Genomic DNA, 55103 nt, shown 5'->3' on the forward strand with positions numbered 1-55103 from the left:
TAGTCTTCGCCGCCAGCCTGGACCCAAGCATCGCCGTTCTTGCCCTTGACGATGGTGTACGGGACGAGCTCGGTGTCCTTCTTGGTCACCGGGTCGTCGAAGCGGCGGCCGATGAGGCGCTTCACCGCGAAAATCGTGTTGTCGCCGTTCGTGACGGCCTGGCGCTTGGCCGGCTGTCCGATCAGGCGTTCGCCGTCCTTGGTGAAGGCGACGATGGACGGCGTCGTGCGCGCGCCCTCGGAGTTCTCAATTACCTTCGGCTTGCCACCGTCCATGACCGCAACGCAGCTGTTGGTGGTGCCAAGGTCGATACCAATTACTTTACCCATTATCCCCATTCCTCACGTCAGTGGTTGACACCGCACGGATCGCCTCCCTGGCTTGAGGCAAGGCGGCTTGTGCAGCTCGGTGACGTTCAATCGTCGAAGCGGGATATAGGTGCGGTTTTTCTTGGAACAAGACCATTGCGATGGCATTAGCGCAATCCACGCCATCAGAGCTTCCCGCGAGGACCGGTTTCGCATGTTCACCCACAAAAACGCCGCCTTTTCCGCCCTGTCGCTGGGCCTTCTCGCACTTGCGGGATGCCAGCAATCGGCAGAGCCCGACGCGCAAGGCTCCGCCTCTGCACCCGCCGAGGCTCTTGGACCTGACGCCAAGCCCGGCACCAGCGCCAAGGCGGGTCGGATGATCCTGCCCGTCGTCGCGGATCGTCCCGCAGCGGTCTATTTCACGTTCACCAACGCAAGCGATGCGCCTGTCGAACTAGCCGCCATCCATATCGCCGGGGCCGACAGCGCCGAGATGCACAAGACCGAAGGTGGTCAGATGCGCGCGGTCGAGCGCGTGGCGGTTGATGCAGGCAAGAGCGTCGCGTTTGCACCGGGCGGCCTGCACGTCATGGCCTTCGATCTCGACGACAGCCTCAAGAGTGGCGGTACGACCGAAATGACGATTACATTCGAGGGCGGCGACAAGCTTTCCATGCCGCTGGCCATCGAGAAGATGGGCGCAGGCATGCACGCCGATGCGAGCATGGATCACGGCGCGATGGACCATGAGGCCATGGACGGGATGGAGCACTGAGCCCACCCCCGGCCCCGACGTGCCCTGCGGGCGGGGCGCGCGCGCTGACCCGCGGAGAAATCGCGCTTGCCCGGAGCATCTTCGGCGAGGCGATTTCCTATGATGAGGTGCGGATCAAGCGCACCAAATGGTTTCCGCTGCAGCCCCGCGCAACGGTCATGGCGCCGTGCGGGCATATCCACTTCCATCCGGCCTGCGATATCTACCGCGATGATTTCGCCTGCGGAGACCTCAGTCTGGAAGGCCTGTTCATCCACGAGATGACCCATGTCTGGCAGGCGCAAACGCGGGGGCGTCTGTTCCTGCCGACGCGGCGCCACCCCTTCTGCCGCTATCACTATGCCTTGAAGCCAGGCTGGACGCTCGAACGCTATGGCCTCGAGCAGCAGGCCGAGATCGTACGGCATGCGTTCCTGCTTCAACGCGGCGTGGTGCTGGCCGGGGCTCCGCCTCTCGCCTCCTACCGAGCGATCCTGCCGTTCGGCCCGGGCTGATACGATAAAGGGCGCGGTGACCACCTTGTCACCACGCCCCTTTCATCCCCCTGCCGAAATAGGGTCGATCAGCAATCGTCGTCCCAGTAGCGGTCGCCCGAACGGTCACGGCGATAGCAGCCACGGTCCTTGTCGACCTGCGAGCCTGCCGCTGCGCCCGCGGCCGCACCAATGGCTGCGCCCGTGCCGACATCGCCGCCCGCAAGAGCGCCAATGCCCGCGCCGACGGCACCACCTGCTGCGGCGCCCTCGCCGGTGTAATTGCTGGCGCAGCCCGCCATCGTGAATGCGCCCGCTGCCATTACCGGCAAAATGAGCTTGCTGTACGCCCGCATACTGAGATCTCCTTGAAATTGCCTGTTTCCATTTTCAACGAGACCTATCCGCAAGAGTTCCTGACTTTTTCTCCCCGGCCCCCGCCGCCCGCAAACAGCAAAGGCGCAAACGAGCCTGTGCCCATCTGCGCCTTTGCGTGTTTCGAGCCGCCGAAACGGCCTGCGAGGATGCTCTCGATCAGTCCGGCTTCTTGGCCACGGCCACCATGGCCGGACGCAGGAGACGGTCCTTGATCATGTACCCGGCCTGGAGTTCCTGCACGACCGTGCCCGGCTCGGCATCGGCCGAGGGAACCTCGATCATCGCCTGGTGCTGGTTGGGATCGAGCGGGAGGCCCATCGCCGCAATGCGGGTGATGCCGTGGTTGGTGAACACCTTGTCGATCTCGCGGTTGGTGGCCTCGATACCGGTGACGATGTTCTTCATCTTCTCGTCCTCGCGCTGGTCGGCGGGAATGGCCGAAAGCGCACGGGCGAGGTTGTCGGAGACCGAAAGGATCTCACGCGCGAAGCTGGTGGCGGAGTAGTTGCGGGCGTCCGCGATGTCCTTCTCCAGACGGCGACGCACGTTCTGCGTCTCGGCACGCGCATAGAGCGCTTCCTGCTTGGCCGTCTCCAGCTCTTCACGCAATCTGGCAAGTTCGTCTTCCACGCCGTCACCGTCCGCTTCGCTGTTGTCGAGCATCTCTTCGGGCACGCCGTCCAGTTCCTTGGCCACTTCCTGGTCAACCGGCGGCTGAGTCTTGTCGTCAGTCATGTCTTCTATGGTTCCAGCTATCCGATAAGCTTGCCCAGACTTCGGGCAGTGAAGTCCACCATGGGGACGACCCGCGCGTAATTCAACCGCGTCGGACCGATAACCCCCACCACGCCGACCACCTTGCCATCGCGATCACGATAGGGCGAGGCGATCACCGAGGACCCGGAAAGCGCGAAGAGGCGATTTTCCGAGCCGATGAAGATGCGGGTCGAGCGCGCTTCACGCGCACTCTCCAGCAGTTCGGCAACCGACTGCTTGTTTTCAAGGTCATCGAGCAGCGAGCGGACACGCTCCAGGTCCGAAAGCGTGCTTTCATCGAGCAGGTTCGCCTGCCCGCGCACGATCAGGACCGGGCGCTCCAGCGCGTCCTCGCTCCACACCGCAATGCCGCGTTCGACCAGTTCGCGGCTCGCCGCATCCAGTTCCGCTTTGCCCGAGGTGATCTCGGCCTGCATCAGCCGGGTCGCCTCTCCGAAGGTGCGGCCCTTGAGATGTGCGCTGATGAAGTTGGAGGCCTGCTCCAGGCTTCCCTGTGTCAGGTCGTCGGGAAGGTCCACCACGCGGTTCTCGACCGCACCATCGTCCCCCACGACGACCGCCAGCGCCCGCCCCGGCGCCAGCGGCACAAGCTGGAGATGGCTGAGGCGCGGCTCGCGGCGCGGAACCATCACCAGACCTGCACTCGAGGTCAGGTTGGAAAGGAGCGAGCTTGTCGCCTCCAGTGCCGCCTCGATGGGGCCGGGCGCGGAAAGCCCGCGCTCGATCGCCTGGCGCTCCTCGATGCTGGGCTCGGCCATCTGCATGATGCCATCGACGAAGAGACGCAAGCCCGCCTCGGTCGGCAGGCGTCCCGCACTGGTATGCGGCGCGGCCAGCAGCCCCAGCGATTCAAGGTCCGCGAGGACCGACCGGATCGAGGCGGGCGAGAGGTTGACGCCCCCTGCCCCGGCCAGGGCCTTGGAGCCGACCGGGGTTCCGGTGTCGAGATAGCCCTCCACGACAAGGCGGAAGATTTCGCGGGCGCGGGTGGTCAGTTCGGTGATGGGCGGTGTGGGCATGATGCGTGACAATTTAGGCTCTGCTCTTGCAGCCTCAAGCCCAATGCGCGTAGGGGCGGCTCGAAAATAGAGAAAGGCAAATCCATGCGTCCTTCCGGCCGTGCATCCGACGAGATGCGCACCATCGACATCCAGACCGGTTTCACCAAGCACGCCGAGGGCTCCGTGCTGATTTCGTTCGGCGACACGCGCGTGCTGGTCACCGCCTCGGTCGAGGAAAAGGTCCCACCGTTCCTGCGCGGCAAGGGTGAAGGCTGGGTCACGGGCGAATACTCGATGCTCCCGCGCGCCACGCACACCCGTGGCAGCCGCGAAGCCGCCAAGGGCAAGCAGTCGGGCCGCACGCAGGAAATCCAGCGCCTGATCGGCCGCTCCTTGCGCGCTGTCGTCGACATGAAGAAGCTGGGCGAGCGCCAGATCGTCCTCGACTGCGACGTGCTGCAGGCCGATGGCGGAACCCGCACCGCCTCGATCTCGGGTGCCTGGGTGGCGCTGCGCCTCGCCGTCGACAAGCTGATGGAAGAGGGCAAGATCAAGGAAGATCCCATCAAGGGCCGCGTCGCCGCGATTTCCTGCGGCATCTGCGAGGGCACCCCGGTGCTGGACCTCGACTACATCGAGGACAGCTCGGCTGATGCCGATGCCAACTTCGTCCTGATCGAAGGCGGCAAGATCGCCGAAGTCCAGGCCACCGCCGAGGGCGCGACATACGACGAGGAAGGCCTCCTGCGCCTGCTGCGCCTCGCCAAGATCGGTTGCGACCAGATCTTCGCCGCGCAGGCCAAGGCTGTCGGCAAGTAAGCTAAAGACACGAGGAGGGATCCCATGACCCGCAAGCTCCAGGGCGGAAAGCTCGTCATTGCCACGCACAATGCGGGCAAGCTGAAGGAAATCGGCGCCCTCCTCGCCCCCTATGGCCTTGAATGCGTCTCGGCGGGCCAGCTTGGCCTGCCCGAGCCGGAAGAGACCGGCACGACCTTTGCCCAGAACGCTCTCATCAAGGCGCACGCGGCGGCCAAGGCCGCGCAGCTGCCCGCACTTTCGGATGACAGCGGCCTCTCGGTCGCCGCGCTCGATGGCCGTCCCGGCGTCTATACCGCCGACTGGGCCGAGCGGCAGTGGTTTGAAGGCGAACCGGGCCGCGACTGGTTCATGGCGATGGGCAAGGTCGAGGGTCTGCTCGCCGAAAAGGGCCCCGATGCCGACCGCTCCTGCTGGTTCTCCTGCACGCTGGCGATTGCCTGGCCCGATGGCGAGGAAGTGGTCTACGAGGGCCGGGTCAATGGCACCTTTTCCTGGCCTCCGCGCGGCCGCGTCGGCTTCGGCTATGACCCGGTGTTCGTGCCCGAGGGCAAGACCATGACCTTCGCCGAGATGGAACCCGCCGACAAGCAGGCGATGAGCCACCGCGCCGATGCCTTCGCCAAGCTGGTCGCGGAGCAGTTCGGCAGCTAAGCTGGGCCGATCATGGCGCGCGCACTCTACATCCACTGGCCGTTCTGCCTCGCAAAGTGCCCCTATTGCGACTTCAACAGCCATGTCCGCGACCGCGTGGACAATGGCGCAATGGAGGCCGCGATGCTGGCCGACATGCGCCATGAACATGCCCTTGCCGGGAGCGAGCCGCTCCATTCGATCTTCTTTGGCGGCGGCACGCCCTCGCTGATGCCCCCTGCCCTAGTCGAGCGGCTGCTGCGCGAGGCGCAGGACCTGTGGGGCTTTGCACCGGGCATCGAGATCACGCTGGAAGGCAACCCCTCCTCGATCGAGGCAGCGAATTACGCCGCGCTCGCGAGTTGCGGGATCAACCGGGTGTCGCTCGGCCTCCAGGCCCTCGACAACGAGACCTTGCGCTTCCTGGGGCGCCTGCACGATGTTTCGGAGGGTCTGAAGGCGCTCGAAGTCGCGCAGGCCCAGTTCGCGCGGGTGAGTTTCGACCTCATCTACGCACGCCCCGGCCAGACACTGGAGCAGTGGGACGCCGAACTGGAGCGTGCGCTTGGCTTTGGCACCGGACACCTCTCGCTCTACCAGCTCACCATCGAGCCGGGCACGAAGTTCGAGACGATGGTCCGCAAGGGCGATTTCACGCCGCTGGACGAAGACGCCTGCGCCGACATGTTCGCCCTCACGCGGGAGCGTACGGCAGCGGCAGGCCTTCCCGCTTACGAGATCAGCAACCACGCCCGCCCGGGCGAGGAAAGCCGCCACAACCTCACCTATTGGCGGTATGAGGATTATTGCGGGATCGGCCCCGGCGCGCACGGCCGGCGCGCGAACGCCGCGACGGTCCGCCATCGCAAGCCGGAAAACTGGCTCAACGCCTTTGCAAGCGCGGACCATGGCATCGTCGAGGAACGCGCACTTGCGGTGCCCGAACAGACCTCCGAAGCCATGCTCATGGGCCTGCGCCTGCGCGAAGGGATCGACCTTGCCCATCTCGCCCAGCGTTTCGGCCTTCCGGCCAGCGCCTTGTGCCATGCCGACAAGGCCACGTTCTACGAACGGCAGGGGCTCGTGTGGCAGGACGGCAGCCGGATGGGCGTGACAGAGGCGGGCATGCCGCTCCTCGACGGGCTCCTCGCCGAGATCGTTCCCGAAGACCTGGTGGCGGTGTGACCCGCGCCGACGTGCTTGAGGCCTGGGGAAACCACCTCGCCCAGGCCCGTCGCCGCAGCGCCCACACGACCCGCGCCTATCTTGCGACTGCCGCGCGGCTGCTCGACTTCCTGGGCAAGGACATCGCCGCGAGCGTGACCTGGGCCGAGCTTGCCCGGTGCACCAGCGAGGACCTGCGCCGTCATCTTGCCGCGCGCCGCGCCGGGGGCATCGGCAACGCCTCGGCCGCGCGCGAGCTTTCCGCGCTCAAGGCTTTCCTGACTTTCGCGCGCCAGCAGACAGGTGACGCCATGGCTGCCCCGCCCCGGGTACGCGGCCCGCGCGTGAAGAAAGGTATCCCCCGCCCGGTCACGCCCGACGAGGCCGTGAACCTTGCCAGCATGGCGGACGAACTGGCCACAGACGACTGGATCGGCGCGCGCGACCGCGCGGTCCTGGTCCTGCTCTATGGTTCGGGCCTGCGCATCTCCGAGGCGCTTTCGCTGACGGGCAAGGTGATGCCGCTCGGCGACCGCCTTGTCGTGCTGGGCAAGGGCAGCAAGGAGCGGGTCGTGCCCATCCTTCCCATCGTGCGCGCAGCCATCGAGGACTATCTTGCCAAATGTCCCTGGCCGATTTCAGCCGACACCGCGCTGTTTCGCGGCGCCAAGGGCGGAGCGCTTTCGCAGGGCATGGTGCAAAAGGCGATGGCGCGGGCGCGCACGGTCCTGGGTCTACCGCAGACGGCCACGCCCCACGCCCTGCGCCACAGCTTTGCGACGCATCTGCTGGGCGCCGGTGCGGACCTTCGCTCGCTGCAGGAATTGCTGGGTCACGCCTCGTTGGGGTCGACGCAGATCTACACGCAGGTCGATGCCGCGACCCTGCTCGACGTATACCGCAACGCCCACCCGCGTGAGAGCGAGAGCTAGGAGCGCCCTCGCCGCCAGGTCACGATCCGCCAGACGTACCACACCAGCGCCACTGCGATCAGCGCGAGCGCGCTCCCGCTCAGCCAGTCCTCGGCGTGCTGGAGAGTGCGGCCAAGCCAGGCTCCCCCGATGATGAGGACCACGTTCCAGGCTCCGGTACCAATGGCGGTAAAAGCCAGGAAGCGCACATGGCCCATATGCGCAAGGCCCGCCGGGATCGAGACAACGGTGCGGAACATGGGCAGGAGCCGCAGTCCAAGTACGACCCAGTGCCCATGCCGCTTGAGGAAGCGGCTCGAGCGCTCGATATCGTTCCAGTCCAGCGTCAGCCAGCGGCCCCAGCGGTCGATGAAGGGGTGGAGCCGCTCATAACCCATGCGGTGCGCGCCCAGAAAGAGGACGTAGTTGCCGAGCGTTGCCCCTGCCGTCGCCCAGCAGAGCAGCGGCAGAAAGCTCATGTCTTCGCGCGCGACCGCCAGGCCGCCAAGCCCCATGATCAGCTCGGAAGGGATGGGTGGGAAGATATTCTCCAGCGCCATCAACACGAAGACGCCGAAATAGCCACCCTCGCGGATGACGTCGTAGATGAGGTCGCTCACGAAGCGGTCTCCGTCCTGCCCCTCCCCCGAGAAGCGGGTTTACATCGCCGCGTGGCGGGCCTCGATGGCATCCCAGATCCTGGCGCCGGTATCGGTGCCGTTGAACTTGTCGATAGCCACGATGCCCGTGGGCGATGTCACATTGATCTCGGTGAGCCATTTGCCCCCGATCACGTCGATACCCACAAAAACGAGGCCGCGCGCCTTGAGTTCCGGCCCCATCGCCGCGCAGATCTCTTCTTCGGTCGAACTGAGCGTACAGGCTTCAGCGGAACCGCCGACGGCCAGGTTGGAGCGGAACTCGCCCTCGCCCGGCTTGCGGTTGATCGCACCCGCCACCTCGCCATCGACGAGCACGATGCGCTTGTCACCCTCGGCAACGCCGGGAAGGAAAGGCTGGACCATGAACGGCTCAACCCAGGCGTTCTGGAACATCTCGACCAGTGCGCCAAGGTTGCTGCCGTCTTCAGGCACGCGGAAGATCGCCTTGCCGCCATTGCCGTGGAGCGGCTTGACGACGAGGTCGCCGGGAAGGCCCTTGTCGACCATCTGAGCCTGGAAGCGCTTCACGTCCTCGATACGGCGCGCGATGAAGGTCGGCGGCATGAAGCGCGCATAGTCGAGGACGAAGACCTTCTCGGGCGCGTTGCGCACCGAAGCCGGATCATTGACGACGAGGGTCTGGCCCTCGAGCCGTTCGAGAAGGTGCGTGGCCGTGATGTAGCCAAGGTCAAAGGGCGGATCCTGGCGCATGAGCACCACGTCGATGTCCTTGACGAGGTCGATCAGGCGGTACTCGCCGCGCACGTAGTGGGCCCCCTCCACGGGCTGAACGGTAATCGGCGCCCCCCAGCAGGTGAGCTTTCCGGCCGCACCTTCATTGGTGTCGTAGGCGAGCGTGCGCACGTCGTAGTGGAAGAGCTCATGCCCGCGCGCCTGCGCGCTCAACATCAGTGCGAACGAGGAATCGCCCGCGATGTTGACGCTTTCGATCGGGTCCATCTGTACGGCAATGCGCAAGGTCATATTATCGAGTCCTGAGGGTTCCTACCGGGAGGCCGCTTAAAGCGAATCATGGGGCAACGCGAGTAGTTATCGCTGCGAAGCAACACACTTCTTGGGAGTTTCGGACCACATGAACAAGACCACCCTGACCCTTCTCGCCAGCCTTTTCGCGGTTTCGGGCCTCGCGCCTCTCGCTGTGGCCGCCGAGCCGGATCACCATGAGGAAGGCCACAAGGACGAGGGCCACCACGAGGACGCCGACAAGGGCGACCACCACGAGGACGGTCATCACGAAGGTGAAAAGGGCGAGCATCACGACGAGCCCAAGCCGCACGCCTGACACGAGCCCCCCGCCGGCCCGCGTGACCGGTGCCTTCAGGATCCCGGCATCCAGGCATTCTCGATCACGCGCGGCCAGCATCCCGGCGACAGTAACAGGACATCGATCCGCACGCTGTCGCCGGTTTTTTCATATCGACTTGCCACCAGATTCGCCGCGTCGGCCACGCGCCGTAGCCGCCAGGCGTCAATCGCATGATCGAGATCGGCCCTGTTCCGGCGCCATTTGACCTCGACGAAGCACAAGGTCCGCCCGCGCCGCACCACCAGATCGATTTCACCGCGCCGGGTCTTCACCCGGCGGGCGACCACGCGCCATCCCTTCAGGCGCAGATACCATGCCGCCCAGGCTTCGCCGCGCCGTCCATCGCGTTCCGCCTGTTCGCGGCGGGCGCTCACCGCAGTTCCAGAGCCCGCGCGTAAAGCGTCTTGCGGTCGAGCCCCGTTGCCTTGGCCACTTTGGCTGCGGCCTGCGAGGCCTTCGACACCTCGAGCTCGGAGCGCAGCAGCGCATCGACATCGAGCGCCTCGTCCGGCGCGTCCGAAGGCGGTGCGATCATCAGCACGATCTCGCCCTTGGGCGGATGGGCCGCATAGTGCGCGGCGATATCTTCCGGCAGACCGGTCCGGCATTCCTCGAACTTCTTGGTCAACTCGCGCGCGACCGACACCTCGCGTCCGGGCAGATGTGTCGCAATCGCCGTCAGCGCCGCCTCGAGGCGTGGTGCCGTTTCATAGAAAATGAGTGTCGCGCGCACGGAACGCAGTTCGGCAAGGACATCTTCGCGCGCCTTGGCCTTGTTGGGAAAGAACCCTGCGAACAGAAAACGGTCGTTCGGCAGGCCCGATAGCGTCATCCCGACCACTGCGGCACTCGGTCCCGGCAGGCTGGTGACAGCGATGCCGCGCTCGCGCGCCTCGCGCACGAGGCGATAGCCGGGATCGGAAATGAGCGGAGTTCCTGCATCGCTGACAAGCGCCACGGGGTGCTCGGCCATCAGCGCGAGCAACCGTTCGCGGTCGCCCTCGCCCGCGTGGTCGTCGTAGCGGATGAGCCGGGTCTTGAAGCCCAGGTGGTGCATCAATTTGCCCGTAATGCGCGTATCCTCGCACGCGACCGCCTCCACACCCCGCAGCACGTCGACAGCACGCATCGTGATATCGCCAAGGTTGCCAATCGGGGTTGCCACTATATAGAGGCCGGGATCTAAAGAATGTTCCATCGCGGGACTCATGCCCAAGCACTACGGGAGCGGCAAGCAATGTTCGACATGCGCCTGAAAAGTTTCACCAATCGGCGCAACTTGCTCGCCGCGGCGGCAATGACCCTCGTCGCTGGCTGTACCGTCGTTCCCAAGACCACGGCGCCCGATCTTCCGCCCGAACCCGAGCCGACGCAAAGCACGCTCCCGACCGACACCGCGCACCACCGCGTGGCTCTCCTGGTCCCCACCAGCGGCAACAATGCCGAAGTCGGCCAGTCGATTGCGAACGCAGCCACGATGGCCCTTCTCGACACCAACGCCTCGAACCTGCGCATCACGACCTACGACACCGCGAGCGATCCCTCGGGTGCTACGCGCCGCGCCCTGTCCGATGGCAACCAGCTGATCCTGGGCCCCCTCCTCTCGGACAACATCGTCTCGGTCAACAACGTCGCACGGCCAGCGGGCGTGCCGCTCATCTCGTTCTCGAACGATGAAAAGATGGCCTCGGACAATGTCTTCGTCATGGGCAACCTGCCCGGCCAGTCTGTCACCCGCACTGTCGAGTACGCCCACTCCAAGGGCATCTCGGCCTTCGCCGCGCTGATCCCGCGCGGCGACTATGGCGAGCGCACCAGTTCGGCGCTCATGTCGGCGGTGCGCGCCAACGGCGGCGCCGTCATCGCCATGGAATCCTACGAACGCTCGCCCACCTCGATCCGGGCTGCAGCGGAGCGCATCCAGTCCAAGAAGGGCTATGGCGCGCTCCTCATCGCCGACAGCGGCAGTCTCTCGGCGCAGGCCGCCACAACTTTCAAGTCCGGTGAAGACACCGGTTCGGTCCGCCTTCTGGGCACTGAACTGTGGGGCGGCGAAAAGCGCCTCGCCACGACCCCTGCGCTGCAGGGCGCCTGGTTCGCGACCGTTTCCGACCAGCGCTTCTCGCAGTTTGCCTCCAGCTACAAGAGCCGCTTCGGCGCACAGCCCTATCGCATCGCGACGCTGGGCTACGACGCGGTGCTCCTGACGCTGCGTGTCGCCCGCGACTGGAAGCAGGGTTCGAAGTTCCCCACCGCCAGCCTCGTTTCGGCCGACGGCTTCCTCGGCCTCGACGGACCGTTCCGCTTCAGCAAGGGCGGTGTCGTCGAACGCGCTCTGGAAGTGCGCGAAGTCAGTTCCGGTTCGGTCCGTGTCGTGAGCCCTGCCCCGACCCGCTTCGACAAGTAAACCGGCCGGTTTCGCCGCATTGCGCCACAATGGCGGAAAAAGCGGCGATGGCCGCTTGATTGCGGAACAAAACGGGCCCTATACACCGGGCATGTCCGATAACCTGTTCGAGAACATGCCCGGCGCGGGCAGCGGTGAAACCTACGATGGCTCGGCGATCGAGGTCCTGGAGGGGCTCGAGCCGGTCCGCCGGCGCCCCGGCATGTACATCGGCGGCACCGACGAACGTGCCTTGCATCACCTCGCGGCCGAAGTCCTCGACAACGCGATGGACGAAGCCGTCGCTGGCCACGCCAACCGCATCGAGGTCACTCTCGAAGAGGAACCCGGCACCGCCGGACGGATCACCATCACCGACAACGGGCGCGGTATCCCCGTCGATGAACATCCCAAGTATCCCGGCAAGTCGGCGCTCGAGGTAATCCTTTCGACGCTGCACTCGGGCGGCAAGTTCTCGGGCAAGGCCTACGCCACCTCGGGCGGTCTGCATGGTGTGGGCATCTCGGTCGTCAACGCCCTGTCGACCAAGACCCGGGTGGAGGTCGCGCGCAACAAGGAACTCTACGCGCAAGAGTTTTCCAGGGGCCAGACGCTCGGGCCCATCCAGAAGATCGGCGCGGCGCCCAACCGGCGCGGAACCGCGGTCACCTTCACGCCTGACACCGAGATCTTCGGCGAACTGAAATTCAAGCCCGCGCGCCTCTTCAAGCTGGTGCGCTCCAAGGCGTACCTCTTCGCCGGGGTGGAGATCCGCTGGAAGTGCGCGCCCGCTCTTGCCTCGGAAGACGTGCCCGCCGAAGCCACCTTCCAGTTCCCGGGAGGCCTTGCCGATCACCTGGCCGAACAGATCAAGGGGCGCTCCTGCGTCACCGCCGAGTTCTTCTCCGGTTCACAGGACTTCCCGGAGAACGATACGGGGCAGGAACAGGGCCGCGTCGAATGGGCAATTGCCTGGCCGCTCTATTCCGACGGTGCCTATTCCTGGTACTGCAACACCATCCCCACGCCCGATGGCGGCACCCACGAACAGGGTCTGCGCGCCGCGCTGACCAAGGGAATCCGCGCCTTTGCCGAACTTATCGGCGAAAAGAAGAAGGCCAAGGACATCACGCCTGACGACGTGGTGACCGGGTCGGAGATCATGCTCTCGGTCTTCATTCGCGATCCCCAGTTCCAGAGCCAGACCAAGGACCGCCTCACCAGCACCGAGGCGAGCCGCCTCGTTGAAAACGCCGTGCGCGACCACTTCGACCTGTTCCTCTCGCACAACCTCGACCGCGGCAAGGCGCTGCTCGGCGCCATTCTGGAGCGCGTGGAAGAGCGCCTGCGCCGCAAGGCCGAGCGCGAGGTCAAGCGCAAGACCGCGACCAACGCCAAGAAGGTCCGCTTGCCCGGCAAGCTGACCGACTGTTCGGGCGAAGGCGATGGCGATACGGAACTCTTCATCGTCGAAGGCGACAGCGCCGGTGGCTCGGCCAAGCAAGCGCGCGACCGCAAGACGCAGGCCATCCTGCCCATCCGCGGCAAGATCCTCAACGTCGCTTCAGCGAGTGCTGACAAGATCCGCGCCAATCAGGAAATCGCCGACCTCATGCTGGCCATGGGCTGCGGCGTGCGCAAGGACTGCAACCCGGACAACCTGCGCTATGACCGCATCATCATCATGACCGATGCCGACGTCGATGGCGCGCACATCGCGACACTCCTGATGACGTTCTTCTTCCAGGAGATGCCCGAAATCGTGCGGCGCGGGCACCTCTACCTTGCCCAGCCGCCGCTCTACCGCCTGACCCATGGTTCAAAGTCGGCCTACGCGCGCGACGACGAGCACCGCGCCGAACTCGAATCCACCGTCTTCAAGGGCAAGAAGGTCGAGGTTGGCCGTTTCAAGGGCCTTGGCGAAATGAACCCCCAGCAACTGCGCGAGACGACCATGGCGCCGGCCAGCCGCTCGCTGGTGCGCATCACCCTGCCCGCCGAGTACGAGGACCGTGCCGTGGTCAAGGACCTTGTGGACCGCCTCATGGGCCGCAATCCCGAGCACCGCTTCCAGTTCATCCAGAACCGCGCAGGCGACGTCGATCGCGACCTGATCGACGCCTAATTTCAAGCCTGTCGACGGCAAAGAATAGTCGAACTTCAAGGGATACTCGCGCCTTGCCCGCCTAGTCTGCAAATTTGCCACTCGGGCAAAGGGAAGCGTGCGCAAGAGGAGCTCGACAGTATCGGGAGCCCGAGGGCGTTGGCCCTCGGAAGTCTCCTTCTAATTGCATTTCTCCCTTAGACTGATCTTCGTGGCTCCCTCGCGAAACATGAAAACGATTGTTAGCTCCCAGCCGAACAGGTGCGGCCCGCCTGTCGACGTGCTATGTTGACCATCCGACACCCGCTGCATCGGAGGTGTTCATGGCATTCGCACGACACATTCTGGGCCTTGCTCTGGCCATCGCGGTGTCCGCTTGCAATGAAACCGCGATGGATGGGGCTACCAGCAGTTCCATGGCGAGTGACGTCCCCGAGGAAGCCTTGATGGCTCCTGCCGATCCGGGAGAGACAACCTTTTGCGACGTGGCGGGGCGGCGCCTGACACTGGAAGACTGCGCCGACCTCACCAGCGCCATGGAGCAGGCAAGGCAAGGCACCGCCGCCTTCAATGTGCCCGAGGAACTGATGCGGGATGAGACGGTGAACATCCGGCTGTCGATCGGGTTTCCTGCAGAAACACGGCCTGATGAGCCCGAGAAGGAAATGGCCCTCCGCCCCCGAACGCCGCAGGACGAGTTGGCAGGCCAACCCGGTACTATCGAGACCTATACCCCCATCGTCGGGCGGATCATGCGCGCCGAACTCACAGGTGATGGGTTCCACATAGAGCCGATGAACCCGGCCGAACAAACAGTCAGCGATAGGACTGCAACGACGTGGGAGTGGGCGGTCACGCCCTTGCGGCATGGCGCGCAGGAGCTTGCCTTGCGCACCGTCGTGATGGGGGTGACGGCCGACGGCACGCGCTATGCGCTCCTGCCGACAATGCATATCGAGCAGGTCCGCATCGAACGGACGACATGGCAAGCGACGATGGATACCTTTCGCGACCTGCCCGAGGTGTTCAAGGTCCTCACCGCCGTGCTGACGGGAGCCACCGCGCTCCTTGCCGCCTTCTGGGCTTTCCGCAAGGCGCTGCGAAAGCCCAAGGACGATCCCGGAAAGAAACCCTGACCCTGCCTATCAGCGCATTCGCTTGACGAAGACGCCGTTCTCACGCTGGTCGATGGCGAACTGCGGCAGGCTCTGCACCAGTTCGGACAGGCGTGAGAAGCCGTAACTACGTGCGTCGAAGCTGGAGCGGTTGGCGGCCCTCTGCCCGACTTCAGAGAGGCTCGCAAAGCCTTCATCGTCGCGCTTGCTGGCCTTCCACGCATCGCCCAGCAATTCGACCAGAGCATCCTCGACCTGCGGCTTGGCGACTGCGACCTCCGGATCGGCGACCTTGGCATCCTTCTCGGCATTCAAGGCGCCGAGGTCGATGAAGCGCGTGCAGGCCTCCCGGAACGCCTCAGGTGTTCGGTCCGTCCCAAAGCCATAAACCGGCGTGCCGTTCTGCCGGATGCGAATGGCAAGCGGCATGAAATCGCTGTCACTGGTCATGAGCCCGAACCCGTCGACATGACCTCCATAGAGCAGGTCCATCGCATCGATGGTCATCTTCATGTCGGTGGCGTTCTTGCCCTTGGTCACATCGAATTGCTGCTGCGGTTCGAGCGCATAGCGATGGACCAACTCAGACCAGCCCTTGAGGCCGGGCTTGCTCCAGTTGCCGTAAATGCGCCGGATATTCACGGTTCCAAGATCCCCCAGGATCGTAAGAGCGCTTTCCAACGTGGAGGGCGATGCGTTGTCGCCATCGATCAGGAGGGCGATATTGCGACTGCGGCTGTTGGGGCGATGGGCCACGCGTATTCCTCGTTCGTTGGCGACCTCTTGCGAAGCCTGCTTTTCTTTTGTTCACAATACCTCGAAGCGCTTCGGGTTGCACGCTCTCCGCTCTAGGCTCCCCCTCTTGCCAAGACCTTGTGCAACGCACAAACTGCCTGCCAGAAATCCGAGCAGGGGAATTGAGGACAGGCGATGCAGCGTTTTGAAGGTACGAGCAATTACGTCGCGACGGATGACCTCAAGGTCGCGGTCAATGCCGCGGTGCTCCTGCGCCGGCCCCTTCTGGTGAAAGGAGAGCCGGGTACCGGCAAAACGGTCCTGGCCGAACAGATCGCGGCGGCTCTCGATGCGCCGCTCATCACGTGGAACGTCAAGTCCACCACCAAGGCACACCAGGGCCTTTACGAGTATGACGCGGTGGCACGCCTGCGCGACGGACAACTGGGCGACGAGCGGGTCCACGACATCGCCAACTACATCCGCAAGGGCAAGCTGTGGGAGGCCTTCACCAGCGAACGCCTGCCGGTCCTCCTCATCGACGAGATCGACAAGGCCGACATCGAATTCCCCAACGATCTCCTTGCCGAACTCGATCGCATGGCTTTCGATGTCTACGAGACGGGTGAGCACGTGGCCGCGCGGGAGCGCCCCATCGTCGTCATCACCTCGAACAACGAGAAGGACCTGCCCGACGCCTTCCTGCGCCGCTGCTTCTTCCACTACATCAAGTTTCCCGAGCGCGAGACGATGGAAGCCATCATCGCCGTGCACTTCCCCGACATCCAGAAGACCCTCGTGCGCCGCGCGATGGAGATCTTCTACGAACTGCGCGAAGTCCCCGGCCTCAAGAAAAAGCCCTCGACCAGCGAGTTGCTCGACTGGCTCAAGCTCCTGATGAACGAGGACATGCCGCTGGAGGTCCTGCAATCACAGGACAAGGGCAAGGCGATCCCGCCCCTGCATGGCGCGCTGCTCAAGAACGAGCAGGACGTGATGCTGTTCGAAAGGCTCGCCTTCATGGCGCGGCGGGGCGAATGAGCGCGCCCTATCATGGCGCGTGCAACTGCGGTGCGGTCACGCTGACGATTGCAAGCGAGCCGCTCTGGGTGCGCCAGTGCTGGTGCCGCCAGTGCCAGAAGGCCGCAGCGGGAAATGCGACCTGCAACGGTCTCTTCCGCACGGAAGGTATGACTGTCAGCGGTGACGTCACGTGGCGTGGCTATGAGGCCGCGAGCGGGAATACCGTCGAGCAAGGCTTCTGCGCTGCCTGCGGCACCCCTGTCTTTGCGCGCAATTCCAGTCGCGGCGGGGCTCAAGTCGTCCGCCTTGGCGTGCTGGATGATGCCGCGGATCTTTCCATCAACGCCATCATCTGGACCAGCGATGCCCCCGACTGGGCCTATTTCGATCCGCAGGTGAAGCAATGGCCGGGCCAGCCGCCTGTTGCAAAGCCGGCGACATGATCCGAGTCCGCCCTGTTCTGCTCGCAAGCCTCACCTTCGCGCTGGCGCCCGCGTCCGCCCATGCGGATCCCATCAAGGTCGACGTCGAGGCCGACTGGCACCACGCCCAGACCAAATTCGTCTTCGCGCCCCAGGTATCCCGCTTCGAACGGATCGCCATGAAGGACTATGGCAATGCCGAACTGGATGTCACGGCAGCCTATTCCGATGGCGCGACGCAAACAGAGGCCACCGTCTATCTGTTTCACGCAGGGCTTGCCGATGCCTCGGTCTGGCATGATCGCATCCTTGCATTTATAGAAAGGGGAGAACTCGGCACCCTGGACACGAGCCAGACAAGGACGAGTACGTTCACACCGCCCAGCGGCCAGCCCTCGGCCGGAATCCGCTCCGTGGGACCACTTTCGGGCACGAGCGCCAAGTCCACAGGTATCGCGATATATCCTTTTGCCGACTGGCTTCTGGCCGTCCGCATGACCTCGCACAGCCTGGATCCAGATGCTCTCGATGTCCGGCTGTCCACCTTCGTGGAAGAGCTTTCCGCGCCTCGCGCGCCCATTGGTGCACCCAAGGCTTATCCGATCCTCGCGTGCACCAAGCCACTCCCGAACAAAGCCGCAAAGTTCTACAAGCCGACCATGATGGACGCGCTGCTCGGGGCCACGATCAATCTGACGAACAAGGATGAAACCTACGACAGCGGCGCACTTCCCCCCAAGGATGCGGACTGGTGCCGCGATCCAAGTTCGACATCGGAATATGGCGTCTACCGCTCCAAGGGAACGCGCAGCAGCTACATCGTAGCCGTTGGCGATAGTGGGACTACCGCAAGTGTGGGGCGCGAGACCTTGTCCGGCGCGATCAGCGGCTCTTTGAGCCCTTCCTTTCAGATGACGGTACGCACCGTCGATCACGCCTATGCCTTTCCGCGCTTCACGCGCCTGCCTGCCGTCAGCCAGGTGGTGGCGCAGATCTACAAGGGACAACCTATCTCCTCGGCAACACGTGGTTCCCCCGATACGACGATCACTCTGCCATCGGGCTTGAGTGATGAGGAAGCCAGCTGATGTTCCTGAACTTCATCGACGAACTTCGCGCGGCCGGTATCCCGGCATCGCTCAAGGAGCATCTCGTCCTCCTGGAAGCGCTCGAGCGCGAGGTCATCGAGCAGACCCCCGAGGCGTTCTACTACCTCAGCCGCGCGACTTTCGTGAAGGATGAAGGGCTTATCGATCGCTTCGATCAGGTCTTCCAGAAAGTCTTCAAGGGTGTCCTGACCAATACCGGCCAGCAGCCGGTCGATATCCCGGAGGAGTGGCTCAAGCGCCTCGCCGAACGCTATTTCAGCCCTGAGGAGATGGAGCGCGTCCAATCGCTGGGCGACTGGGACGAAATCATGGACACGCTCAAGAAGCGCCTGGAGGAGCAGAAGGAGCGCCATCAGGGCGGTAGCAAGTGGATCGGGACCGGCGGGACCTCACCCTTCGGCCACTCGGGCTACAACCCCGAAGGCGTTCGGATCGGCGGCACCAGCCAGCACAAGCGCGCGATCAAGGTCTGGGAAAAGCGCGAGTTCGCCAACCTCGACAGCACCAAGGAACTGGGCACGCGCACGATGAAGGTGGCGCTGCGCCGTTTGCGCCGCTTTGCCCGCGAAGGTGCGGCTGAGGAGCTCGATCTCGACGCGACGATCCGGGGCACAGCCAAGCAGGGCTGGCTCGATATCCGGATGCGGCCCGAGCGTCATAATGCCGTGAAGGTCCTGCTCTTTCTCGACGTCGGTGGATCCATGGATCCCTTCATCGAGATGATGGAAGACCTCTTCAGTGCGGCCACCAGCGAGTTCAAGAACATGGAGTTCTTCTACTTCCACAACTGCCTCTACGAAGGCGTGTGGAAGGACAACCGCCGGCGCTGGTCGCAGCGCATTCCGACCTGGGATATCCTCCATAAGTACGGGCATGACTACAAGGTGATCTTCGTGGGCGATGCCGCGATGAGCCCTTACGAGGTCAGCTATCCGGGCGGCTCGGTTGAGCATATGAACGAGGAGCCCGGCTCGACCTGGATGCGCCGGGTGGTCCAGACCTACCCGGCGACGGTCTGGCTGAACCCGGTGCCTGAGCGCCAGTGGAGCTACACGCCCTCCACCCAGATGCTGCGCGACCTGGTGGGCGGCGCCATGTTCCCGCTGACGCTGGGCGGTCTCGACGAGGCCATGCGTACCCTCACTCGCAAGAAGTGAGCCTGCGCAAAAGCTCATAGGGGGTATGCAAGAGCGCTGGATTGATCGCGGCCACGCATGGGACCATCTTGGCGCCATGACACACGCACAGCCTGCCTTCTTCATCGGCCACGGTTCGCCCATGACCATGATCACCGACAACCCGGAACGTCGTTTCCTCGAAGCCCTGGGCCCACTGCTGGAACGTCCCAAGGCGATCCTGACGATTACGGCGCACTGGGAGAGCCAGGGGACTACACGCATCTCCGAGGGTGATTTTCCGCGTACAATCCATGACTTCCGTGGATTTTCTCAGGAACTTTACGATATGCAGTATCCCGCGCCACTCGCGGCCGAGCTGCATGACAAAGTACTTGAACTGGCGGGAGACATCCCCGTGCGTGGCGACGCCAGCTGGGGCTTTGACCACGGTGTCTGGGGCGTCCTGCGCCCGCTCTTCCCCGAGGCCGATATTCCCGTCCTTGCGATGAGCGTGAACCATTCGCTCTCACCCGAACAGCACCTCGAACTGGCGCGCCGCCTTGCCCCCCTGCGCCGTGAAGGCGTTATGATCGTGGGCAGTGGCAATGTCGTCCACAACCTGCGCCTATACCACGCCACCCACGGTACGAAGCCGGACTGGGCGACCGCCTTCCAGGAGCGCATCAACGCCGCCGTGATCGCGAACGACCACGCCGCGCTGACGCAGTTCGCCCGCGACGACCAGGCCGCAGCGAACGCGATCAACTCGGGCGAGCATTACCTGCCGCTGCTCTATGCGGTCGGTGCAAGGCTGCCCGAGGACGAAGTCGGCGTGTTCAACGACAGCATCGACGGCGCGCTTTCGATGACCTCGTACATGCTCGGTAACCCGAGTGTCCTGAACGAGGTAGCTGCGCCCGCAGTCGCCTGATCGCCCAGCCCTAGCGGGCTGGGCCGATCGCGCCCAGTCACGCTAGGGCCTAGTCCCGGTAGAGCAGCAGGTCGGCCACCTCGGCGTGCCAGGCCTGCTCGTCCGCCGAGGCCAGCGCGTCGAGATCGCCCGGCACCGCGGCCGGATCATCGACCCACTCGCGCAGCGCCGGACCGCCATTGATGACGTCGATCGCGAGCCGGTCGAATTCGTACTCGTAGGGAAAATCGCGCCAGAGCGGATAGTCCGGATAGAGATTGCGGATGGCCTTGAAGGCCAGCGCCTGGAGCCGCCACGGCTTGAACGCCCCATGGTCGTAAAACGCCCCTTCGGCATGGACCATGAGCGCACTGCACAAGGTGCCCTGATGCTTGTGGAAGGTCGGCTCGAACCAGCATTCGCGGAGTGCGCAGCCTTCCAGCCAGTGTGGTGCGAGGCGCTCCATCTCGGCCAGGATCGCCTTGGCATCAAGATCGGGCGCGCCGAACAGCACTTCGAGTGGGCGCGTGGTGCCGCGTCCTTCCGAGACCGTCGCGCCCTCGATCATCACCGTCCCCGCATAGGCGCGCGCCATGTTCACGCTCGCGGCATTGGGGCTGGGGTTGATCCAGATGCGATCCTCGGGCCAACCGTAGCCCGGCCCGTGCGAGGGGCGCCAATCCTCCATCGCGATGACCTTGTAGTCGACATCGATGCGGTAGTGGCGCTTGAACCAGAAGCCCATCTCACCCAACGTCAGGCCATGGCGCATCGGCATGGGACCTGCGCCCACGAAGCTCTCCTGCCCCGGGATCAGCCTTGTCCCCTCGATCGGACGGCCTGCGGGGTTGGGCCGGTCGAGCACCCAGACCGACTTGCCCTGCGCCGCAGCGGCTTCCAGCAGGTACAGGAGCGTCGTGCAGAAGGTATAGATACGGCAGCCCAGATCCTGGAGATCGAACAGGAAGACATCGGCCGTGTCCATCATCGCCGGGCTGGGGCGACGGACCTCGCCGTAGAGGCTGAAGACCGGGATGCCGTAGACGGGATCGCGCTCGTCCGCGCTCTCCACCATGTTGTCCTGCTTGTCGCCCTTGAGGCCATGTTGGGGCCCGAAGGCCGAGGTCACGTTGATCCCGGCCGCGATCAGCGCGTCAAGCGAATGGACGAGATCGGCCGTGAGCGATGCGGGATGCGCGACGAGGGCCACGCGCTTACCCTCAAGGGGCTCGCGCAGTTCGGGGTCTGCCAGGAGACGATCGATACCGAATTTCATGCCGCTTGCGGTGCCGCAACTCCCAGCGTGAAGCAAGCCGGATCATGGAAATCGGGCGCTTCACCGGCGTGGGTCAGCGCCCAGTAGCTCTTGTGGCCACCCTCTTCCTCGATCACGGCACTTATGCCGCAACGCCAGGGCATCGCTGGCAGCGCGGCGCGAGGAATGGCCGCATCGAAGATCGCCATGGTTTCGCCCACACGCATCGTACACACCGGCTCGCGCGGCGCGGCCCGCTCGGTCATACCCTCGCGGCACGCGGTGAAATCATAAGCTGCCCAGCGCTCGGAAGGCGAAAGATTGAACTCGGCATACCCCTCTCCTTCCGCATTGGCGACGAACAGTTCGAAGCAGGTCGTCTGCCACAGGTTGTCCGCCCGCCCCTTGCCCGCGAACGGCGGGACAACCAGTCCCTGCGCACCATCGATGCGCCAGCGCAGCCGGACCCAATCGGCTTCGGGCGTCAGTCGACCGGTCACGGCCTCGATCCCTCGCGCGGGCGTGGCGGGATGGCAGGCTAGCGTAAATGTCTGCGGTCGCATGGGTTTGGCGCTCCTTGTTAGAGGAGCCGTCCTAGACCGGGCCGGGGGTCAGGTCGAGACGGCATGGAAGCGTCCGTGTCAGTCCGCCACGCTCTTGCCTCGCGCGCAAGCTGTGGCTAAGCGCTCTCCCATCATGACCCAGTACAAATCGGACCTCCTTCGCCTGCTCGACGAGCGCGGCTACATCCACCAGATGACCGACGCCGAGAGCCTTGATGCCCTCGCCGCCAAGGAGGTCGTTCCGGGTTATGTGGGCTTTGATGCCACCGCCTCCTCGCTCCACGTCGGCAACCTCGTCTCGATCATGCTGCTGCGCCGTCTGCAGCAGGCAGGGCACAAGCCGGTCGTCCTGATGGGCGGGGGCACCACCCGCATCGGCGATCCGACCGGCAAGGACGAAGTGCGCAAGATGCTCTCGGACGACAAGATCGAGAGCAACATCGCCTCGATCCGCACCGCCTTCGAGCGCTTCCTGACCTTTGGCGATGGCCCGACCGATGCGATCATGGTCAACAACCACGACTGGCTCGGCCAGCTCGGCTACATCGAGATGCTGCAGAAGGTCGGCACGCACTTCACCGTCAATCGCATGCTGAGCTTCGATTCGGTCAAGCTGCGCCTCGAGCGCGAGCAGCCGATGACCTTCCTCGAATTCAATTACATGATTCTGCAGGGCTATGACTTCCGTCACCTCTCGCAAGGGATGGGCGTGCGCCTGCAGATGGGCGGCTCGGATCAGTGGGGCAACATCGTCAACGGCGTCGAACTCTCGCGCCGGATGGACGGCACCGACGTGTTCGGTCTCACCACCCCGCTCATCACCAAGGCCGACGGCACCAAGATGGGCAAGTCGGTCTCGGGCGCGGTGTGGCTCAACGAGGACATGCTCCCCGCCTACGATTACTGGCAGTTCTGGCGCAATTGCGATGACCGGGACGTGGGCAAGTTCCTGCGCCTGTTTACCGACCTTCCGCTGGACGAGATCGCCCGCCTCGAAGCGCTCGAGGGCGGCGCGATCAACGATGCCAAGGTGATCCTCGCCAATGAAGCGACCAAGCTGTGCCGCGGCGAAGATGCGGCCAAGGCTGCCGAAGCAACGGCCGCGCAGACCTTTGCGGGCGGTGGCCTGGGCGACGATCTGCCGACCCTGGAAGTCGGTGCGGACGGCGTGCGCCTCAACGCGGCGTGCACGGCGCTCGGCTTCACCGGCTCCAACGGCGAGGCCAAGCGCAAGGTGGCTGAAGGTGCCGTGCGCCTTGACGATGTGGTGATGGATGATCCCGGCTTCCTCATCGAGGTGCCCGCAGGTGCGTCGATCAAGCTCAGCGTGGGCAAGAAGAAGCACGGCATCCTCAAGGCTATCTAACGCGACTAACGGCAAATTTCCGCCATTGTGCTTGGCAACATTAACGCATTGTTTGCCATTGCGCGGCAATAATGCGCCACTGGTCCCCACAAGCAAAGGCAGGCAGCCATGAGTGCAGGAGCACAGCTCACTGTAACCGACAAGAGGCGCGCAGCGCGCCACCCGGTCGACTACAAGGTGATTGCCGAGCATCGCCAGCAAGGTGACGTGCATCTGCACATCGTCAATATCTCTGCACAGGGGTTCATGGCCCAGGGGGACCTGGGTCTTGAGCGCGGTGAACGACTGGTCATGCGCCTGCCCGTCATCGGACGGATCGAGGCGCACCAGATCTGGGCCCACGAAGGGCGCGCCGGCTTCCAGTTCGAGCGTATCATCCGCATCGACGACTTCCTTAAGCTCGTGGATGAACTCCAGCCCAACCCGCGCCTGCGCCCGCGCCGCTGAGAAGCCAGCACAGCGGCGCTTGTTCTCAACCGTTTAAGCTTTGACACGCGGAGATTGTAACAAATTGTTTCTGCGCTTCACGCGCACTTGTTACAGTATAACATCACAAGTAGCGGGAGCGGCATGAGCACGCACCCGTTCCGATTCGCCTTCGCGCCCCGCGCGATGTCCGCCTCCCTTCTCGCCCTCGCTTGCGCCCTCCCCCAGGTTGCCCTTGCCGAAACGCCGGACGAACCGGCGCAGGCAGGCACTGGCACGGGTGCCTCGCCGGCCCACGGCAAGGTCCACGAGGAGACTCCCAAGGAAATTCTCGTCGTCGGCCATCCTCCCACGGATTTCGGCCTGCTCGCCGCCACGGCCAGCATCGGCGGAGATGAACTGGTCGCGGCCGACCGTGCGCAGATCGGTGACATTCTCGATGGCCTCCCCGGCGTTGCCTCGACCAGCTTTGCGCCCGGCGCCTCGCGCCCGATCCTGCGCGGCTTCAGTGGTGACCGTATCCGCGTGATGACCGATGGCCTGGGCTCGCTCGACGCGTCCAACGTCTCGGTCGATCACGCCGTCGTCTTCGACGCGCTCACCGTCGATCACATCGACGTGTTCCACGGCCCCTCGGTCCTGCTCTACGGCGGCAACGCCATCGGCGGCGCGGTCAACGCCATCGACACCCGCATTCCGCGCCAGGTGCCCGAGCGCATCACCGCGACCGGCATGGGCAGCTACGGCACCGCGGCTGACGAGCGCATGCTCAGCGGCAAGATCGACATGCCGCTTGGCGACCGCTTCGTGGCCCATGTCGATGGCTCCTGGCGCAAGAGCGATGACCTGCGTATCGGCGGCAACCTCTATTCGCCGGCCCTGCGCCACGAAATGGAGCACGCGGCCGAACATCTCGCCGAGGAAGGCGAGACCGACGAGGCGAACGAACTTCTCGCCGATGCAGGCCGCCGGGGCCGTGCCCCCAACACCGCTGCGCGCACCTACACCATCGGCGCAGGTCTTGCCTTCATAGACGCAGGCGGCAGCCTTGGCATTTCCTACCAGCGCTACGATTCGCGCTACGGCATTCCGGGCCGCCCCTTCTTCGAGGACCCGCATGGCCACGACGATCATGATGACCATGACGATCACGATGATCACGATGATCACGATGATCATGATGATCACGACGACCATGGCGAAGAGGGCCACCACCACGGCGAGGAACCGGTCACCATCGACCTCGTCCAGAACCGCTTCGACCTGCGCGGCGAACTGATCCTGGGCGGTCTGTTCCAGAGCCTCCAGCTGCGTGGCGGCTACTCCGACTACACCCACACCGAGTACGAAGGCACCGAGACCGGGACGATCTTCGACAGCCAGGCCATCGAGGCCCGCGCCGACCTCGTCCAGGCCGACCGTGGTGGCTGGCGCGGCCGCAGCGGCGCGCAGTACTTCTGGCGCAAGATGAACGTGAACGGCCCCGAGGCGGTCGTGCCGGACTACCAGATCGAGCGTTTCGGCCTCTTCACGCTGCAGTCGCTCGCGCTGGGATCGGGTTTCACCATCGACGGCTCGGGCCGCTACGAGAGCTCGCACGTCTCCTCGCGTTCTATGGACTTCGACAAGCAGTACCACCTTTGGTCCGGCGCTGCGGGCATGAGCTGGAAGTCGGGCACGGGCCTGACCCTGGGCGCGAACTTCATCCATGGCGAGCGCGCACCCTCGCCCGAGGAACTGCTAAGCGATGGCATCCACGTCGCGACGCAGGCGTACGAACTGGGTGACCGCACACTCGGCACCGAACGCAGCAACGGCGGTGAAGCCTTCATCCGGTACTCCAGCCCGCGCTTCGAGCTTTCGCTGACCGGCTACATCACCGACTTCGACAACTACATCGCCTCGGTCGCGACCGGCGGTGAGGAAGACGGTCAGCCGATCTACCAGTACGCCGAAGCTGGCGCCCTGTTCAAAGGCTTCGAGGCCCAGGCCAGCTTCCAGGCCGCGCAGTGGAGCGGTGGCCAGTGGAGCATCGATGCCACCTCCGACTACACCCACGCCAACCTCGACGACATCGGTCCGGCCCCGCGCATTCCCCCGCTGCGCCTGCGCGGTGGCAGCGACCTGACCTTCGGCGACCTGCACCTTCGCGGCGAAGTGGAATGGAACGCCAAGCAGGACCGTGTCGGGACGTACGAGAACGCGACCGACGACTTCACCCTCGTCAACCTGCGCGCCGACTGGCACCCCATGGGTGAGCAGGGCCCGGTCACGCTGATGCTGGCGGCCAACAACCTGTTCGACGTCATCGGACGCCGTTCGGCCTCCTACACCAGCGACTTCATGCCCATCTCCGGGCGTGACGTGCGCATCACGGCAAAGATCACCTATTGATGATAAAACGCTGCATGGCTTGGCAATTCCCGGCCTCACTGCCATGCAGCGTTCCGTGACTACGAAAAGCCCCTCCGCCGCGCCGACATCACCCCTGCAGATCGCAGACTACCGCCGGTTCTGGCTGGCCCGCTTCTGCGCGGTGCTTGCCTCGACCGGCATGGTCGTCATTATCGGCTACCAGCTCTATGACGTGGCCCGCGCCGACTATGGCATGTCGATTGCGCAAGCGTCTTTCCAGCTGGGCCTTCTGGGGCTGGCCCAGTTCATTCCGATCTTCCTGCTGACGCCGGTCGCTGGCGTCCTGGCCGATCGGATGGACCGCCGCAAGCTCGCCGGATCGGCCGCCTTCCTTGACAGCCTCGTTGCCATCGGCCTTGCCGTCACCACCGCGATGGAGCTGCGCAACCTGCCCGTGCTCTATGCCTTTGGCGTCCTGCACGGCACCGTGCGCGTCTTCGTGCGCCCCGCGATGGGAGCGATTGCCCCCAACATCGTGCCTGCGGCCATGATCCCCAAGGCCATTGCGCTCAATTCGATGGCCATGCAGATCGGCGTTATCTTCGGGCCGGCCGTGGCGGGCTACCTTTTTGCCTGGGACCGGCCGCTCCCCTACACCGTCTCGGCCGTTGCCGAGGTCGTGGCCGCCATCGCGATCCTCTCGATCCGCAACATGCCCCCGCTGCACGCCGACGCGCGCAAGGCCCATCCAGTCCGCCAGATCATCGACGGCTTCCACTTCATCTGGAAGGAACGCTTTCTCTTCGGCTGCATCTCGCTCGACCTCTTCGCCGTGCTGCTGGGCGGAGCCACCGCGCTTCTTCCGGTCTTTGCCCGCGACATCCTGCAGGTCGGGCCGCAAGGCTTAGGCGAAATGCGCGCCGCAACCGCTGCGGGCGCCGCCATTGTCGGCGTGATCCTGTCCTTCCGACCACTCTCGAAGGAGGTGGGCTCGAAGATGCTCTGGTCGGTCGTAGCCTATGGCGCCGCGACGCTGGCCTTCGGGCTTTCCCGCAACTTCATGCTTTCGCTCGTCTTCCTCGCGCTTCTGGGCGCGGCCGACATGGTTTCGGTGTTCATCCGCGGCTCCTTGGTCCAGTTGCGCACGCCCGATGACAAGCGCGGGCGCGTCTCGGCGATCTCGGGCCTTGCCATTTCGGCCTCCAACGAACTGGGCGAAATGCAGTCAGGCGTGGCCGCGGCCCTCCTGGGTGCAACAGGAGCCGTTGTTTTCGGCGGCGCCGGGGCCATATTCGTTACTGCCGTCTGGGCCGTGCTGTTTCCCGAGATCCGGCGCGCGCGGACATTTGAACAACACTACTAAGAGGGACCCGGAGCCATGAAGGCCAACAGCGTTCTCGAGACAATCGGCAAGACCCCGCACATCCGCTTGGCGCGGCTGTTCCCCGACCATGAGGTCTGGGTGAAGTCGGAGCGCACCAATCCGGGCGGTTCGATCAAGGACCGCATTGCGCTCGCGATGATCGAGGCGGCCGAGGCCGAGGGCAGCCTGAAGCCGGGCGGCACCATCGTCGAGCCGACCTCGGGCAACACCGGGATCGGGCTTGCCATGGTGGCCGCCGTCAAGGGCTACAAGCTCATCCTCGTCATGCCCGAATCGATGTCGATCGAACGCCGCCGCCTGATGCTTGCCTACGGCGCCAGCTTTGACCTGACCCCACGCGAAAAGGGCATGAAGGGCGCCATCGAGCGCGCCAGCGCCATCGTTGCCGAGACGCCCGGCGCCTGGATGCCCCAGCAGTTCGACAACGCCGCGAACCCCGCGATCCACGCGCGCACGACCGCACAGGAGATCCTGGCCGACTTCGCCGACAGCCCCATTGACGCGCTCATCACGGGCGTGGGCACCGGCGGGCACCTCACCGGCTGTGCCGAGGCGCTGAAGGCAACTTGGCCCGAGATGAAGGCCTATGCGGTGGAACCCGAACTCTCCCCCGTGATCTCGGGCGGCCAGCCCGGCCCGCACCCGATCCAGGGTATCGGGGCAGGCTTCATCCCCTCCAACCTGCACACCAAGGCCATCGATGGCGCCATCAAGATCGACGGCGCCGAGGCCAAGGCCATGGCCCGCGAATGCGCGACCAAGGAAGGCATGCTGGTGGGTATCAGCTCGGGCGCGACGCTCGCCGCGATCAAGCACAAGCTGGCCGATCTGCCCGCCGGAAGCCGCGTGATGGGCTTCAACTACGACACCGGTGAGCGCTACCTGTCGGTCCCGGACTTCCTGCCCGAATGAGCAACCTCAGCCCGCACACGTACCGCCACGCGGGCACAGAGCTGACCGGATGGATTGCCCGTCCGGTCGGCGCTGCGCGCGCGGCCCTGGTGCTGTACCCGACGATCATGAATATCAACCCGGCTATCGAACGCCGCGCAGCGATGTATGCAGAACTGGACTTTCTGGTTTTCGTTGCAGACTTCTACGGTGAGCAGGTCGCCGATTTCGAAGCCTCACGCGGGTTGGCCGAGGCCTTGCGCACGAACGTGAAACATTACCGTGGGCGCATTGCCGCAGCTATCGCCGCGCTACGCGACCTGCCCGAAGCGGAGGATCTGCCCCTATTGGCTGCGGGGTACTGCATGGGCGGACAGGCGGTGCTCGAAGCGGCGCGCGATCGCCAACCCTTGCGCGCCGGTGTGAGTTTCCATGGCCTGCTCTCGACCGACAGTCCGGCCCATCACGACAGCATCGCAACCCGCCTGCTCATCTGCCATGGCGATGCCGATCCGATGGTGCCGCGTGACCAGGTCCTCTCGTTCTGGGAGGAAATGGACCACGGCGGCGCGGACTGGCATTTCCATGCCTACAGCGGCGTGCGCCACGGTTTTACGGATCCCGGAAGCGATGCGCGCGGCAGTGAGGCCATTGGCTACAACGCCAGCGCGGATCGCCAATCCTGGGCGGCGATGCGCAGCTTCTTCGAGGAAGTTCTGGAAATGCCCTCATCTGCATAAGGGCGCTCCAACCTTGTTCGGCTGTGCTCAGTCGGCGAAGTGAACCAGCTCGTCGCCCTCAAGGCGGCGGTAGAAGCAGCGGCGCGCGCCCGTGTGGCAGGCCGGACCTTCGGGCTTGACCACCAGTGTGAGCGCATCCTGATCGCAATCGACCTGAATGTCCTGAACGCGCAGGAAGTGCCCCGAAGTTTCCCCCTTCAGCCAGAGCCTGCCGCGTGAACGGGAATGGAAATGGGCAAGGCCGGTCTCACGCGTCTTGGCGAGCGCTTCCTCGTCCATGTAGGCGACCATCAGGATGTCCTTGGTCTGCGCATCGACCGCAATTGCGATCAAGAGCCCCTGCGCATCGAACTTGGGGAGGAATGCGCTGCCCTTTTCCCGATCGGCGTTGCAACCGTCTGCCATTTTCCAAAAGTTCCTCTAACACGCGGCCGCGGGTTTCGATTGTTGCAGGATAACAACAGCTGCGGCCCAAAATCGTCCCTATTCCCGGAAACCGCTTTCCAATTGCCGCTCAGTAACGGAAAAAGGCCTTGCAGCTGGGGGGCTGCTTCTGACCCATAGGGTGCTGAATGACAAGCGCCACGGTTCAGGGAGAATTCGCGGTAGGTTCCATCAAGATAGGGCCCACCGCCTTGAGGGACGGACCAAGCGACTTAGGGGAAGTTGCTTCGATTCGCAGGGTCCGAACAGTTTCGTCACGAGGACGCCCGGAATGCCAGTCATTCCGGGCGTTTTCGATTCTGTCCCAAAAACTTCCGACCGTTGGCCCGGGGGCGTAGAGCTGCCTGACACGTGCCTAGTGCACCACCTGGATGACATTCATGTGGCACTGAGCGCTTCGTCGAGCACGCGCGCAAAGCAGGCGATGACCACCCGCTTCGCGCCCGCCTTCTTCAGCGCCGACACACAGGCGTCCGTCGTGGCACCGCTCGTCATCACATCGTCGACGACAACCACCTGCGCGCCCTTGAATTTCGCTTTCATTCGCGGATTTACGCAGATTGCGCCGGAGAGCGTACGCTTGCGGGCTACCGCGCCAAGCCCGCCCAGCGAGGGCGTCGACTTCGTGCGCACGAGCCCTTCGGGCAAGAGCCGTGCGCCGCGTGGCCGGGCGAGCCCCTTGGCAAGCTCGGCGGACTGGTTGTAGCCCCTTTGCCACAGGCGCCAGCGGTGCAGTGGCACCGGAACCACAAGCCAATGCTCATCGAGAAAGGGCAGCCGTGCCAACATCAGCTGCGCAAGCAACGGAGCGAGCCCGATGCGGTTGCCATGCTTGAGCGCCAGAACCAGCTTGCGCGAGGCGGCGTTGTAGAGCGTTGCCGAAGCGATCCCGTCGTGCCGTGGAGGGTCTTTCAGACACGGCGCGCAGCAACTCCCTTCCGCGACCTGATGCGCGAAAGGGCGCCCACAGCTTGCGCAGGCTGGTGTTCCCGGGAGCGCCAGTTCGCTCCAGCAATCCGCGCAGAGCCCCGTCTGCGTCGCGATCATGTCCCCACACAAGGGGCATCGCGGCGGAAACACGAGGTCGATGAGTGGAGAGAAGGCCTCGCGGATACGCATGGATGCAGCCTAGGCGCGCGGCCTTGCCGCACAAGCGGTTGCAACCTTTTAACCAACGCGGCAGGGAGCGATCATGGCCAGCACACCTCCCCGCACCCCGCCCCGCATCTTTTCGCGCAGCCGCCGCACGGCCCTGCGTCAGCGCCTGCGGCACCTGCAGCAGCGTCCGAACGCGGCGCGCTACCTCATCGAGGACATGATCGAGGATGTCCACGAGCGCCTCGGCTTCCTGCGCTTCGAGCCCAGGACCGTGCTCATCGTGGGCGACTACACTGGAGAACTGGCCCGCGCGATGCGCGCGGCGGACTGCGAGGTCACCGAGATCGACCCCGCCGACGGCTTCGACGAGGAACAGCCCTACCCCTTCGGCGAATTCGACCTGATCGTGAGCCTGGGCACGCTCGACACCGTCAACGATCTTCCCGGTGCCCTCATCCACATCCGCCGCGCGCTCGCGCAGGGCGGCATGATGATCGCCAGCTTCCTGTCGCTCGGCAGCCTGCAGAACCTGCGCGAAGCCATGCTGGAAGCCGACGGTGAGCGGCCCGCACCGCGCCTCCACCCCATGGTCGACGTGCGCGCGGGTGGTGAACTTCTCCAGCGCACGCTCTTTGCCGATCCCGTGATCGACCAGCGCCCGCTCAAGGTCGCCTTCCGCAGCCTCGACAGCCTGGTGGCGGACCTGCGCGCCCAAGGCGCCTCGAACGTGCTGAGCGATGCAGGTCCGATCCTTGGAAAAGAAGCCCGCAAACGCGCTTCGGCCGCCTTCACCGCGCGGGGCAAAGACGGCCGAACCGTGGAGACTTTCGAGATCCTCACCCTTTCGGGCTGGCGAAAGTAATCGAGAGGCGGCGTCGAGCGTCTCGACGCCGCCCTGTTCGTGATCAGGCCAGCGCAGCCTGGGCTGCGGCCAGACGCGCGATCGGCACGCGGTAGGGCGAGGCACTGACGTAGTCGAGGCCGACCTTTTCGCAGAACGCGATCGAGGCCGGATCGCCGCCGTGCTCGCCGCAGATGCCCAACTTCAGGTCCGGACGGGTCGTGCGGCCACGCTCGGCGCCCAGTTCCACCAGCTGGCCGACACCCTCGACATCAAGGCTCACGAACGGATCGCGCGGGTAGATACCCTTCTCCACATAGGGGCTGAGGAAGCGGCCCGCATCATCGCGGCTGACGCCCAGCGTCGTCTGCGTGAGATCGTTGGTGCCGAACGAGAAGAAGCGTGCTTCCTGCGCGATATCGCCCGCCATCAGGGCCGCGCGCGGCAGCTCGATCATGGTGCCTACGATGTACTCGAGCGTGCGGCCCTTCTCGGCGAACACCGCAGCGGCGGTCTCATCGACGACCTTCTTGAGGATCGCCAGTTCCTTCCGGGTGGCAACCAGCGGGATCATCACTTCAGGCACGGGCGCATCGCCCGAAGCCTCGGCAACGTCGCACGCGGCCTCGAAGATCGCGCGCGCCTGCATCTCGTAGATTTCCGGGAACGTGATGCCCAGACGGCAGCCACGGTGGCCGAGCATCGGGTTCAGCTCGTGCAGTTCGCCTGCACGGCGCTGCAGCGTGTCGACACCGATGCCGATGGCTTCGGACAGCTCGGCGAACTCGGCCTCGCCCTGCGGCAGGAACTCATGCAGCGGCGGATCGAGCAGGCGAATGGTGACCGGAAGGCCCGCCATCACATCGAAGATCGCGTGGAAGTCCGCGCGCTGTTCGGGGAGCAGCTTCTCCAGCGCGCCGCGGCGGCCAGCTTCGTCTTCGGCCAGGATCATCTGGCGCACGGCCGAGATGCGCCCTGCATCGAAGAACATGTGCTCGGTGCGGCACAGGCCCACGCCTTCGGCGCCGAACTGGCGGGCCATCTTGCAGTCGGTCGGCGTCTCGGCGTTCGCGCGCACCTTCATGCGGCGGTGCTTGTCGGCCCACTCCATGAGCGTGCCGAAATCGCCTGCGAGTTCCGGCTCGATGGTGGGCACTTCGCCCGCCATGATCTCGCCCGTCGCGCCGTCCAGCGTGATGACATCGCCTTCCTTGAGCTCGCGATAGCCAATGCGCAGGGTGCGGGTCTTCATGTCGATGGAGACGCCCGAAGCGCCCGAGACGCAGGGGCGACCCATGCCGCGTGCGACGACGGCCGCGTGGCTGGTCATGCCGCCGCGCGCGGTCAGGATGCCCTTGGCCGCGTGCATGCCGTGGATGTCCTCCGGCGAGGTTTCCACGCGCACCAGGATCACCGCCTCGCCCAGTTCGTTGCGCTTTTCGGCCGTATCGGCGTCAAGCACGATCTGGCCCGAGGCCGCGCCCGGCGAGGCAGGCAGGCCCTTGGCGAGAATGTCGCGCGGCGCTTCGGGGTCGAGCGTGGGGTGCAGAAGCTGGTCGAGCGCCATCGGGTCGACGCGCTTGATCGCGGTCGCCTCGTCAATGAGACCCTCGCCCACCATTTCAACCGCCATCTTGAGCGCGGCCTTGGCGGTGCGCTTGCCCGAACGGGTCTGCAGCATCCAAAGCTTGCCCTGCTGCACGGTGAACTCGATGTCCTGCATGTCCGCGTAGTGCTTTTCAAGCAGCTCGAACACCGCGGCGAGTTCGCCATAGGCCTTGGGCATCGCCTCTTCCATCGAAGGCGCGGTGGCGCCCGAGGCTTCGCGGGCGGCCTTGGTCAGGTACTGCGGGGTGCGGATGCCGGCGACGACGTCCTCGCCCTGCGCGTTGACGAGGTATTCGCCGTAGTAGGCCTTGTCGCCCGTTGCCGGGTCGCGGGTAAAGGCAACGCCGGTGGCCGAGGTTTCGCCCATGTTGCCAAAGACCATGGCCTGCACGTTGACGGCCGTACCCCAATCGCCCGGAATGTCGTTAAGGCGGCGGTAGACCTTGGCGCGGTCGGAATCCCAGCTGTCGAAGACGGCGCGGATCGCGCCCCATAGCTGTTCGTGCACGTCCTGCGGGAAGGGCTTGCCCAGTTCTTCCGAGACAATCGCCTTGTACTGTGCGACGATGCCGCGCCAGTCGTCGGCCGACAGCTCGACATCGTTCATGAAGCCATTGTCTTCCTTGACGATTTCGAGCGCTTCCTCAAAGCGGCCATGGTCGAGACCAAGGACGACGTCGGAATACATCTGGATGAAGCGGCGGTAGGAATCCCACGCAAAGCGGTCATCGCCCGAGACCTTCGCCAGCCCCTCGACCGTCTCGTCGTTGAGGCCCAGGTTCAGGACCGTGTCCATCATGCCCGGCATCGAGACGCGCGCACCCGAACGGACCGAGACGAGCAGCGGATCGGCGGCATCGCCAAAGCTCTTGCCCACGGTCTTTTCGATGTGGGTCAGCGCCTCGGCAACGTCGGCGCGCAGCGCGTCCGAAAAGTCACCACCCTCGGCAAGATACTTTACGCACTCCTCAGTCGTGATCGTAAAGCCGGGAGGAACAGGAAGACCAATTCCCGCCATTTCGGCAAGATTGGACCCCTTACCCCCCGTAATCACCTTGTCTTTTGCACGGGGATCGTCATGCTTGACGCCACCGCCGAAGGTGTAGACCTGCCTCGTCATTGTATTGGCTTTCCTAATTACGTCCGGCCCTCCTCCAGGCCGGGCAAAAATACTAGCCTTCGATCCGGGAGAAGTCAGCCACTTTGTGCACTGCAGCGCGGAAACGGTCGAGGAGGCCCAACCGTTCCGTGCGCTTCGCCGGATCGCTGTCGTTCACGGTTACATCGTTGAAAAACGCGTCAATCGGAGCGCGCAGCGAGGCGAGCGCCGCCATCGCGCCCGCAAAGTCCTCAGCCTCCACGCAGGCGACCGCCTTCGGCGCTGCAGCGGCAAGCGCATCCATCAGCGCCTGCTCGGCCGGTTCGGGTGTGTAGGACAGGCGCCCGCGCTGGGCGTAGACCTCGGTCATGTCGGGATCGTCGACGTTTTCCATCGGATCCTCGTCACCCGTGCGCGCGATACGCTCATCGGCGGCAAACCCTTCCTTCTTGAGGATGTTGTTGGCGCGCTTGTAGCCAGCCAGCAGGTTTGCGCCATCGTCCGTTTGGACGAAGGCCTGGAGCGCGTGGACGCGCGCGAGCAGGCGGACCAGATCATCCTCACCGCCGAGCGCAAAGACCGCATCAATCAGATCGTGGCGAACGCCCGCTTCCTTCTGCTGGACCTTGAGGCGGTCGGCGAAGAAGTCGAGGAGGTCATGCGTACCGACACTCAAACGCAAACCGTTTTCCGTCAGGATGCGAATTACGCCAAGCGCCGCACGGCGCAACGCGAAGGGGTCCTTCGAACCGGTTGGCTTTTCGTCAATCGAGAAGAAACTGCGCAGAGTATCGAGCTTGTCCGCGAGCGCGACGGCGACCGAAACCGGCGCTGTCGGCACATCATCGCTAGCACCCACGGGCTTGTAATGATCGCGAATGGCGTCAGCAACAGCATCAGGCAGACCTTCGGCTCGGGCGTAATACCCACCCATAAGCCCTTGAAGTTCGGGAAATTCGCCCACCATTTCGGTGACGAGATCAGCCTTGCAAAGACGGGCAGCCTTTTTGGCAAGTGCAGGGTCTGCACCCGGTACAATTCCCTCATTCGCGAGATCGAAAGCAATTCTAGCAACACGCTCGACCTTGTCGGCGACGGTGCCCAGCTTCTCATGGAAGGTGATGCGGCCCAGCTTTTCGGCCTGCTTCGACAGCGGCGTCTTGCGGTCCTGCTCCCAGAAGAAGCGCGCGTCGGAGAGGCGCGCGGCGAGCACCTTGCGGTTGCCCGCAACGATGCCCTCGCCGCCGTCGACAGCCGCGATGTTCGCGGTGCACACGAAGGCGTCGGCCAGTTTGCCGTCCTTCTCGCACACGAAGTACTTCTGGTTGACACGCGCGGTGAGCTGGATGGTTTCGGGCGGGACTTCGAGGAAGTCCTCATCGAAGCGTCCGAGCAGCGGCACGGGCCATTCGGTCAGACCCGCGTTCTCGATCACGAGACCCTCGTCCTCGACCAGCGTGAGGCCCGCGGCGCTTGCAGCCTCGGCGGCCTTGGTGCGGATGAGGTCCTGACGCTCGGCGTGGTCGACCAGCACATAGGCCGCGCGCAGCGTCTCGACGTAGGTGTCCGCACCCGAGAGCTTGATTTCGCCCGGCGCGTGGAAACGGTGGCCCTTGGTAACGCGGCCCGAAGTGATGCCCTCAACCGCGCATTCGACCAGTTCATCGCCCAGGATCGCGACGATCCCCGAAAGCGGGCGCACCCAGCGAAGGCTCTCCGGGCTCAGCGAGGCGGCGCCCCAGCGCTGCGACTTGGGCCAGGGGAAGGCGCGGATGATCGCGGGGATCGCGTCTGCCAGCACGTCCTTGACCGCGCGGCCCGGCTTCTCGACGACGGCAAAGTAGGTGTCCTTGCCCTTGATGTCGCGCACTTCCAGCTGGTCCTTGGACAAGCCGGTCTTGCGCAGGAAGCCTTCCAGCGCCTGTTCGGGCGCGCTGGTGGCAGGCCCCTTGGTTTCTTCGCGCACGGCCTCGGTCTGAACCGGCAGGTCCTTCGCGATCAGCGCCAGACGGCGCGGCGTCGAGTAGACGGTGATACCGCCCACCGAGACGCCCGCGTCCTTCATTTCCTTGCGGAAGAGCTTTTCCAGGTCCGCGCGGGCTCCGGCCTGCATGCGGGCGGGAATTTCCTCGGAGCGCAGTTCAAGCAGAAAATCGGTCATCTTACGCACTCCACCCCGGGAAATCCTTTTCCCAGCGCTCTGCATTCACTTCGATGTGCGAGGCGCAGGCCCCCTTGGCGAGATCGCGCACGCGGCCGATGTAGCTGGCGCGCTCCTGCACCGAGATCACGCCGCGCGCCTGCAGCAGGTTGAACAGGTGGCTCGCCTCGATCGCCTGGTCGTAGGCGGCGAGCGGGATCTTCGCCTCGATGCAGCGCTGGCTTTCCGCCTCGGCGGCCTTGAAGCCAGCGAACAGCGCGTCGGTGTCGGCGATCTCGAAGTTGTACTTCGACTGCTGCTTCTCGTTCTGGAGGAAGACGTCGCCGTAGGTAACGCCTTCGTTGTTGAACTTGAGGTCATAGACCCAGTCGACGCCCTGGATGTACATCGCAAGGCGTTCCAGGCCATAGGTCAGCTCGCCCGTCACCGGCTTGCAGTCGAACCCGCCGACCTGCTGGAAGTAGGTGAACTGCGTGACTTCCATACCATCGCACCAGACTTCCCAGCCCAGACCCCAGGCACCCAGCGTCGGGCTTTCCCAGTCGTCTTCCACAAAGCGGATGTCGTGCGCGAGCGGGTCGATCCCGATCTCGGCCAGGCTTGCGAGGTAGAGTTCCTGGAGGTTCTCCGGGTTCGGCTTCAGGACCACCTGGTACTGGTAGTAGTGCTGGAGACGGTTCGGGTTCTCACCATAGCGGCCATCGGTCGGACGGCGCGAGGGCTGCACGTAGGCGGCCTTCCAGGGCTCAGGGCCCAGCGAGCGCAGCGTCGTTGCCGGGTGGAACGTACCCGCGCCCACGCGCATGTCGTAAGGCTGAAGGATCAGGCAGCCCTGCTTGCTCCAGTAATTGTGGAGCGTGAGGATCATGTCCTGAAAGCTGAGCGGCTCTTTCGCAGGCGTCGGCATGGGTAATCCGTCTTGTTCTTTTCGTGTCGAATGTGACGGCCCGCCTTTGGCGGATGGAGCCCGGCAAATCAACTGCGCTGCGCCCATTTCCCACCCAAGTGCGGGATTTGGGGAACAACCTGCCGCAGTATCCTCACTACATCCTCCGCCGCGCCGACACGATCGGACGGCCCTGCCCCTAGAAGGCGATGGCTCCAGATGCGGCCCTCTTTCGCACGATTATCCGATTTTCACCCTACCCGCGCGCGCTGCGGCTCCCTATTCAGGATGCAACATGCGTACACGCCTCCTTTCGCTCACCGCGAGCCTTGCCCTTTGCACCCTCGCCCTGCCCTGCTCGGCCCGCGCCGAAAAGCCAGCTTCCCTGCCCGTCGAGACGGAGGCGCGCCCGGTGCGTCCAGCGCTCTGGAAGGTCGCGGACGAGGACACGACCATCTGGCTGTTCGGCACGATCCATGTCCTGCCCGAAGCGGTGGACTGGAACAGCGGCGCGGTGGCGCAGGCCCTTACCGCGTCCGATACGCTCGTCACCGAAGTCCCCATGGACGCGCAGGCAAAGACGCAGGCCATAATGATGCGCCTCAGCCAGCGCGAGGACGGGAAGAGCCTGCGCGACACGCTCTCACCCGAGCACCGCGCGAGCTACGAAGCGGCCCTTCGCAAGCTTGGCCTTCCGCTTGGCGCGTTCGACCGCACCGATAGCTGGTTTGCCGCCCTGATGCTTTCGCTGCTCCCGCTCCAGGCCGCAGGGTACGATCTTGCGCACGGCGTCGACACGCAGGTTTCCGAACTCGCCAAGGCCCGCGGCATGGATCACCAGGCGCTCGAAACGCCGGAATATCAGCTTGGTCAGTTCGAAAACCTCCCGCCCGAGACCCAGGAAACCTACCTTGCCGAGGTCATCGAGGGCCTGCCCACGATGGAAGCCGACATTACCGAGATGGTCGGCGCCTGGAAGGCGGGAGAGGCGCAGAAGCTCGCCCAGATCCTGAACGAACAGGAAAGCGACCCGGCGATCCGCGAGGCCTTGCTTACCACACGCAACCGCAACTGGACTGCCTGGCTGGAAGAGCGTCTCGAAACGCCGGGCGAAGTCTTCCTCGCGGTCGGCGCTGGACACCTGGCAGGCAAGGACAGCGTGCAGGAACTGCTCGCGCGTGAAGGCATCACCGCCGAGCGCATTCAATAAGGGGCCTGCAGATGCGCATGCTTCGCGGACTTCTTGCCTCCTGGCTGCTGGGGCTGGCGCTTGCCGCCTGCGGCCCCGCCCCCCTCCCCGCGACCCCGGCCTTGTGGGCCGTACGCGATGACGCGGGCCATGAGGGCTGGCTATTTGGCACGATCCACAGCGCGCCTGCCCCGCTCGAATGGCGCTCAGACACGATCGACGGAGCGCTCACCAAGGCCGGTGCGATCATGGTCGAAGTCGGCAACCTGCAGGACGATGCGGCCGTTGCAGCGACCTTCGCGCGCCTTGCCCGGGGAGAAAACGAGCCTCCCCTGAGCACCCGGGCCTCCCCTGATGACCGGGCGGCACTGAAGGCGCTCATGGACAAGGCCGGCTATGCTGACGGGCAGTTTCGCGAGGTCGAGACCTGGGCGGCGGCGCTGACGCTGGCGCGCAGCTCCAAAGACGGCAGCGATGCTGCAAATGGCGTCGACCGCGCGGTCCTGAAGGCTGCAGGCGCACGGCCCGTCCTCGAACTGGAAGGGGCCGAGACGCAGCTCGGGATCTTCGATGCCCTTCCCGAACGCGAGCAGCGCGACCTGCTGGGCGCCGTAGCCCATGAAGCCACATCCCAGGATGGCACCGACCTTCTCAAAGGGTGGCGGGCAGGCGACATCATGGCGCTCGAAGCCGAGACGCGCCGCGGGCTGCTGGCCGATCCGGAACTGCGCGAGGCGCTCTTTACCGAGCGCAATGCGGCATGGACCGGCAAGATCGCCAAGGCCGTCCGCAAAGGCCAACGCCCGTTCGTCGCCGTGGGCGCGGCGCACATGGTCGGTCCGGACGGGCTGATTGCCCTGCTCGAGCACGCGGGGCTCACCGTCGAGCGCCTGCAATAGCGCTTGCCTTTACCCGCCTTTGCGCATAAGGGCCCTGCCTTCTGTCATGGTCATCCCTGGAGGCGTGGCAGAAGGAGCGGGGCCGATGGTCGGTCCCGAACCGATCATTTATCCAGTTTTCGAAAGGCACGTACCATGAGCGATACGCTTACCCTGCCGGCCGAGACGCGCGAACGGGCAGGCAAGGGAGCCTCCCGCGCCCTGCGTCGCGAAGGCCGTACTCCCGCCGTGATCTATGGCAACAACGAAGAACCGATTGCCATCCACGTCGAGGAAAAGGAGCTGATCCGTCAGCTCGGCACCGGTCACTTCTTCAACTCGATCGTCGAGGTCGAGATCAATGGCAAGAAGGTGCGTACGCTCCCCAAGGACGTTGCGCTTCACCCCGTCACGGACTTCCCGCTTCACGCTGACTTCCTGCGCCTCTCGAAGAACGCAACCGTGCACGTCAACGTGCCCGTCGCGTTCGCCAACGAAGAGCTGTCGCCGGGCCTGAAGCGTGGCGGCGTGCTCAACATCGTTCGTCACGAGCTTGAGCTGGTCTGCCCCGCGGACAAGATCCCCGACGAGATCTCGATCGACGTCACCGGCTTCGACGTCGGCGAATCGATCCACGCCAGCCACGTGACGCTGCCCGCCGGCGTCGAGCAGGCGATCACGGACCGCGACTTCACCATCGCGACGATCGCGGCGCCCTCGGCTCTCAAGAGCGAAGAAGGCGACACGACCAAGGCTGAAGGCGAAGGCGAAACCGCCGAGTAATCGCCTCGCGACAAGTTCAGGCCCTTTCCGCCCCGGCCACCGGTGCGCGGAAAGGGCCTTTTCTTTTGGGCGCTTGCACGCCACTAAGCGCGCGCTCAGGACAGACCGAAAGGACAGGCAATGGCCACGCAACTGTGGGTGGGACTTGGAAACCCGGGACCGCAATACGCCATGCAGCGGCACAACGTGGGTTTCATGGCTCTCGACACGATTGCCGACATGCACCGCTTCGGCCCTGTCCAGAAGAAGTTCCAGGGCTGGCTCCAGGAAGGTCGGCTCGGCAGCGACAAGATCCTGCTGCTCAAGCCTGCCACATTCATGAACGAGAGCGGCCGCTCGGTGGGTGAGGCCATGCGCTTCTACAAGCTGGAGCCCGACGCCCTCACCGTCTTTCATGACGAGCTCGACCTCGCCCCGTTCAAGGTCAAGGTGAAGCAGGGCGGCGGCCATGCCGGGCACAATGGCCTGCGCTCCATCGGCCAGCATCTGGGCCCCGACTACCGCCGCGTGCGCCTGGGCATCGGACATCCCGGCCACAAGGACCGTGTCACCGGCTATGTGCTGGGCAACTACGCCAAGGCGGAGATTGATCCGCTCGCCGACATGCTCGGGGCGATTGCCGCCGAGGCCAACTGGCTCGCCGAAGGTAACGATCCGCGCTTCATGAGCGAGATCGCCTTGCGTCAGCAGGGCTAGCACCTGTCGAGTTAGTTTACAGTTGGGTAATTCGGTTAGTTATATTAACCACTAACTATGGCTGAAAACTGCGATTGGCACAGCCATTGCGAAGATGGACCTACATCTCAAGTTTACAGGGGTTACGTCAGGATGCTTCGCAAGACTTTCAATACTCTCGCTATTTCCACTGCACTTTCGGTCGCCTTTGCCACCCCTGCGCACGCCACCTTCTTCTGGTGGCCGACGTCCTCGGGCGGCACGCACTCGCACTACTGCGATTGCGGCCACTCGGGCGGCTCGACCATGTGCGGTGGCAGCACCTCGACGACCTCCGGCGGCACCACCACCACCTCGGGTGGGACCACAACCACTTCGGGCGGCACCACGACGACGACCTCCGGTGGCACGACCACCACGTCGGGTGGCACGTCCGGTGGCTCGTCGGGCGGCACCGATGTTCCCGAACCTGGCATGCTGGGCATGATGGGCCTGGGTCTCATCGGCCTGGCCTATGCGCGCCGCCGCAAGCGTCGGGTCGCCTGAGCCAGCGCACCAACGACCTGCCGCGCGTCCACGCCCATCACGGGCGCGCACGCAGGAACATCGGGTAAGCGCGCCGCAATTCCCGTTGGTGGATGCACGCAGCCCTGAAAGGCCGTCGAAGGTTCAGCCTTCGGCGGCCTTTGCCTTTGCGAGCGAACGCGCGATAGCCGCATTGCCGGGATCGGCTTTCGCAGCCGTGCGCAGCAATTGCCGCGCCTTTTCCATTTCGATGCCGCTTTCCAGGCGCACGAGTCCGGCGACATATATGCAATCGGGGTTGTCGGGAGCCTGCGCCATCGCCCGGTCGGCATAGCCAACCGCGCTGTCGACCTCGCCCAGGTGCATGTGGGCCAGGGCAAGGCGTCGCAGCACCTCGGCATCTCCTGCACCTGTCAGCATGGGCTGGTAGATCGCCACCGCCTTCGCCCACTCCTGCCGCGCCATGGCCCGTGCGCCGTCCTCGATCCGCGCCTGCGCGGCCTCCAGACGCGCTGGCTCAAGGCGAGCGGCCAGCGCGGCCGCTTCGGGCGCCCCCACCGCTTCGGCCGCCTGACGTGCGGCGTTGATGGCTTGCGGCCCAGCCAGCGGGCTCATCGCAAGGGGGCGCAAGGTCTCCCAGGCGTCACCTGGATTGTCGGTCTCGATCTGCGCAATTCCCAGCATGAGCCGGGAATAGGGATTGCCCGGAAGTGCCAGCGAAGCTCTCTGGAATATGACACGCGCCTGTTCGGCATGGCCGAGACGCAGCAGCGCCTCCCCATAGCTCATGCTGAGCGGCGAGCCTGGCTCAAGCTGCGCTTCGCGCGCCTGCAAGGTGGTCCGGATCGTCTCCCACTCACCCTTCTCGGAGAGAAGCTGGATCCGCATGGCCTCGATCTCGGACGTCGCGCCCAGGTCCTTGCGCGCGGTCTCGATCACCTTCATGGCCGCCTCGACATCCCCCTTGATGTCGTACTGGTTGGCCAGCGCCACACGCGGTGCCGCCCGATCGGGATAGGCTTCCACCACCTTGCGGAACGCGGCGATGGCGGCCTCGGTCTGGCCTCGCGCAGCCGCGAGATCCCCGGCCAGCACGCGCGTTTCGTATGCCCCCGCATCGCGCGCGACCATCCGGCGATAGATCGCCTCGGCCGCGTCGAACTGCCCTTCCTGCAAACGGAACCGCGCGTAGGCCTCGGCAAGGCGGATACCGCCACCCTGCTCCATTCCTGCCTCGAACGCGGCAATGGCAGCCTCACGCCGGTCGAGCGCCAGATTGGCCTCGGCGCGCACGCGGGCGGCATCTTCGCCATCGGCGTCGGCCAGACGCTTGAGCGCCTCCGCAGGCCGTCCACGCAGCAACGCGATCTCGGCCCTCAGGACCGAGCGGTTCGTCCCTGTTCCTCCGGCTTGCTCCAGGCGACGAAGCGCCCCTTCCGCACCATCGGGATCACCCAGCCCCAGGTAAGCGCGCGCGAGCACTTCGAGCATGGCCGCGTTACCCGGATCCTCCTGCAAGGCCGAGGCGACTTCGACACGCGCCTGATCGAAGTCCTCCCGCGCCAGACTATCCTGGGCCTTTCCAAGGAGGGTCTCGGGGCTGTCGCCACAAGCGGTGAGCAACGAAAGGGCCACGAAGGGCAGCGCGAAGCGGGAAAGAGATCGGCTCATGGCATGCTGCCTAGCGACAAGCCCTGAACTTTCCGTTATGCGCACCGGCTTGACCGTCGTGTGCATTTCCTGAACCGAAATGCACTGCAAAAACTGGCCAAGACGGCGCTGCGGCGCTATGGGCAGCCAAATTTTCATACCGGAGTAGATAATGGGTTTCCGTTGCGGAATCGTGGGCCTGCCCAATGTCGGCAAGTCAACCTTGTTCAATGCGCTCACCGAGACGCAGGCTGCCCAGGCTGCCAACTATCCCTTCTGCACGATCGAGCCCAACGTCGGGCAGGTCGGCGTGCCCGATCCGCGCCTCGACAAGCTGGCGGAGATTGCAGGCTCGGCCAAGATCATCCCGACCCAGCTTTCGTTCGTGGACATCGCCGGGCTCGTGCGCGGCGCGTCGAAGGGCGAAGGCCTGGGCAACCAGTTCCTGGGCAACATTCGCGAAGTCGACGCGATCATCCACGTCCTGCGCTGCTTCGAGAACGACGACATCCAGCACGTCGACAACAAGGTCGACCCGATTGCCGATGCCGATACGGTCGAGACCGAGCTCCTGCTCTCCGACCTTGAAAGCCTCGAAAAGCGCGTCCCCGCCGCCCAGAAGCGCGGTGCGAGCGGCGACAAGGAAGCCAGGATCGCCGCCTCGGTTCTGGGCCAGGCGCTCGATCTCCTGCGCGAAGGCAAGCCCGCCCGCCTGACCGAGCCCAAGGATGAGGAAGAAGAACGCGTCTTCCGCCAGGCCCAGCTCCTGACCGCAAAGCCCGTCCTCTACGTCTGCAATGTCGAGGAAGAGGCCGCGGCCGAGGGCAACGAATTCTCCCAGCGCGTCTTCGAGAAGGCCGCTGCCGAAGGCGCGACCGCGGTCATCGTCTCGGCCGCCATCGAGGCCGAACTGGTCGGCATGGACAAGGAAGACCGCGGCGTCTTCCTTGAGGAAATGGGCCTTGCCGAAGCCGGCCTGGCGCGCATCATCCGCGCAGGCTACGAGCTTCTCGAACTCCTGACCTTCTTCACGGTCGGCCCCAAGGAAGCACGCGCCTGGACCGTCCACAAGGGCGCCAAGGCCCCTGAGGCCGCAGGCGAGATTCACTCCGACATGCAGCGTGGCTTCATCCGCGCCGAGACCATCGCCTTTGATGATTTCGTGGCGCTCGGCGGCGAAGCGGCCGCCAAGGAACAGGGCAAGCTGCGTCAGGAAGGCAAGGAGTACGTGGTGCACGACGGCGACGTCATGCACTTCAAGTTCAACGTCTGATCCAGACCCCACTTACGCTTGCATCCCGCTCCCTCCGACATGAGGGGGGCGGGACAGGCTCGGCACTAAACGCAGGCCCATGCGTTGCCCTTGCAACCCCTTAACGAGTTGCAAGGAACCGCCCTCCATGATCGACCGATCCGAAAAGATCGTCTGGCTTGCCCGCCTGGGCTTCGTGGCGCGCGGCGTCGTCTATGCGCTGCTGGGCTATCTGGCCCTGTCGAGCTCCTCGAGCCAGACGGTAAGCTCCGGCCAGTCCGGTGTCCTTGGTTATATCCAGCATATCCCGGGCGGCGTCCCGATCCTCTTTGCCGCCTCAGCCGGACTTCTGGGCTATGCCCTGTTCCGGTTCTCCTCGGCCTTTCTCGACATCGAAAATCGCGGAACTGACGCCAAGGGCATCGCCACGCGCACCGGGCACCTGTGCAGCGGCGTGCTCCACCTCGGCCTTGCCTGGTCCGCACTCCAGTTCGCCATTGGCAGCAAGCAGAGTGCAGGTGATCGTACCCACGACATGGTTTCGACCGCGCTTGGTTTCGAGCTCGGCCCCCTCGCCCTTGCCATCGCTGGTGTCGCGCTGGTGACCGGCGCCCTCTTCCAGGCGCGCGAGGCAATCACGCTCGGCTTCATGAAGTGGGTTTCCCCCCGCGCTCCGACCTGGAGCTGCTGGCTCGGCCGTGCCGGTTATGCCGCCCGCGCGGTGGTATACCTTCTCATCGGATGGTCGCTGCTGCGCTCGGCCTGGTCGGAAAACAGCTCCGAGGCGCGTTCGGTCGGCGGGGCCATCCTCGACCTGCGCGAGATGGGCGCGGTCCACACCGCAGTGGCTGCAGGTCTCCTGCTGTTTGGGCTCTTCAGCCTCATCATCGCGCGCTACCGCATCATTCCCGATCCGGGCCGCAAGTTCCATGCGGCTCGGCAGGCGCTGAGTTGATCCTTTATGCCCCACCCCAACCAGAACGCCGTCCTTTACCGCATGGTGATGGACAAGCACATCTGCCCCTTCGGCCTCAAGGCCAAGCATCTGCTGGAGCGTAAAGGCTATCAGGTCGAGGACCACTGGCTGCAGACCCGCGAGCAGACGGATGCCTTTCAGGAAAAGCACGATGTGAAGACCACCCCGCAGATCTTCATCGCGGGACAGCGCATCGGCGGCTATACCGACCTGCGCGAATTCCTGAAGCTGGACGTGCCCAACACGGACCGGAAAAGCTACACTCCTGTCATCGCCGTATTTCTGACGGCGGCGGCTCTCGCGATTGCGAGCAGCTGGGCGGTCCTTGGCACCGCGATGACCGTGCTGACAGCCGAGTGGTTCGTCTCAATCGCGATGATGCTGCTCGCCATGCTCAAGCTGCAGGATGTCGAGCAGTTCTCGACGATGTTCCTGGGCTACGATCTTCTGGCCCGGCGCTATGTGCCCTACGCCTATGCCTATCCGTTCCTGGAATGGACGGCCGGGGCGCTGATGACCGCGCATGTCCTGCCCATCCTGTCGATTCCCGTGGCGCTCGGCATCGGAAGCGTCGGCGCGGCCTCTGTCTTCTATGCGGTCTACATCCAGAAGCGCGAGCTCAAGTGCGCCTGCGTCGGTGGTTCGGCGAACGTGCAGCTGGGCTTCGTTTCGCTCACCGAGAACCTGCTCATGGTCGGCATGGCGCTTTGGATGCTGATAAAGACCACCACCCTGTAACGCGACGCTAGTCGGTGTCCGGCGGCGTGCAGTCCATCATGCCGTCGGCCATGAAGGCGACCCGTTCCTGCGCATCGTGAAGCATGATGCGCGCGGGCCAGTTGACGGCATCCCCGCCCGTCTCATCGTCGGGCAAGCGGATGATATCCAGCCAGTTTTCAAGACCCGTGTAGGTCGAATGCGCCCCTCCGGGCAGCTCCGCGCTGGTCGTGCGCGCGGCATAGCGGTCAAGGTCGGGCGGCACGATCATGAAACCCTCGTCCGGCCCTGCGACGAAGATCGGGTTCTCATCGCCCTTGGCCGTGAAGCGGCAGCCGCGATGCGACAGGCCGTAACGCTCCATGTCCACATCGGCGATGGGCTGCGGGATGATCGGCTCGAACGGAGCCTTGCTCATGCGCTTGACCATGGCAACGTCCTTTGCCGCATCGGCCTTCTTTTCGGCCACGGTATCCTCGGAACCACAGGCGGCCAGTGCCGCAACCAGCGCCAGCCCCATCCATCTTGCGTGCATCACTTTCGCCCGAACAGTTTCTCGATATCTGCGTGAGCCAGCTTAACCCACGTAGGGCGCCCATGGTTGCATTGCCCCGAGCGTGGCGTGTGCTCCATTTCACGCAGCAGCGCGTTCATCTCGGCCACCGAAAGCGTGCGACCGGCCCGGACCGACCCATGGCAGGCCATCGTTGCCAGCACGAGATCGAGCCGCTCGCCCAGAAGAAGGGCATCGCCATTCTTGGCCAAGTCGTCCGCCACGTCGCGCACCAGCGCCTCGGCGCTCGACTTGCGCAACACAGACGGGATCGCACGCACCAGCATCGCACCGGGCCCGAAGCGTTCGAGCACCAGGCCGAAGCGCGCGAGATCCTCCAGTTTCTCCTCTAGAGCATCGCACGCGACTTCCTCCAGTTCGACGACCTCGGGAAGGAGCAGCGCCTGGCTGCGGTTCATCGCCTCTTCCGCGCCCGCCGCCTTCAGGCGTTCGAGAACAAGACGCTCGTGCGCGGCGTGCTGGTCGACGATGACAAGACCGTCTTCGGCTTCGGCCACGATGTAGGTGTTCGAAATCTGACCGCGCGCCACACCCAGGGGGTAGCGCAGCGCCTCTTCCTCGGCGGCATCGGGCTCTTCCGATAGAGCTTCCGCCCGGCCCGAGGGCTGCGCCATGACGTCGGCCTCGTAGGCGCGCCAGGCGGCAGCACCTTCGGCCACGCGCCCTGCCCCCCCGCCACTCGGGTAGGAGGTGCGCTGAGGGGCATACTCGCGGGCAAACAGCGAGCCGATCGAGGGCGCGGGCTCGCCGCTGCGGGCTGGCGCTGCAGGCTCGACCTGCCAGTTGCCCATGGCGTTCGCCGAGGGCGGCTGCGCGCTCTTCTGGCCCGCAGCTTCCAACGCATGGCGCAGCGCGCCCACCAGAAAGCCCCGGATGAAAGCCGGGTCACGAAAGCGCACTTCGGTCTTGGCGGGATGGACGTTCACGTCAACTTCCTCGGGCGGGATCGAGAGGAAAAGAGCCAGTACCGCATGCCGGTCACGCGCCAGCATGTCGGCATAAGCCCCGCGCACGGCGCCTGTCAGGAGGCGATCCTTGACCGGACGGCCATTGACGAAAAGGTATTGGTGATCGGCGACACCGCGGTTGTAGGTCGGCAGCCCTGCAACGCCCGTCAGGTGCGCGTTGCCCCGCTCGGAATCGATGAGGACGCCGTCCTCGGCGAGCTCGCGCGCCACGAGGCGGGCGACCCGCGAGGCCAGCTCTTCGTCGGGCTGGACCGCGATGACCCGGCGCCCGTCGTGTTCGAGGACGAAACCGATGTCGGGCCGCGCCATGGCGAGACGCCGCACCACGTCCTGGCAGGCGGCGTATTCGGAGCGCGGCGTGCGCAGGAACTTGCGGCGCGCCGGCACCTTGCCGAACAGGTCCTCGACCCGAATTCGGGTTCCGGGCGGCAGCGCGGCCGGGCCATCCTCGGTCACCACGCCATGGTCGGTGACCCGCTTCCAGCCTTCATCCGCCCCGCGTGGGCGGCTCTCGATGGTGAGGCGCGCGACCGAGCCGATGGACGGCAGCGCCTCGCCGCGAAAGCCCAGTGTCGAGACCATCTCAATGTGTTCGTCGGGGAGCTTGGAGGTCGCGTGGCGCTCCAGCGCCAGCGCCATCTCGTCCGGGCGCATGCCGCAGCCGTCGTCGGTGACCTCGATCAGGTCGAGCCCGCCCGAGGCGATGCGCACGGTGACTTGCGTGGCGCCTGCGTCCACGGCGTTCTCGACCAGCTCCTTGAGCGCCGAGGCCGGGCGCTCGACAACCTCACCGGCGGCGATGCGGTTGACGAGATGTTCGGGCAAACGGCGAATCGTGGGCATGGAATTCCTGAATTTCCGGAGAATTTACGGTGACTGCACGCGCATAATCAGAGCACTTACGCACAAGGGCACCCCTAGGCCTTGAAACTAACGACGAAGCGCCGGGATTTCGAGACGGATCCCGGAGGAAACCCACCGAAAATCGACACAAATTTTTGGCCTTTCGCGAATCGATGGTTTAAGGGAGCCTCTCTCTTGCAAAACAGACTTTCGCGGGCACGCTTCGCGCAACGCCCCGCGACTGGAAATCATACGGATAATAGATGGCTGGCCCCTTCTCGCGATTCTTCAAACTCGGCTCTCAGGACATGGCGATCGACCTGGGTACCGCGAACACGCTCGTTTACGTGCAGGACCGCGGCATCGTTCTGAACGAGCCCTCGGTCGTCGCGATCGAGACCATGAACGGCGTGAAGAAGGTCAAGGCGGTCGGCGACGACGCCAAGCTGATGATGGGCAAGACGCCCGACAACATCGAGGCCATCCGCCCGCTTCGTGACGGTGTCATCGCCGACATCGAAATCGCCGAAGAGATGATCAAGCACTTCATCCGCAAGGTGCACGGCAAGTCCAATCTCTTCCGCTACCCCAAGATCGTGATCTGCGTACCTTCGGGCTCGACCTCGGTTGAGCGCCGCGCCATTCGCGATGCCGCCAGCAACGCCGGCGCGCGCGAAGTCTTCCTGATCCTGGAGCCGATGGCCGCGGCAATCGGCGCCGACATGCCCGTGACCGAACCTGTCGGTTCGATGGTCGTCGACATCGGCGGCGGCACCACCGAGGTCGCCGTGCTCTCGCTGCGCGGCCTTGCCTACACCACCTCGGTGCGCGTGGGCGGCGATAAGATGGACGAGGCGATCGTCTCCTACGTGCGCCGTCACCACAACCTCCTGATCGGCGATGCCACGGCAGAGCGCATCAAGAAGGACTACGGCATTGCCGTCATGCCCGAAGATGGCGCGGGTGAGACGATCCACATCAAGGGCCGCGACCTCGTCAACGGCGTGCCCAAGGAAATCTCGATCACGCAGGCCAATGTCGCCGAAGCGCTGGCCGAACCCATCGGGGCGATCATCGAAGGCGTGCGCATCGCGCTGGAAAACACCGCGCCCGAACTCGCCGCCGACATCGTCGACCAGGGCATCGTCCTGACCGGCGGCGGCGCGCTCATTCGCGGCCTTGACGACTACCTGCGCGAGGAAACCGGCCTTCCCGTCAGCGTTGCCGAGGACCCGCTGTCCTGCGTCGCGCTCGGCACCGGCCGCGCGATGGAGGATTCCGTGTACCAGGGCGTGCTGATGTCCGCCTGATCCACCGCCGGGGCGAAGGGCGCACAGCGCGCCCCTCGCCCGTTGATTGATGCAATACCCGGAGCCCCTCCCCTTGGGAGAGGCCCGGCTCGACTTGGAGTGCAGGGCGCATGGCGCCGCCGGCAAGCAAGCGCTCCGGATATTCCCGCAGAGCGCAATTTTCTTCGTTTCTCAGCCATACTGCGGGCGTGGTGGGCGTGGTCATCGGGCTTGTCCTGATCGTGATCTCGGCCGTCAATCCCAGCAGTTTCCAGAGCTTGCGCGCGATTGCCGCCGACGCGACCGACCCGGCCGCCGAAGCGACCGCCAAGGGACGCAGCTTCGGCGACAACGTGCTGAACAGCGTTACCGGCTTCTTCAAGATGGGAAGCCGCCACGCGAAGCTCGAGAAGGAGCTCGCGATCGCGAAGTCGCGCCTGGTCGAGGCCGAGGCCATCGAGGCCGAGAACGCGCGCCTCAAGGACATGCTCAAGCTCACCCGCACGCGCAAGGACGTGGTAGCGGTCGCCACCCTCACCGCCTCGACCCCGTCGAGCACGCGCCGCTTTGCAACGCTGGGCGTCGGGCGCAACAAGGGCCTGGAAAAGGGCATGCCGGTCCGCTCCGCGCGCGGGCTCATTGGCCGCGTCCTCGAAGTGGGCCAGACCAGCGCACGCGTCCTTCTCATCACCGACACCGAAAGCCTGGTTCCGATCCGCCGCACCAAGGACGGCGTCGCCGGCTTCGCCCAGGGCCAGGGCGACGGCACCTTGCGCGTGCGCCTCGTGAATCTGGGTATCAACCCGCTCAAAAAGGGCGATGTCATCGTTTCCTCCGGCGCTGGCGGGCTCTACCGCCCCGGCACGCCGATGGCGGTCCTCACCGAGATCTTGCGCGATGGCGCCATTGCCCGCGTAATCAGCAACCCGACCGATGCCGACTACGTGCTCGTCGAAAGGGCCTGGGCCCCCGAGGCACCGCCGGTCGAAGCCCCTGCGGAGAAGCCCTAGTGCTCGAAGGCCCCACGACGCGCCGCGACGATGGGCCGCGTCCGCGGATCAACCGGGCCCCCTCCCCGATCCTGGCCCAGGTCGTGCCCTGGCTGTCGGTGGTGCTGGCGACGATCGTGCCGACCTGGTTCGTGATTGCCTCCGCGCCGATGTTTCCCCCGTTCGGGTTCCTGACCTTCCTTGCGTGGCGGCAGCTGCGCCCAGGGCTCCTGCCACTGTGGGCCGGCCTGCCGCTCGGCCTCGTCGACGATCTGTTTTCGGGCCAACCCTTCGGTTCCGCCGTCCTTCTGTGGTCGCTCGCGGCCATGGCCATCGACAACCTGGAAGAGCGCTTCCCCTGGCGCAATTTCGCCACCGAATGGCTGGTAGCCACCAGTCTCATCATCCTCTACATTCTGGGCAGCTATCTCCTGTCCAATCTGGTCGCCGCCAATGCCCCCATTCATGTCGTGGTGCCTCAACTCGTGATCTCGATCTTCGCCTACCCCCTCATCGGACGCCTGGTTGCCGTTCTTGACCGCCTGCGCCTCACCGCGGTGCGTATCTCCCGATGAAGTTCCGCTTCCGTCGCGCCAAGCCCAAGCCCCACATTTCCAACGGCATCCTGCGCAACAGTTTCGACCGGCGCACCATCGTGCTCGGCTCGGTCCAGGGCGGGGTCGCCTGCCTTCTCGCCGCGCGCCTTGGCTATCTCGCCGTGTTCGAGAACGAGAAATATCAGCTCGAAGCCGAGAGCAACCGCGTCAACCTCTCGCTGATCGCGCCGCGCCGGGGCTGGATCCTCGATCGCCACGGCACCCCGCTCGCCTCCAACCGCGCCGATTTTCGCGTCGACGTGATCCCTGAGCGTATGCACGACAAGGCCGAGACCGTCGCGATGCTGGGTGATCTCCTCGACCTCACCCCCGTCGCGCGGCAGGACCTGCAGGACAAGCTCGAGGACGCCCGCGGCTTCGCGCCCGTGCAGGTCGCAAGCGGCCTCGACCTCGACCGTTTCTCGGCCGTCAGCGTGCGCCTGCCCGAACTGCCCGGCGTGGTTACCCAGCGTGGTTACTCGCGCTATTACCCCGACGGGGTGAACGTCGGCCACCTTATCGGTTATGTCGGCGCCGCGTCGGCCGAGGAGTATGAGAAGGACCGTGACCCGCTGCTCCTGACGCCGGGCTACAAGGTCGGCAAGGACGGCCTGGAGAAGGTCTTCGAGAAGGAACTGCGCGGCAAGCCGGGTGCGCGCCGCACCGAAGTCACCGCGCGCGGGCGCATCATCCGCGACCTCGAGACCCGCGACGACATTCCTGGCGATACCGTCAAGCTCACCATCGATGCGGGCCTGCAGTCCTATGCCGCGCGCCGCATCGGCACCGAGTCCGGCTCGGTTGTCGTGATGGACTGCCACAACGGCGACATCCTGACGATGGCCTCGATGCCCAGCTTTGACCCCAACAGCTTCTCCGACGGCATCGGCCGCCTGGAATGGAAGATGCTGTCGGATGATGACCACGTGCCCTTGCGCAACAAGGTCCTTCGCGGGCTCTACCCGCCGGGCTCCACCGTCAAGCCGATGGTCAGCCTCGCCTTCCGCGAAGCAGGCCTCGACCCCAACGAGACCGTCTATTGCGGCGGTGGTCTGCGCGTGGGCAACCGCGTGTTCCACTGCTGGAACCGACGCGGCCACGGCCAGGTCGACATGGCCAAGGGCATCTACCAGAGCTGCGACGTCTATTTCTACGCGATGGTCCAGCGCATGGGCATGGACGTCGTGGCTGCGATGGCGCGCAAGCTGGGCCTGGGCCAGGAATTCGACCTGCCCGTCGTCGGCCAGTCCTACGGGACGGTGCCGGACCCGGCCTGGAAGCTGCGCAAGTACGAGCGCGAGTGGCAGACCTTCGATTCGGTGAACGCCACCATCGGCCAGGGCTACTTCCTCGTGAACCCGCTGCAGCAGGCGGTCATGGCCTCGCGCATCGCGAGCGGCCTCAACCTGCAGCCGCGTCTGATCCACACAGGCAAGCCCCAACACGCCGAATCGCTGGGTATCCCGCAGGACCACCTCGACTACATCCACAAGGCGATGTCGGACGTGGTCAACGGACCGGGTACCGCGCACCGCGCCGCGCTGCCCATGAAGGACGTGCTGCTGGCGGGCAAGACGGGTACGGCCCAGGTCGTCAGCCTCAGTGTCTCGAACGGCAAGACGGGTCCCTTCAAGTACCGCGACCACGGCCACTTCATCTGCTTCGCGCCCTGGGACAAGCCCCGCTACGCCTGCGCCGTTGCCATCGAGCACGGCGGCGGCTCGGGCGCGGCCTACCCCATCGCGCGCGACGTGATGACCTACCTGTGGGACAAGGAGGCCGCGATGGAGCGGCTGACCGAATATGAGAGCCAGTGGGGCGGCACCGCACAGGAGCGCGCCGATTCGCGCTACGCCTCCTATGTCCAGCAGTACGGCGTGTCGGCTCCCAAGGTCTCGACCGAACAGGAAGCCGAGGCCGTGCGCGACGCTGAAAGCACGCAGAGCCAGCCACAGCCCATCATGAGCGAAGCCCAAAGCCCCCGCCCCGAGCCGGTTGCATCGCCAAGCGCGAACGCATCACCGAATACGTCGGACGCGGCGTCCGCCGACGCCACCAGCACCGGACCGTCCACGCAATGAGCCTGATGAACCTGCCTGCGGTCTTTGCCCGCCAGCCTTGGATCGTGCTCATACCGCTCTTTGCGCTCGTGGGCCTAGGTGGCGCCGTGCTCTATTCGGCGGCTGGGGGCAGTCTTCACCCCTATGCGCAGAGCCATGTCCTGCGGTTCGGCCTGTTCCTGGTGATGGCCTTCGTCATCTCGATGTTCAGCCGCAATTTCTTCCGGATCATGGCCTATCCGACCTATGCGCTGATCCTGATGTTGCTTGTGCTGGTGGAGCTGGTCGGCGCGGTAGGCATCGGCGTCGGTAGCGGCAGCCAGCGCTGGCTGGACCTCGGCTTCATGACACTCCAGCCCTCCGAGTTGATGAAGCCGGGTATCGTGCTCGTCCTCGCCAAGTTCTACGAGACCCTTCCCGCGCCCCTCACCCGCAGTTGGCGCGGGCTCGTCCCGGCCTGCATCCTGATTGGCATTCCCGCGCTTTTCGTGCTGATCCAGCCCGACCTGGGTACAGCGCTCGCCATCTGCTTTGGCGGCGTCGTCATCATGTTTCTCGCCGGGCTCCCGATAAGCTGGTTCATCGGCGCCACGGTTCCGCTGATCGCCATCGCCCCTGCCGCCTTCTTCTTCGTACTCCACGACTACCAGAGGAAGCGCGTCCTGACCCTGTTCGACCCCGAGGCCGATCCGCAAGGCGATGGCTACCACATCATCCAGTCCAAGATTGCGATCGGATCGGGCGGCGTGTTCGGCAAGGGATTCGGCAACGGTTCGCAAAGCCACCTGCAATATCTCCCCGAGGCCCATACCGACTTCGTCTTCGCCACCATGGCGGAGGAATGGGGCATGGTCGGCGGCCTTTTCGTGATCGCAGTCTTCGCGATCATCCTGGGCTGGGGGCTGCGCGTGGCGGCCAAGGCTCCGGACCGCTTCTCCAGCCTGCTTGCGGCCGGAATGAGCACCACGATCTTCTTCTATGTGGCCATCAATCTGATGATGGTCATGGGCATGGCGCCGGTTGTTGGCATCCCGCTCCCGTGGATGAGCCATGGCGGAACCTCGATGCTCACCAACATGATCTGCCTTGGCGTTTTGCTTGCCGTAAACCGCTGGAACCGTGGACCTTCGTCATTCACCTGAAAAAATTTTAAGTTTTCTCTTCCCTTCCTCGAATGAGCCTGTATAGGAGCCACTCCGCCGCCGAATCGGCGAAGCCAAACGGCTTCATACCGGCTCACGGCAGAAGGCTAAAAGTGGACGCATAGCTCAGTTGGTAGAGCAGCTGACTCTTAATCAGCGGGTCCTTGGTTCGAGCCCAAGTGCGTCCACCAAGCCTTCACCAACCACTCTTCGGAGTGGCCCTTTCGTGGGGACGCATAGCTCAGTTGGTAGAGCAGCTGACTCTTAATCAGCGGGTCCTTGGTTCGAGCCCAAGTGCGTCCACCACCACCTTACCAACCATCCTTCGAAGGATGGCCCTCTCGTGGGGACGCATAGCTCAGTTGGTAGAGCAGCTGACTCTTAATCAGCGGGTCCTTGGTTCGAGCCCAAGTGCGTCCACCACCCCCCTCTCCTGACATTGTCGATCACGCTGGATCGTGTGGCACCGCCATGGATAGTCCGTAGCGGGCATTGAGTTCGGCTATCGTTGCGGGCGCAAGTGCCTGCACGAATTCGATGCCGACAGCGCCTTCGCACACCCAGCGCACGCGCGCCTTGCGCGGCTTGAGATGTGCGAATCGCAAAGTGACTTCCTCGCCTTGCGCAAAGCTTTCGCGGCACCGCAGGATCGAGCAGCCGCCGGCTCCCAGGTTGCCGATCTCGACATCAAAGACCTTCCAGGGTGACTTGCGGCAGCGCGCGCACA

Annotated in this window: 55 protein-coding genes and 3 tRNA genes (2 of these 58 only partly in view); 38 read left to right on the plus strand and 20 right to left on the minus strand. The window is 64.8% G+C overall.

Translation table 11 applies throughout. From position 1 onward, the window contains the following. Positions 1–329: the beginning of a molecular chaperone DnaK gene (gene dnaK / locus LC060_RS10845; protein ID WP_226635486.1), read on the minus strand. Its footprint begins 1585 nt before the window's first position; the window shows 329 of its 1914 coding nt (coding positions 1–329); the start codon lies at positions 327–329; the stop codon falls past the left edge of the window. 193 nt (positions 330–522) lie between these two features. Here dnaK and LC060_RS10850 point away from each other — a divergent pair, with 193 nt between their 5' ends. Beyond that, positions 523–1086 (plus strand): copper chaperone PCu(A)C, encoded by a 564-nt coding sequence (locus LC060_RS10850; RefSeq protein WP_226635487.1) that lies wholly within the window; start codon positions 523–525, stop codon positions 1084–1086. Between the two features lie 107 nt (positions 1087–1193). Further along, entirely contained in the window at positions 1194–1580 is a 387-nt protein-coding gene (locus LC060_RS10855) for a hypothetical protein (RefSeq protein ID WP_319005421.1), read from the plus strand. 68 nt (positions 1581–1648) lie between these two features. Here the strand turns inward: LC060_RS10855 and LC060_RS10860 are convergent, their stop codons facing one another. From LC060_RS10860 to hrcA, 3 genes are all read right to left on the minus strand, one after another. Beyond that, positions 1649–1915 carry a YMGG-like glycine zipper-containing protein gene (locus LC060_RS10860; protein WP_213501746.1) on the minus strand — a complete coding sequence of 89 codons (267 nt, stop codon included), beginning with the start codon at positions 1913–1915 and terminating at the stop codon, positions 1649–1651. 178 nt (positions 1916–2093) lie between these two features. Beyond that, on the minus strand, positions 2094–2672 hold the full coding sequence (gene grpE / locus LC060_RS10865; protein ID WP_226635488.1) for a nucleotide exchange factor GrpE: 579 nt from the start codon (positions 2670–2672) through the stop codon (positions 2094–2096). A 17-nt stretch (positions 2673–2689) separates the two neighbouring features. After that, the gene (gene hrcA / locus LC060_RS10870) at positions 2690–3733 is read right to left on the minus strand and encodes a heat-inducible transcriptional repressor HrcA (protein ID WP_213501742.1); all 1044 of its coding nucleotides are present in this window, start codon (positions 3731–3733) and stop codon (positions 2690–2692) included. 84 nt (positions 3734–3817) lie between these two features. Here hrcA and rph point away from each other — a divergent pair, with 84 nt between their 5' ends. The 4 genes from rph to LC060_RS10890 are packed head-to-tail and all read left to right on the plus strand — an operon-like array spanning position 3818 to position 7263. Next, complete coding sequence (gene rph / locus LC060_RS10875; protein WP_226635489.1) at positions 3818–4534, plus strand: ribonuclease PH; 717 nt, start codon at positions 3818–3820, stop codon at positions 4532–4534. Between the two features lie 24 nt (positions 4535–4558). Next, on the plus strand, positions 4559–5188 hold the full coding sequence (gene rdgB / locus LC060_RS10880) for an RdgB/HAM1 family non-canonical purine NTP pyrophosphatase (RefSeq protein ID WP_226635491.1): 630 nt from the start codon (positions 4559–4561) through the stop codon (positions 5186–5188). A gap of 12 nt (positions 5189–5200) precedes the next feature. After that, entirely contained in the window at positions 5201–6352 is a 1152-nt protein-coding gene (gene hemW / locus LC060_RS10885; protein WP_226635493.1) for a radical SAM family heme chaperone HemW, read from the plus strand. Then, positions 6349–7263, plus strand: coding sequence for a tyrosine recombinase XerC (locus LC060_RS10890; RefSeq protein WP_226635495.1), 915 nt, complete (start codon positions 6349–6351; stop codon positions 7261–7263). Before hemW ends, LC060_RS10890 begins: the two co-directional genes overlap by 4 nt. Here LC060_RS10890 and LC060_RS10895 read toward each other — a convergent pair. Both LC060_RS10895 and gshB read right to left on the minus strand, forming a co-directional pair. Then, positions 7260–7862, minus strand: coding sequence for a DedA family protein (locus tag LC060_RS10895; protein ID WP_039393755.1), 603 nt, complete (start codon positions 7860–7862; stop codon positions 7260–7262). The genes LC060_RS10890 and LC060_RS10895 overlap by 4 nt on opposite strands. A gap of 39 nt (positions 7863–7901) precedes the next feature. Continuing rightward, the gene (gene gshB / locus LC060_RS10900; protein ID WP_226635496.1) at positions 7902–8888 is read right to left on the minus strand and encodes a glutathione synthase; all 987 of its coding nucleotides are present in this window, start codon (positions 8886–8888) and stop codon (positions 7902–7904) included. A 109-nt stretch (positions 8889–8997) separates the two neighbouring features. Between gshB and LC060_RS10905 the strand changes: the two genes are divergently transcribed. Next, complete coding sequence (locus tag LC060_RS10905) at positions 8998–9207, plus strand: hypothetical protein (protein ID WP_226635498.1); 210 nt, start codon at positions 8998–9000, stop codon at positions 9205–9207. A 35-nt stretch (positions 9208–9242) separates the two neighbouring features. Here LC060_RS10905 and LC060_RS10910 read toward each other — a convergent pair whose 3' ends face one another. Then, on the minus strand, positions 9243–9605 hold the full coding sequence (locus tag LC060_RS10910) for a YraN family protein (protein ID WP_226635500.1): 363 nt from the start codon (positions 9603–9605) through the stop codon (positions 9243–9245). Continuing rightward, the gene (gene rsmI, locus LC060_RS10915; RefSeq protein WP_226635501.1) at positions 9602–10429 is read right to left on the minus strand and encodes a 16S rRNA (cytidine(1402)-2'-O)-methyltransferase; all 828 of its coding nucleotides are present in this window, start codon (positions 10427–10429) and stop codon (positions 9602–9604) included. Before rsmI ends, LC060_RS10910 begins: the two co-directional genes overlap by 4 nt. Positions 10430–10468: 39 nt before the next feature. On the opposite strand from rsmI, the gene LC060_RS10920 reads away from it, so the two are divergent. From LC060_RS10920 to LC060_RS10930, 3 genes are all read left to right on the plus strand, one after another. Next, the gene (locus LC060_RS10920; RefSeq protein ID WP_226635503.1) at positions 10469–11638 is read left to right on the plus strand and encodes a penicillin-binding protein activator; all 1170 of its coding nucleotides are present in this window, start codon (positions 10469–10471) and stop codon (positions 11636–11638) included. A 91-nt stretch (positions 11639–11729) separates the two neighbouring features. Beyond that, positions 11730–13742: a DNA topoisomerase IV subunit B gene (parE, locus tag LC060_RS10925; RefSeq protein ID WP_226635505.1), complete on the plus strand. Its 2013-nt coding sequence runs from the start codon at positions 11730–11732 to the stop codon at positions 13740–13742. 302 nt (positions 13743–14044) lie between these two features. Then, complete coding sequence (locus LC060_RS10930; protein ID WP_226635507.1) at positions 14045–14857, plus strand: hypothetical protein; 813 nt, start codon at positions 14045–14047, stop codon at positions 14855–14857. A gap of 9 nt (positions 14858–14866) precedes the next feature. Here LC060_RS10930 and LC060_RS10935 read toward each other — a convergent pair whose 3' ends face one another. Then, positions 14867–15592, minus strand: a complete 726-nt coding sequence (locus tag LC060_RS10935; RefSeq protein ID WP_226635509.1) for an NYN domain-containing protein — start codon at positions 15590–15592, stop codon at positions 14867–14869. 174 nt (positions 15593–15766) lie between these two features. Here LC060_RS10935 and LC060_RS10940 point away from each other — a divergent pair, with 174 nt between their 5' ends. The 5 genes from LC060_RS10940 (at position 15767) to ygiD (ending at position 20174) form a co-directional block, all read left to right on the plus strand. Then, positions 15767–16612 carry an AAA family ATPase gene (locus tag LC060_RS10940; protein WP_226635511.1) on the plus strand — a complete coding sequence of 282 codons (846 nt, stop codon included), beginning with the start codon at positions 15767–15769 and terminating at the stop codon, positions 16610–16612. Next, a complete protein-coding gene (locus LC060_RS10945) occupies positions 16609–17037 on the plus strand; it encodes a GFA family protein (protein ID WP_226635513.1) in 429 nt (142 codons plus the stop codon). Before LC060_RS10940 ends, LC060_RS10945 begins: the two co-directional genes overlap by 4 nt. Next, the gene (locus tag LC060_RS10950; protein WP_226635515.1) at positions 17034–18104 is read left to right on the plus strand and encodes a hypothetical protein; all 1071 of its coding nucleotides are present in this window, start codon (positions 17034–17036) and stop codon (positions 18102–18104) included. Before LC060_RS10945 ends, LC060_RS10950 begins: the two co-directional genes overlap by 4 nt. After that, positions 18104–19282: a vWA domain-containing protein gene (locus LC060_RS10955; RefSeq protein WP_226635517.1), complete on the plus strand. Its 1179-nt coding sequence runs from the start codon at positions 18104–18106 to the stop codon at positions 19280–19282. Before LC060_RS10950 ends, LC060_RS10955 begins: the two co-directional genes overlap by 1 nt. A gap of 76 nt (positions 19283–19358) precedes the next feature. Then, entirely contained in the window at positions 19359–20174 is an 816-nt protein-coding gene (gene ygiD / locus LC060_RS10960; RefSeq protein WP_226635519.1) for a 4,5-DOPA dioxygenase extradiol, read from the plus strand. 49 nt (positions 20175–20223) lie between these two features. Here ygiD and LC060_RS10965 read toward each other — a convergent pair whose 3' ends face one another. Both LC060_RS10965 and LC060_RS10970 read right to left on the minus strand, forming a co-directional pair. Then, positions 20224–21429: an exo-beta-N-acetylmuramidase NamZ domain-containing protein gene (locus LC060_RS10965; RefSeq protein ID WP_226635521.1), complete on the minus strand. Its 1206-nt coding sequence runs from the start codon at positions 21427–21429 to the stop codon at positions 20224–20226. Then, positions 21426–21971, minus strand: coding sequence for a DOMON-like domain-containing protein (locus LC060_RS10970; RefSeq protein WP_226635523.1), 546 nt, complete (start codon positions 21969–21971; stop codon positions 21426–21428). Before LC060_RS10970 ends, LC060_RS10965 begins: the two co-directional genes overlap by 4 nt. Before the next feature lie 133 nt (positions 21972–22104). Here LC060_RS10970 and tyrS point away from each other — a divergent pair, with 133 nt between their 5' ends. From tyrS to LC060_RS11000, 6 genes are all read left to right on the plus strand, one after another. Further along, positions 22105–23337, plus strand: coding sequence for a tyrosine--tRNA ligase (tyrS, locus tag LC060_RS10975; RefSeq protein WP_226635525.1), 1233 nt, complete (start codon positions 22105–22107; stop codon positions 23335–23337). 108 nt (positions 23338–23445) lie between these two features. Then, positions 23446–23784 (plus strand): PilZ domain-containing protein, encoded by a 339-nt coding sequence (locus LC060_RS10980; RefSeq protein ID WP_039393781.1) that lies wholly within the window; start codon positions 23446–23448, stop codon positions 23782–23784. Between the two features lie 123 nt (positions 23785–23907). After that, positions 23908–26157, plus strand: coding sequence for a TonB-dependent receptor (locus LC060_RS10985; RefSeq protein ID WP_226635527.1), 2250 nt, complete (start codon positions 23908–23910; stop codon positions 26155–26157). 43 nt (positions 26158–26200) lie between these two features. Further along, on the plus strand, positions 26201–27481 hold the full coding sequence (locus LC060_RS10990; protein WP_226635529.1) for an MFS transporter: 1281 nt from the start codon (positions 26201–26203) through the stop codon (positions 27479–27481). Positions 27482–27496: 15 nt separating this feature from the next. Next, positions 27497–28414, plus strand: coding sequence for a cysteine synthase A (gene cysK / locus LC060_RS10995; protein WP_226635531.1), 918 nt, complete (start codon positions 27497–27499; stop codon positions 28412–28414). Next, on the plus strand, positions 28411–29133 hold the full coding sequence (locus LC060_RS11000; RefSeq protein WP_226635532.1) for a dienelactone hydrolase family protein: 723 nt from the start codon (positions 28411–28413) through the stop codon (positions 29131–29133). Before cysK ends, LC060_RS11000 begins: the two co-directional genes overlap by 4 nt. Before the next feature lie 27 nt (positions 29134–29160). Here the strand turns inward: LC060_RS11000 and hisI are convergent, their stop codons facing one another. Together hisI and LC060_RS11010 are read right to left on the minus strand one after the other, a co-directional pair. Further along, complete coding sequence (hisI, locus tag LC060_RS11005) at positions 29161–29538, minus strand: phosphoribosyl-AMP cyclohydrolase (protein WP_226635534.1); 378 nt, start codon at positions 29536–29538, stop codon at positions 29161–29163. A 417-nt stretch (positions 29539–29955) separates the two neighbouring features. Further along, on the minus strand, positions 29956–30696 hold the full coding sequence (locus LC060_RS11010; protein ID WP_226635536.1) for a ComF family protein: 741 nt from the start codon (positions 30694–30696) through the stop codon (positions 29956–29958). 73 nt (positions 30697–30769) lie between these two features. Between LC060_RS11010 and LC060_RS11015 the strand changes: the two genes are divergently transcribed. Further along, complete coding sequence (locus tag LC060_RS11015) at positions 30770–31537, plus strand: class I SAM-dependent methyltransferase (RefSeq protein WP_226635537.1); 768 nt, start codon at positions 30770–30772, stop codon at positions 31535–31537. A gap of 43 nt (positions 31538–31580) precedes the next feature. On the opposite strand, the gene ppdK is transcribed toward LC060_RS11015, so the two are convergent. From ppdK to LC060_RS11030, 3 genes are read right to left on the minus strand one after another with little or no spacing between them, the layout of a single operon-like run. After that, the gene (ppdK, locus tag LC060_RS11020; protein WP_226635539.1) at positions 31581–34244 is read right to left on the minus strand and encodes a pyruvate, phosphate dikinase; all 2664 of its coding nucleotides are present in this window, start codon (positions 34242–34244) and stop codon (positions 31581–31583) included. A 52-nt stretch (positions 34245–34296) separates the two neighbouring features. Then, positions 34297–36384 (minus strand): glycine--tRNA ligase subunit beta, encoded by a 2088-nt coding sequence (glyS, locus tag LC060_RS11025; protein WP_226635541.1) that lies wholly within the window; start codon positions 36382–36384, stop codon positions 34297–34299. Position 36385: 1 nt separating this feature from the next. Then, complete coding sequence (locus tag LC060_RS11030; protein WP_039393797.1) at positions 36386–37291, minus strand: glycine--tRNA ligase subunit alpha; 906 nt, start codon at positions 37289–37291, stop codon at positions 36386–36388. A gap of 274 nt (positions 37292–37565) precedes the next feature. Here LC060_RS11030 and LC060_RS11035 point away from each other — a divergent pair, with 274 nt between their 5' ends. The 5 genes from LC060_RS11035 to LC060_RS11055 all read left to right on the plus strand — a co-directional run bounded on the left by LC060_RS11035 (position 37566) and on the right by LC060_RS11055 (position 41341). After that, positions 37566–38480, plus strand: coding sequence for a TraB/GumN family protein (locus LC060_RS11035; protein WP_226635543.1), 915 nt, complete (start codon positions 37566–37568; stop codon positions 38478–38480). 11 nt (positions 38481–38491) lie between these two features. Beyond that, a complete protein-coding gene (locus tag LC060_RS11040) occupies positions 38492–39358 on the plus strand; it encodes a TraB/GumN family protein (RefSeq protein ID WP_226635545.1) in 867 nt (288 codons plus the stop codon). A 135-nt stretch (positions 39359–39493) separates the two neighbouring features. Further along, positions 39494–40120, plus strand: a complete 627-nt coding sequence (locus LC060_RS11045) for a 50S ribosomal protein L25/general stress protein Ctc (protein WP_226635547.1) — start codon at positions 39494–39496, stop codon at positions 40118–40120. Between the two features lie 120 nt (positions 40121–40240). Next, a complete protein-coding gene (pth, locus tag LC060_RS11050; protein ID WP_226635549.1) occupies positions 40241–40816 on the plus strand; it encodes an aminoacyl-tRNA hydrolase in 576 nt (191 codons plus the stop codon). A gap of 132 nt (positions 40817–40948) precedes the next feature. Beyond that, complete coding sequence (locus tag LC060_RS11055) at positions 40949–41341, plus strand: PEP-CTERM sorting domain-containing protein (protein ID WP_039393808.1); 393 nt, start codon at positions 40949–40951, stop codon at positions 41339–41341. A 123-nt stretch (positions 41342–41464) separates the two neighbouring features. Here the strand turns inward: LC060_RS11055 and LC060_RS11060 are convergent, their stop codons facing one another. Beyond that, on the minus strand, positions 41465–42991 hold the full coding sequence (locus LC060_RS11060) for a tetratricopeptide repeat protein (RefSeq protein WP_226635551.1): 1527 nt from the start codon (positions 42989–42991) through the stop codon (positions 41465–41467). A 151-nt stretch (positions 42992–43142) separates the two neighbouring features. Between LC060_RS11060 and ychF the strand changes: the two genes are divergently transcribed. From ychF to LC060_RS11075, 3 genes are all read left to right on the plus strand, one after another. Further along, positions 43143–44243: a redox-regulated ATPase YchF gene (ychF, locus tag LC060_RS11065; protein WP_226635557.1), complete on the plus strand. Its 1101-nt coding sequence runs from the start codon at positions 43143–43145 to the stop codon at positions 44241–44243. A 127-nt stretch (positions 44244–44370) separates the two neighbouring features. Continuing rightward, complete coding sequence (locus LC060_RS11070) at positions 44371–45177, plus strand: DUF1206 domain-containing protein (protein ID WP_226635559.1); 807 nt, start codon at positions 44371–44373, stop codon at positions 45175–45177. A gap of 6 nt (positions 45178–45183) precedes the next feature. Next, entirely contained in the window at positions 45184–45936 is a 753-nt protein-coding gene (locus LC060_RS11075; RefSeq protein WP_226635561.1) for a glutaredoxin, read from the plus strand. Between the two features lie 7 nt (positions 45937–45943). On the opposite strand, the gene LC060_RS11080 is transcribed toward LC060_RS11075, so the two are convergent. Together LC060_RS11080 and mutL are read right to left on the minus strand one after the other, a co-directional pair. Beyond that, entirely contained in the window at positions 45944–46450 is a 507-nt protein-coding gene (locus LC060_RS11080) for a hypothetical protein (protein WP_226635563.1), read from the minus strand. After that, positions 46450–48300 carry a DNA mismatch repair endonuclease MutL gene (gene mutL, locus LC060_RS11085; protein ID WP_226635565.1) on the minus strand — a complete coding sequence of 617 codons (1851 nt, stop codon included), beginning with the start codon at positions 48298–48300 and terminating at the stop codon, positions 46450–46452. The genes LC060_RS11080 and mutL overlap by 1 nt, the downstream gene beginning before the upstream one ends. Positions 48301–48563: 263 nt before the next feature. Between mutL and LC060_RS11090 the strand changes: the two genes are divergently transcribed. From LC060_RS11090 to LC060_RS11125, 8 genes are all read left to right on the plus strand, one after another. Next, positions 48564–49610, plus strand: a complete 1047-nt coding sequence (locus LC060_RS11090) for a rod shape-determining protein (RefSeq protein WP_039393837.1) — start codon at positions 48564–48566, stop codon at positions 49608–49610. A gap of 197 nt (positions 49611–49807) precedes the next feature. Next, entirely contained in the window at positions 49808–50599 is a 792-nt protein-coding gene (gene mreC / locus LC060_RS11095; RefSeq protein ID WP_226635567.1) for a rod shape-determining protein MreC, read from the plus strand. Then, on the plus strand, positions 50599–51153 hold the full coding sequence (gene mreD / locus LC060_RS11100) for a rod shape-determining protein MreD (protein ID WP_226635569.1): 555 nt from the start codon (positions 50599–50601) through the stop codon (positions 51151–51153). Before mreC ends, mreD begins: the two co-directional genes overlap by 1 nt. Then, positions 51150–53255, plus strand: a complete 2106-nt coding sequence (mrdA, locus tag LC060_RS11105) for a penicillin-binding protein 2 (protein ID WP_226635571.1) — start codon at positions 51150–51152, stop codon at positions 53253–53255. Before mreD ends, mrdA begins: the two co-directional genes overlap by 4 nt. Before the next feature lie 5 nt (positions 53256–53260). Then, positions 53261–54376 carry a rod shape-determining protein RodA gene (gene rodA / locus LC060_RS11110; protein ID WP_413465106.1) on the plus strand — a complete coding sequence of 372 codons (1116 nt, stop codon included), beginning with the start codon at positions 53261–53263 and terminating at the stop codon, positions 54374–54376. A 115-nt stretch (positions 54377–54491) separates the two neighbouring features. After that, positions 54492–54567, plus strand: a tRNA-Lys gene (locus LC060_RS11115). Positions 54568–54606: 39 nt separating this feature from the next. Next, a tRNA-Lys gene (locus tag LC060_RS11120) sits at positions 54607–54682 on the plus strand. A 41-nt stretch (positions 54683–54723) separates the two neighbouring features. Beyond that, positions 54724–54799, plus strand: a tRNA-Lys gene (locus LC060_RS11125). Between the two features lie 23 nt (positions 54800–54822). Here the strand turns inward: LC060_RS11125 and LC060_RS11130 are convergent. Next, positions 54823–55103, minus strand: the 3' portion of a protein-coding gene (locus LC060_RS11130; RefSeq protein WP_226635574.1) for a PilZ domain-containing protein. 52 nt of this gene lie beyond the right edge of the window; only the last 281 of its 333 coding nucleotides appear in the window; the start codon falls outside the window, past its right edge — the gene reads right to left on this strand; it ends in the stop codon at positions 54823–54825.

It is taken from the genome of Novosphingobium profundi (assembly GCF_020524485.1).
GTDB classification, from domain to species: domain Bacteria; phylum Pseudomonadota; class Alphaproteobacteria; order Sphingomonadales; family Sphingomonadaceae; genus Novosphingobium; species Novosphingobium profundi_A.

Excerpts from the sequence above, each read along its gene's own strand:
- LC060_RS10850 (WP_226635487.1), top strand. The coding sequence starts at position 523 with ATGTTCACCCACAAAAACGCCGCCTTTTCCGCCCTGTCGCTGGGCCTT.
- LC060_RS10860 (WP_213501746.1), bottom strand. The coding sequence starts at position 1,915 with ATGCGGGCGTACAGCAAGCTCATTTTGCCGGTAATGGCAGCGGGCGCA.
- grpE (WP_226635488.1), bottom strand. The coding sequence starts at position 2,672 with ATGACTGACGACAAGACTCAGCCGCCGGTTGACCAGGAAGTGGCCAAG.
- hrcA (WP_213501742.1), bottom strand. The coding sequence starts at position 3,733 with ATGCCCACACCGCCCATCACCGAACTGACCACCCGCGCCCGCGAAATC.
- rph (WP_226635489.1), top strand. The coding sequence starts at position 3,818 with ATGCGTCCTTCCGGCCGTGCATCCGACGAGATGCGCACCATCGACATC.
- rdgB (WP_226635491.1), top strand. The coding sequence starts at position 4,559 with ATGACCCGCAAGCTCCAGGGCGGAAAGCTCGTCATTGCCACGCACAAT.
- hemW (WP_226635493.1), top strand. The coding sequence starts at position 5,201 with ATGGCGCGCGCACTCTACATCCACTGGCCGTTCTGCCTCGCAAAGTGC.
- gshB (WP_226635496.1), bottom strand. The coding sequence starts at position 8,888 with ATGACCTTGCGCATTGCCGTACAGATGGACCCGATCGAAAGCGTCAAC.
- LC060_RS10905 (WP_226635498.1), top strand. The coding sequence starts at position 8,998 with ATGAACAAGACCACCCTGACCCTTCTCGCCAGCCTTTTCGCGGTTTCG.
- rsmI (WP_226635501.1), bottom strand. The coding sequence starts at position 10,429 with ATGGAACATTCTTTAGATCCCGGCCTCTATATAGTGGCAACCCCGATT.
- LC060_RS10920 (WP_226635503.1), top strand. The coding sequence starts at position 10,469 with ATGTTCGACATGCGCCTGAAAAGTTTCACCAATCGGCGCAACTTGCTC.
- parE (WP_226635505.1), top strand. The coding sequence starts at position 11,730 with ATGTCCGATAACCTGTTCGAGAACATGCCCGGCGCGGGCAGCGGTGAA.
- LC060_RS10930 (WP_226635507.1), top strand. The coding sequence starts at position 14,045 with ATGGCATTCGCACGACACATTCTGGGCCTTGCTCTGGCCATCGCGGTG.
- LC060_RS10940 (WP_226635511.1), top strand. The coding sequence starts at position 15,767 with ATGCAGCGTTTTGAAGGTACGAGCAATTACGTCGCGACGGATGACCTC.
- LC060_RS10945 (WP_226635513.1), top strand. The coding sequence starts at position 16,609 with ATGAGCGCGCCCTATCATGGCGCGTGCAACTGCGGTGCGGTCACGCTG.
- LC060_RS10950 (WP_226635515.1), top strand. The coding sequence starts at position 17,034 with ATGATCCGAGTCCGCCCTGTTCTGCTCGCAAGCCTCACCTTCGCGCTG.
- LC060_RS10955 (WP_226635517.1), top strand. The coding sequence starts at position 18,104 with ATGTTCCTGAACTTCATCGACGAACTTCGCGCGGCCGGTATCCCGGCA.
- ygiD (WP_226635519.1), top strand. The coding sequence starts at position 19,359 with ATGACACACGCACAGCCTGCCTTCTTCATCGGCCACGGTTCGCCCATG.
- LC060_RS10965 (WP_226635521.1), bottom strand. The coding sequence starts at position 21,429 with ATGAAATTCGGTATCGATCGTCTCCTGGCAGACCCCGAACTGCGCGAG.
- LC060_RS10970 (WP_226635523.1), bottom strand. The coding sequence starts at position 21,971 with ATGCGACCGCAGACATTTACGCTAGCCTGCCATCCCGCCACGCCCGCG.
- tyrS (WP_226635525.1), top strand. The coding sequence starts at position 22,105 with ATGACCCAGTACAAATCGGACCTCCTTCGCCTGCTCGACGAGCGCGGC.
- LC060_RS10980 (WP_039393781.1), top strand. The coding sequence starts at position 23,446 with ATGAGTGCAGGAGCACAGCTCACTGTAACCGACAAGAGGCGCGCAGCG.
- LC060_RS10985 (WP_226635527.1), top strand. The coding sequence starts at position 23,908 with ATGAGCACGCACCCGTTCCGATTCGCCTTCGCGCCCCGCGCGATGTCC.
- LC060_RS10990 (WP_226635529.1), top strand. The coding sequence starts at position 26,201 with ATGCAGCGTTCCGTGACTACGAAAAGCCCCTCCGCCGCGCCGACATCA.
- cysK (WP_226635531.1), top strand. The coding sequence starts at position 27,497 with ATGAAGGCCAACAGCGTTCTCGAGACAATCGGCAAGACCCCGCACATC.
- LC060_RS11000 (WP_226635532.1), top strand. The coding sequence starts at position 28,411 with ATGAGCAACCTCAGCCCGCACACGTACCGCCACGCGGGCACAGAGCTG.
- hisI (WP_226635534.1), bottom strand. The coding sequence starts at position 29,538 with ATGGCAGACGGTTGCAACGCCGATCGGGAAAAGGGCAGCGCATTCCTC.
- LC060_RS11010 (WP_226635536.1), bottom strand. The coding sequence starts at position 30,696 with ATGCGTATCCGCGAGGCCTTCTCTCCACTCATCGACCTCGTGTTTCCG.
- LC060_RS11015 (WP_226635537.1), top strand. The coding sequence starts at position 30,770 with ATGGCCAGCACACCTCCCCGCACCCCGCCCCGCATCTTTTCGCGCAGC.
- ppdK (WP_226635539.1), bottom strand. The coding sequence starts at position 34,244 with ATGACGAGGCAGGTCTACACCTTCGGCGGTGGCGTCAAGCATGACGAT.
- glyS (WP_226635541.1), bottom strand. The coding sequence starts at position 36,384 with ATGACCGATTTTCTGCTTGAACTGCGCTCCGAGGAAATTCCCGCCCGC.
- LC060_RS11030 (WP_039393797.1), bottom strand. The coding sequence starts at position 37,291 with ATGCCGACGCCTGCGAAAGAGCCGCTCAGCTTTCAGGACATGATCCTC.
- LC060_RS11035 (WP_226635543.1), top strand. The coding sequence starts at position 37,566 with ATGCGTACACGCCTCCTTTCGCTCACCGCGAGCCTTGCCCTTTGCACC.
- LC060_RS11040 (WP_226635545.1), top strand. The coding sequence starts at position 38,492 with ATGCGCATGCTTCGCGGACTTCTTGCCTCCTGGCTGCTGGGGCTGGCG.
- LC060_RS11045 (WP_226635547.1), top strand. The coding sequence starts at position 39,494 with ATGAGCGATACGCTTACCCTGCCGGCCGAGACGCGCGAACGGGCAGGC.
- pth (WP_226635549.1), top strand. The coding sequence starts at position 40,241 with ATGGCCACGCAACTGTGGGTGGGACTTGGAAACCCGGGACCGCAATAC.
- LC060_RS11055 (WP_039393808.1), top strand. The coding sequence starts at position 40,949 with ATGCTTCGCAAGACTTTCAATACTCTCGCTATTTCCACTGCACTTTCG.
- LC060_RS11060 (WP_226635551.1), bottom strand. The coding sequence starts at position 42,991 with ATGAGCCGATCTCTTTCCCGCTTCGCGCTGCCCTTCGTGGCCCTTTCG.
- ychF (WP_226635557.1), top strand. The coding sequence starts at position 43,143 with ATGGGTTTCCGTTGCGGAATCGTGGGCCTGCCCAATGTCGGCAAGTCA.
- LC060_RS11070 (WP_226635559.1), top strand. The coding sequence starts at position 44,371 with ATGATCGACCGATCCGAAAAGATCGTCTGGCTTGCCCGCCTGGGCTTC.
- LC060_RS11075 (WP_226635561.1), top strand. The coding sequence starts at position 45,184 with ATGCCCCACCCCAACCAGAACGCCGTCCTTTACCGCATGGTGATGGAC.
- LC060_RS11080 (WP_226635563.1), bottom strand. The coding sequence starts at position 46,450 with ATGCACGCAAGATGGATGGGGCTGGCGCTGGTTGCGGCACTGGCCGCC.
- mutL (WP_226635565.1), bottom strand. The coding sequence starts at position 48,300 with ATGCCCACGATTCGCCGTTTGCCCGAACATCTCGTCAACCGCATCGCC.
- LC060_RS11090 (WP_039393837.1), top strand. The coding sequence starts at position 48,564 with ATGGCTGGCCCCTTCTCGCGATTCTTCAAACTCGGCTCTCAGGACATG.
- mrdA (WP_226635571.1), top strand. The coding sequence starts at position 51,150 with ATGAAGTTCCGCTTCCGTCGCGCCAAGCCCAAGCCCCACATTTCCAAC.
- rodA (WP_413465106.1), top strand. The coding sequence starts at position 53,261 with ATGAACCTGCCTGCGGTCTTTGCCCGCCAGCCTTGGATCGTGCTCATA.